Origin of the sequence: Micromonospora sp. PLK6-60 (assembly GCF_019890675.1) — a bacterium.
Taxonomy (GTDB): domain Bacteria; phylum Actinomycetota; class Actinomycetes; order Mycobacteriales; family Micromonosporaceae; genus Micromonospora.
Map to the genome: position 1 here is coordinate 169,718 of NZ_JAIOAA010000008.1, position 56,195 is coordinate 225,912.

A 56,195-nucleotide genomic window follows, 5' to 3' on the forward strand; every position below is an offset into this window, starting at 1 on the left:
CCAGGGTCACCGCCACGAAGACCAGGAAGAGCGTGATGGTCAGGTTGCGGGCGGTGCCGCCACCCGCATCAGCCGCGAGAATCGGATTCACCGTTCACCTCTCCCATCTCGGCGCGGATCCGGTCGGCGATCGGGTCGATCTTCCGGTCGGCGTACCGCGAGTAGAGCCAGGCGATGAGGAATGTCGAGACGAACTGGAGCAGGCCGAAGATCAGGGCGACGTTGATGTTTCCGACCAGCTTCGTGCCCATGAAGTCCCGGGCGTACGCGGAGAGGATCACGTAGAGCGCGTACCACAGGAAGAAAGCGACGGTCATCGGGAAGACGAAGCCGCGCAGCGCGCGACGCAACCCGGCGAACTCGTCCGACCGTTGTACGGCCAGATATCGCTCCGCCGCCGAGCCGGTCGGGGCGGACGCGGGTGTGTCCGTGGACATCTGTGGATCACCACCTTCACAGGCGTCGGGGATTTTCGCGCACGCTAGAGTCCGCGCTCCCACCGCCGGAAGGCCCCGATCGCCGACGGTTGATGCCTGCGCCGAACGGCGCGCTGCCTGCGCCGAGTGACCCGGGTCACTCCGCTAACCGGTCGGCGTCGATCGGCTCAGGTCAGATCGTGGTACCGCCCCCGGTAATGCAGCAGCGGGGTGCTCTCCTCGGCCAGGTCGACGGCCTCGATGGTGGCCTCGACCAGCAGCGCCCAGCCGTACTCTCGGGCGCTGTCCAGCCGGCACCCGGCCCAGCCGCCGGCGTCGGCGGGCACCGGGCCGTAGGGGGTGTCGGTCCACGTACCGGTGGCGAACAGGCCGCCGGGCGACGGAAACAGGCCGGCGAACCGGTCGGCGAGCTGCCGGTGCGCCGGGCCGAGCGGCGACACCGCGAACCGGCCGGCCGTCTCGACCGCCGACCACAGGTCGGACTCCGGGTCGATCAGCCCGAGCAGCCGGTCCGGCTCACCCTCGGCCACCAGGGTCGACGAGACGGTCAGTCCGGCCGGCCCCGGCGCCGTCCAGAGCGTCACCGGCGCGGCCAGTCGGCCGCGCAGCCGGCGGGTGGGGGACCGCTGCCCGGCCGGCACGGCGAACGGGTCGGTGTGGTGGATCTCGGCACCCGGCTCATGATTCACGTGAAACATTGTGCCGCCCCGGGCCCGCGCCCAGCCCAGGAAGCGCTCGTGCAGGTCCGCCGGGCGGGCGTGTCCGTTGAGCTGGGCGAGCTGGTCGCCCGCCTCGGCCAGCAACCCGCCGAGATACATGAGCAGCCCGGTCCGGTCGCCCCGGTACTCGACAAGCAACGCCAGCCGCGCCGGCTGGCACGGCCACGCCGCCCCGCACGCCCGGCACCGCCACAACGGCCGCATCGGCAGGTGCTCCCGCCTCACCGCGCGCCACCGGCCGCCGGTGCGCCGTGCCCGGCGGTCACCAGCGGCCCCCGTTCGCCCGCCAGGTCTGCGCCGGGGTCAGCCAGCCGGCGCGGCCCGGTCGCGGCCAGGCCACCGTCGGCGCGGTCGCCCACGCCGGTGGCTGGTTCGGCCGGTCCGCGGCCGGTCGGCCTTTCCTTCGGTACGACCACAGCGCGGCGTTCCTGCGCCGGTGCGACCCGGACATGAGTGACCTCCCTGGCTCAGGGGGTCGCCCCGGTCGGGGGAATGACCGGGGCGACCCGACGCCGGACCGGCCGCCGGGACGTCGCCACCACCGGCCGGGCCGCGTACCTCCACCCTGGACGGCGGGACCTCGACGGGGGAGGATGCCAGGGCTTACTACGCAGCGGAGTCACGTACTTACCGGAGAGGTAAGGATGAACATCGAGATGTGGATCCGGGCGCTGAAGGCCGCCCGGGCCGGTGCGGACGTCTCCCAGGAAGCCCTGGCGGCCTCGATCAGGTGGAGCCCGTCCACGGTGGCCGCGATCGAGACCGGTCGCCGCCGCCCGACGATGGAGTTCGCCGTCGCCACCGACCAGGCCCTCGGCACCGGCGGCCTCCTCGCCAGCCTGCTGTCGGAGAACGAGGCGACGGGCGGGCCATCCTGGTTCGAGTCGTGGCCGGGCGAGGAGGATCGAGCCGTCCGGCTCTGCTACTTCGAGCCGTGCCTGGTGCCAGGGCTCCTGCAAACCGAGGAGTATGCCCGCGCCGTTGTCTCGGCCGGCGGGTTGTACCGGAGCGATCGGGTCGAGCACCTCGTGAGCCTCCGCATGAGCCGGCAGCGGCTACTTCATCGGGAGGATCCGCCGGAATGCGTTTTCGTCATCGACGAGAGCGCGCTACACCGGCCCGTCGGTGGGCGAGCCGTCATGGACCGGCAACTGGGGAGCCTGCTCGAAGTCGTTGAGTTCCCGCAGGTGCGCCTGCACGTCCTGCCACTCAGCGTCGGCGCGCACGCATCGATGGGCGGTGGCTTCGTGCTCGCTCAGCTTCCCGGCGACGATCGCCTGCTCTGCCTGGACAATGCGGCGCGAGGACAGATCGCGGACTATCCGGAATGGATAGGTCTGGTGCAGCGCAAGTGGGAGCATCTACTCGGTGAGGCACTCAGCGAGAACGCCTCGCTCGATTTGATCAACAAGCTGAAGGTGACGTCATGAAGGATGTCGCGCCGCGCTGGCGCAAGGCGACCCGGTCGGCCAATGAAGGAAACTGTGTCGAGGTGGCGGACAATCTGCCTGGCGTGGTGCTGGTGCGGGACAGCAAGGACCGGTCCGGCCCGACGCTCACCTTCGCCCCCGACGCCTGGCGCGCCTTCGTCACCCACACCCACACCCACCGCGCCTGACCGCCGCCCCTCCGGCCCCGCCTCCCGCCTCGCCTCCCGCCCGGCCGGCCCCCGCCGCCCAGCCGGCCCCGCCGGCTGCCCTGCCCCGCCGCCCGGCCGGCCCCGCCGGCCGCCCTGCCCCGCCGGCTGCCCTGCCCCGCCGGCTGCCCTGCCCCGCCGGCCGCCCTGCCCGGCACCTTGGCCGCCCGGCCCGGCCGGCCACCCGCCCGACCCCGCCCGCCTGCCCGCATCAGGCCGCCATCGCTCGCGCATCACCGCCGGCCGTGCAGATCTTGGACATTTACCGTTCGGCCTGAACGGTAAATGTCCAAGATCTGCGGGGAGCTCTGGCCGGACCCAAGATCTGCGGGGAGCTGTGGCCGGACCCAAGATCTGCGGGGTGCCGTGGCCGGGTCGAGGATCTGCGGGAGCCGTGGCCGGTCCCAAGATCTGCGGGCAGCCGTGACCGGGCTCAGGCCGCCAGGTCGAAGGACGGGCGGTTCCCCGGCACGCCCGGGGTGGTCGGGGTCGGGTCCACCTCGGCCGTCGCTGGGCGGCGTCGGTGGATCAGGTGCAGCGCGGCCATGCCGGCGAGCACCGCGAAGACCGGCATCAGCGGGTACCGGAAGCGGTCCCAGGCGGGGAAGAACATCCACAGCCCGGAGTAGAACGCCACCAGGCACACCAGCGGCCAGGCCGCCCGGATCCGCCGCCGGACGGCGGCCACCAGGCCGGCGACCGCCGCCGCCATGACCAGCCAGTAGCCCACGTCCGCCGCCCGCTCCCAGCCGTCCGCCGCCTCCCGGGACAGGCCGCCGGGCCGGCTCACCCAGTGGTACGCGTTCGCGTTGTCCGCGTACAGGCCGGCCATCCGGGTGGGGGTGCGGGTGAGCAGTTGGCCCGGGTGGGCCGACCAGTGCGCCAGGGCCAGCCGGGTGCCCAGCGAGTTGCGGGCCACCTCGTCGCGGGCGGCGAGCAGCTCGTTGACCGCCGGGTCCCGCGACCACCAGTAGACGGTGTCGCTGCGTACGCCCTGGTAGAGGTTCACGCCACCGTTGGTGGAGACGGGGATCGGGGCGTCCATGACCACGGCGTTGCGGACGGTCCACGGCGCCACGCAGAGCACCAGCGCGGCGCCGAAGACCGCAGTGTGCCGCAGGGCCGGCAACCAGCCCTTGCGCCGGAGCAGTTCGACGGCCAGCAGCACCAGTGGGAAGGGCAGCAGGACCGGACGTACCAGGCAGGCCAGCCCGGCGACGGTCCCGGCGGCGGCGAACTGCCACCAGCGGTCCGCCGCCACCAGCGTGCAGAGCATCGCCACCACGAGGAAGGTGAACGCCTGCTCGCTGCCGAGCAGGGAGTCCCACGCCCAGCCGGCCGGCAGGACGGTGTACGCCAGCCCGGCCGTCGCCGCCACCGGCAGGCTGTGGGTGACCCGGTGCGCCAGCACCACCACCAGCACCGCCGTGGCCGTCGACAACAGCACCTGCAACGCCAGGCCCGCCGCCAGCGACGGACCGGTCACCCGGAACAGCAGCGACAGCAGGGCCGGCCAGCCGACCGGCCAGTACGCCGTCGGATCACCGCCGGTCTGCCAGACGTAGCCCTCGCCCGCGGCCAGGTTCGTGGCGGCGGTGAGGTACCAGCGGAAGTCGCTGACCGGGGTGGGGTGGACGAACCACACCCAGGTCAGCCGGATGACGAGATTCGCCAGGGCGACACCGATGGCGATGCGACGCAGGTTCATGACCGAGATCCCCGTTTCGATGTTCACCGTCCTATGTGGACAGTGCTGGAAGAGCAGCGTGGCGGGCGTACCGTGATCGCCCGGTCCGGCGGTGTGGTGGGTGAGCGGCGGGCGGGGGCCCGACTGGTGCCGGCCCCCGCCCGCCTGATGGCGTGGCTGCCGGCGTCAGCCGACCACGAGATTGCCCCGGGCCCGGTTGTCGGCCTTCGTGCCCTCCGGCTCCGGGAACCCCGGAGTGTCGCCCACGCCCCAGTCGAACTCGGCGGAGTATTCGACGGACGTCCCGGCGGGTGCGCTGGACCGGGGTGCCGACACCGGCAGTTCGATCGTGCGCTCGGCGCCCACCGACAACGGCGGCAACTGGCAGGTGTACGAGGTTTCGGCTCGGGAGACGAACGGGGCGCAGTAGGACGGCACGGAACTGACGACGAACGGCTTGGGCAGCCGCAGCAGCAGTCGGGGCTGCTCGGCCCGCTGCGGTCCCTTGTTCCGCACCACCAGCGTCAGGGTGCCCGCCGACTGCCCGGCATCGGCGGCGGTGAGCTGGACATCGCCGCCGCTGACCGCGAGGTCGGTGACCCGGGGGTTGGCCGGGAAGCTGGTCGGGCCGCCGGTCTGGGTGAACCGTGTGCCGTTCCACGACCAGGACCGCCACTGGTGCTGGGCCGTGCCGCCGGGCACACCCTCACCTTCCAGAGAGTCGAGCACCTCGACCTGGACCGCCCGGCCCTGTGCTCGGATGCCACCGATATGGGCGATGTCACCCTTCGACTCGGTGACCAGGCCCATGGTCACGATCGTCCCGCGGTCGTCCCGGTCGAAGACGAACACCTGGGTGTGCACCATCTCGACACCGGAGCAGACGAGCGACGCGGCGGTCTCCTTCGCGCCGTCGTCGTCCACGTCGAGATGCACGACATCGCCGATGCCGATGCTCAGCTCCGACTTGGCCGACAACTGCGCCTCGCCGTCGGTGAAGCGCACCCGGCCCGACGGGCACTCGGCGGCGTAGGGGCCCGGCCACCCGGGCAGTTGCAGCCGCGAGTTGCCCAGGGTCTCCTTGCTGATCCGGCCGTCCGGCACGGTGGTGCCGGTGGCGCCGCCGGTCGCCTGCGGGCTTCCGGTGGCCGACGCGGACGGGTCGGCGCTGGCCGACGGGCTCGGCACCGGAGTCGGCGGCGTGTCCGGCGACTGGGTGGCCGGCGGCGGTGGCACCGGCTCGGAGTTCCGTTGCCCGGCGAGCACCGGCGTCGCGACCAGCACGGCGGCGGCCACTCCGGCGACGACGATCCGGGTGGTACGGCGGCGGCGGTGCACGGCCTGGGCGGCCGGCACGCCGGGCGCGGCGACCAGCGGATCGCCGGACCGGAAGGCGGCGAACGCGTCGTCGACGCGACGCACGTCGAAGTCAGGCATGGCGTCCCTCCATGGTGGAGTCGTCGAGCGCGGCGGCGAGGGCCTGTCGGCCCCGGTGCAGCCAGGACTTCACCGTCCCGGCGGCGACGCCCTCCTGGCCGGCGATCTCCTCGATGCCCAGGTCGGCGACGTGGAAGAGCACGAGGGCGCGGCGCTGCCGCTCGGGCAGGCCGGCCATGGCACGGGCCAACGCGACCCGGTCCGGGCTGGGGCCGGCCACCACCTCGTCCCGGTGGAACCGGGCATGCGCCCGGGCGGCGCGCAGCCGGCGCCACCGGTTGCGGGCCACGTTCAACGCGACGTGCCGCACCCAGGCGGCCGGATTGTCGTACTTGGTCAGCCGGTCCCAGCGCTGCCAGGCTCGGGTGAAGGCCTCCTGCACCGCGTCCTGCGCCTGGTTGACGTCGGCGGTGTAGGCGTAGAGCTGAAGGGTCAGCGGGTGGAAGTTCGCGGCGTAGAACTCCTCGAAGCTGTCGCCCCCACCCCCGGTGGGTGGGGTAACCAGCTCCGCATCTGTCTCGCCGGGGTGGTGTTGCCGCACGAGGCGCCTCCCCCAGGCTCCTGCACCGTCGTTCGTGGCGGTGTCTGCTGCACACACTCCTGAATGGGAGGTGCGGTTGCACCCCGCCGGGTGTCAGGTGCGCGTCAGCGGCGCGGGGTGACCGTGGCGAGCAGCTCCGGCTGCCGGCGGTCCAACACGTCCCCCGCCAGGTACGCCCCGAGCAGCGCCGCACCCAGCCCGTACGCCACCCCGACGGGCAACACCAGCCAGAGCCAGCCACCGTCGAGGAACGCGGCGGCCACCACCATGGGCAGCGCGGCGACCGCAGTGACCACCATGGACAGCAGCACCAGCAGGCTGCGGGCCACCCCCGCGCCGGTGTTCATCGCGAACGGGTTGCTCGTCTCCGGCAGCGAGTACGACGCCAGCACCGAGATGAACGAGTTCACCGCCAGCCCGCAGCCGTACGCGGCCAGCAGGGTGCCGCCCGCCATCCCGATCCAGCCCGGCTCGCCCAGCACCACCGGGATCAGCACCGACACCACGGCCAGCAGCGGCACCACGTACAGCGAGAAGGCCGTCATCCGGGCCCGCAGCTCCAGCCGACCCGGCACCCCGGCCACGACGTTCGCCGCGTACGCGCTGCCGTCGAAGCCGAACTGGTTGGCGGTGGTCACCGAGGCGAGCACCCCGACGAAGAGCATCGAGACACCGACCAGGATCGGCGACGGGTCCCCGGTCGCGGCGAACCCCTCCTCGCTGCTCATCCGGAAGCCGCCGCCGCCCAGGTTGACCATCACCGGCACGAAGACGCCGACCACGGCGATGCTGATCAGGTTGGCCCGCCGGCGGGCGTCCCGCCACCAGTAGCGGCACTCCCGGGCCACCAGCGCGCCGAACCGGTCCCGGCGCAGCCGGCCCACCACGCGGGGAAAGAACTCGGCGACCGCCCCGGTCGGGGCGCCCCGCCGGGCCTTCGCCGGCCCGGAGCTGGCCGCGCCGACCATCGCCGACTCCAGCGAGCGGGACCACCACCACAGCACCAGGCCGACGGAGGCCGCCGTGATCAGCAGCTTCACCGGCGCAGCCCAGGCCCGCCCGTCGACCACGTCGAAGGCGGCCGTCCACGGCGCGCCGAACGGGGTCCAGCCGACCACCGTGGCCGCCCCGGTGAGCCGGTCCCAGTCCGTCTCGCGCAGCGCCGCCGTCGCGGCGAGCTGCAACGGCCCGAACAGGGCGGCGACCACCGCGAGCAGCACGGCGGCCAGGTCGCGTACCCGCCGGGACCGCAACATGGTGGCGAACGCGCTGGTGACCGCGCGGCTGGCCGCCACGCAGAGCAGCAGCCCGCCGGCCGCGCCGACCAGCGCGACCAGCGCGGCCACCGGGCCGCCCAGCGCGGCGGCGCTCAGCACCAGCCCCGAGACCGCGAGCAGCGCGGCCAGCGCCGGCACGCTGATCAGCGCGGCGGCGAACAGGCCGGTGACCAGGGTCCGGCGGGACAGCGGCAGCAGCGCGAAACGGGCCGGGTCGAGGGTCTCGTCCACCCCGAAGAAGACCAGCGGCAGCACCAGCCAGCCGAACACCAGCAGGCCACCGCCGAACGCGGCGGCCATCATCGCGTACCGGGGTTCGTCGAGCATGCCCGGCGCGGCGAACAGCAGGAAGCCGCCGGCGCCGGCCCAGAGCCCGGCCAGCAGGCCGAACACGAACAGCACGATCCGCCGGGCCTGGCCGCGGAAGCCGTTGCCCAGCACCCGCAGCTTCAACCGGACGAAGTGTTGGGCCGAGACGCTCCGGGCGGCGGGGTGGTCGGGCGTCACCGCGACAGCCACGCCAGCTCCTCGCCGGTGGCGGTGCGCCCACCGACCACCGCCACGAAGACCTCCTCCAGCGAGCGGTCGCCGCGAACCTCGTCGAGGGCGCCGACCCGCTTGATGACGCCGTCGGCCAGGATCGCCACGTGCGAGCAGAGCCGCTCCACCACCTCCATCACGTGGCTGGAGAAGACCACCGTGCCGCCGCCGGTGACGTACCGCTGGAGGATGTCCCGGATCAGCGCGGCGGAGACCGGGTCGACCGCCTCGAACGGCTCGTCGAGCACCAGCAGCCCGGGGCCGTGCAGCAGCGCGCAGGCCAGACCGATCTTCTTCTTCATGCCGGCCGAGTAGTCCACCACCAGGGTCCGGCCCGCGTCGGTGAGCGCCAGCACGTCGAGCAGCTCCGCCGCCCGCTGGTCGACCACCGCCGGGTCCATGCCGCGCAGCAGGCCGTGGTAAGCCAGCAGCTCCGCGCCGCTGAGCCGGTCGAAGAGGCGTACCCCGTCGGGCATCACGCCGAGCAGCGCCTTGGCCCGCACCGGGTCGGCCCACACGTCCTGCCCGAGCACCCAGGCCCGCCCGTGGTCCGGCCGGAGCAGGCCCACCGCCATGGACAGCGTGGTGGTCTTGCCGGCGCCGTTCGGGCCGAGCAGCCCGTAGAAGGAGCCGGCCGGCACGTCGAGGTCGACGCCGGCCACGGCCACCTTCGAGTCGAACCGCTTGGCCAGGCCGCGCAGCGCGAGCGCCGGGTGCTCTCCAGTCATGCACCCGACCGTATCCCCCGGGTGCCATTCCGCCCTCCGGCCGCAGGATGATCCACAGTCATCCTCCGGACGGACCGGGATCCGCGGCGACTCGGATGCAACCCGCCACCGCCGTGGCGGGTGACAGCAGCAGGATCGGGACGGGGAGGCACGTTTGGGCACCGACGAGGGGTTCGAGGAGTTCTACCGGGACACCAGACACCGGGTGGTCACCGTGCTCTACGCGCTCGGAGGCGACCTCGCCGAGGCCCAGGACGCCGCCCAGGAGGCGTACGTGCGGGCCTGGCAACGCTGGGACCGGATCGCCGGCTACGACGATCCGGAGGCGTGGGTCCGTACGGTCGGCCACCGGCTGCTGGTCAACCGCTGGCGCAAGATCCGCAACGGTGTCGCCGCGTACCGGCGGCGCGGGCCCGACCCCGCCACCGGCCCGCCGTCGGAGAACACCGTGGCGCTGGTGGCCGCCCTGCGCCGGCTCCCCACCGAGCAGCGGCAGGCCATCGTCCTGCACCACCTGGCCGACCTCTCCGTCGCCGAGATCGCCGCGCAGACCGACACACCCACCGGCACGGTCAAGGCCCGCCTGGCCCGGGGCCGCCGGGCCCTGGCCGACCTGCTGGACACCACGCTTCCGGGGGAGGTCAGCAATGCCTGATCCGATCTTCAGCGACCTGTACCGCGAAACTGAGCAGCTGAGCTGGGCGCCGATCGAGCAGGTGCGGCGGCGCGGCCGGCAACGCGTGCGGCGGGCGCGGGTCACCGCCGGCCTGGCCGCGGTGCTGGCCGTGGTTGCCGTCGGCACCGGCGTACGGGCCCTGGTCGGCGACCCGCAGGGCATGGTGCCGCCGGTGCCACCGGCCAAGGTCTCACCCAGCCCGACGCCGGTCCCGACCCCGAGCCCGTCCGCCGAGCCCACGCCCAGCCCCAGCCCGTCGCCGAGCGGCACGCCGAGCCGTACCCCCGATCCGACCGGCACGCCGATCGCACCGGGCGCCGGCTCGGGCAGTTCCCCGGCCGCCCCGCGATCGGGTACGCCCCGGAGCAGCACCTCCGCGACCGGTGCGCCCGCCGACCCGAGCGTCCCGTCGGCGGCGATGCTTCAGGCCGCCGACCTGCCGGCCGGCTGGCGCTTCGCTGGCGAGGACACCGACGGCGACTGGACCTTCGAGTTCTCCGCTTCCGGGTGCGCCCAGCAGGTGCCCTGGGTCGGGAGCTCGGTGGGCCGCCGGGACCGTGAGCTGAGGGGCCCGGATCTGGGCCCGGAGCGGACCCAGGGAGCGTTGCAGCAGGTCCAGCGCTACAGCGTCACCGACGCCCGGGCGGTGATGTCCCGCGTCCGCAACCAGGTGGCCCGCTGCGGTGCCGAAAGAACCAAGATGAGCGTGGTGGACCAGGGCTTCGTCGGCGACGACGCGCTGATCGTCCGCGCCGAGTCCATCGAGACCGGCAAGTTCGTCTTCCACATCTTCGTCCGGCAGGGCGACCTGGTGGCTGAGGTGTGGAAGTCGGACGCAAAGGACGTCGCCGCTGCCCGGAGCCTGGCGCGCAAGGCCGCGACTCGGCTCTGCGCCGGCACCGACGCCTGCTGACCGCGCAGCCGGCGCGACCGCGCCCGGCGGTTGTTAACAGGGGGCCCCTGCTCTACCGAATGCGTTAACAGGGGCCCCCTCCTTACAGCCGCAGGCTGTCCGGCGCGTGCAATCGAAGCATCGTCGCCCCCACGTCCACCGGCGCCCGCCGCCGCGACGCCACCGACACCGCGACCATCACGGTGAAGGCCAGCGGCACCGTCCACGCCGCCGGCTGGGCGGTGAGCGTGGCGGGCCACCCGGACAGCGGCGGCCCCAGCACGGTGACCAGCACCGCCGTGATCGCCGCGCCACCGCCCACCAGCACCCCCGCCGCCGCGCCCAGGTCGGTCAGCCCCCGCCACCAGATGCCCAGCACCAGCAGCGGGCAGAAGCTCGACGCGGCCACCGCGAAGGCCAGCCCGACCACCTGGGAGACGTCCAGCCCGGAGACGTTCAGCGCGAGCACCGCCGGCACCCCGCCGGCGATGACCGTGGCCAGCCGGAAGCCGCGTACCGAGCCGTGGCCCAGCACGTCGGTGGAGATCACCCCGGCCACGCTGGTGAGCAGCCCGGACGAGGTGGACAGGAAGGCGGCGAACGCCCCGGCGGCGACCAGCGCGGCGAGCAGCCGGCCGGTGGTGCCGTCACCGAGCGCCGCCCCGGGCAGCAGCACCACCACCGCGTCGGTCTGCCCGCTGACCAGCAGTTGCGGGGTGTAGATCCGGCCCAGCACCCCGTAGATGGTGGGCAGCAGATAGAAGAGGCCGACCAGGGCCAGCACCACCAGGGTGGTCCGTCTGGCCGCCGCGCCGTCCGGGTTGGTGTAGAAGCGCACCAGCACGTGCGGCAGCCCCATGGTGCCCAGGAAGGTGGCCAGGATCAGCGAATAGGTGGCGAACAATCCCCGGTCGTCGTCCCCGGCCGTGTCCGGCAGCAGCCAGTCGGTCGCCTTCGTCGCCGCGCCGGACACCTCCGGCACCGGGTCACCGGCGGCGAAGTCGAGGCGGTCGCCGGGGCGTACCTCCCGGATCGTGCCGTCGGCGAAGGTGAGCGCCGCCGAGTGCTCGACCACGACGGTGGTCGCGGTCCGGAACGCCGGCCCGTCGGGCGGGGCCACCGCCGGGCGGGCGTCGGCCTGCCACTGCAACGCCAGGAAGATCGCGGGTACGGCCAGCGCGGTCAGCTTCAGCCAGTACTGGAACGCCTGGACGAAGGTGATCGCCCGCATCCCGCCCAACGCCACGTTCGCGGTGACCACCGCCGCCACCAGCAGGGCGCCCACCGGGTACGGCGAGCCGACCAGCGTGGCCAGGGTCAGCCCGGCGCCCTGGAGCTGCGGCACCAGGTACAGCCACCCGATGAAGATCACGAAAACGGTGGCCAGGGTGCGCAGCCGGCGCGAACCGAGCCGCAGCTCGCAGAAGTCGGGCAGGGTGAACGCGCCGGAGCGGCGCAGCGGGGCGGCCACGAAGAGCAGCAACGCCAGGTAGCCGGCGGCGAACCCGACCGGGTACCAGAGCACATCCACGCCGTACTTGAGGATCAGCCCGGCCACGCCGAGGAAGCTGGCGGCCGACAGGTACTCCCCGCCGATCGCGGCGGCGTTCCAGGTCGGGCTGACCGTCCGGGAGGCGACCAGGAAGTCGGAGGTGGTCCGGGCCAGCCGCAGCCCGTAGAAGCCGATGCCGACGGTGACCAGGGTGACCGCGACGATCGCCGGGACCACGTACCCGTTGCCCACCTCAGCGCTCCGGCCGCTGGACGAGGTCGGTGAAGTCCTGCTCGTTGCGTTCGGCCAGCCGGACGTACGCCCAGCCCACCACGATCAGGAACGGGAACGACACCACCGCGAGCAGCAGCCACGGCAGGTTCACCCCGAGCACCGTGGTCCGCCCCAGCGACGGCGCGATCGCGAAGAGCCAGGGCAGCCCGCCGAGCCCGATCAGCACCAGCACCGACAGCCGCAGGGCCAGCGCGAGCTGGGCCCGGACCAGGCCGCGTACCAGGGTGTCCCCGATCCGGGTCTGCTGGGTCAGCTCGCTGCGGGTCCGGTCCGCCCGGCTGCCCCGGCGGACCTCGGCGAGCACGATCCGGGTCCGGGCCGGCGCGGCCGGCGGCCGGGGGGCGGGCACCGGCGCGGCCGGGGTGGTCGTCTCCCACCCCGGCCCGCCCGGCTCGTCAGGGACCGCCACCCCGGCAGTCTCGCCCGCTCGGCGGGATTGTCAAGCGCGGGACGGTCACCACCGGCCCGGCCAGGGGCAGTCGAGGTCGATGTTCCGCAGCGGGTGGCGCAGGAACAGGTCGCGGGCCGCCGCCCGGCCCAGGTTGGCCGTCCGCCAGTCGTCCTCGGCGACCAGCCGGTCCCGGAGGTCGTCCAGCGCGCAGGTGCGCTGCGGCTCGGGCAGCCGGTCCAGGGCGGGCGCGGCGTCGGCCGAGAGCCCGGCCAGGTAGCCCACGTCGATCCGGCCGGTGCGCTGGTAGCGGTCGACGTTCCACTCGGCGATCAGCCGGTCCGGGTTGACCACCGCCAGCGCGAGCAGGGCGGCCACCGCCGTACCGACCGCCAGCACCGGCAGCCAGGTGGCGCGCAGCCGCGCCACGGCCACCCCGACGAAGAGGAACAGCAGCCCCAGGCCGGCCTCGGTCACCGCCACGAACAGCCGCAGCCGGGTCGCGCCGTACGCCTCGGTGTAGACCTGCATCCGGTAGAGCGCCGAGACGACGATCACCAGGCTGAGCGCGGTGAGCGTACCGAGCAGGGCCCGGATCAGCAGCCGGTCGGCGCGGGTGGACCGGGGCGCCCAGCGGGCGGCGCCGCCGATCACCAGCAGGGTCAGCGCGGAGACGATGAGGAGCTGCCAGAAGCCGCCGCGGGCGTACTCGGCGTAGGTGAGTCCCCCGGTCCGCAGCACGTGCCCCGAGCCGCCGAACAGCACCGCGAGCTGCACCAGCACGAACGCGGCGAAGAGCCCGTCGAGCAGGGCCAGCGGCAGCACCCACTCCCGGCGCCGCACCGGCCGGCCCGGCTTCGCCCGCAGGTCGTCCAGCCGGGGCGGCGCGGCCAGCAGGTACGCCCCGCCGAGCAGCACCGGAACCGCGAGGACCAGGCGGAACGCCCAGCCGACCAGGTCCGGCGGGCCGCTCTCCGGCAGCAGCCCGATGACCAGATCGGCGAAGACCGCGTCCGCCGAGGCGAACAGCAGCCCGAAGACGAGCAGCAGGCCGACCGAGACCGCGACGCTGACCAGGCTGCGGCCGACCGCCGCGCCGGCGCCGACCCGGGCCAGCGAGCGCCGGGCCCACGGCAGGGCCCGCATCGGCGCCAGCCCACTGATCCGTACGGCGGTGAGCATGCCCAGGCCGGTCCGCCCGCCGGCCACCGCCAGCGCGCCGGTGAACGCGGCGGCCAGCAGGCAAAGCCCGAAGAGCCAGCCGGCGTCCCGGACCGCGCCCACCCCGAGCAGGGCGAGGGTGGCCGCGGCCCAGGCCAGCCGGGTGACCCGGCCCGGCGCCCCCGTGACGCCGGGCCGGGTGGTCGGATCGCCCACCGGCGTGACCCGCGCCGACGGGCTGGTCGGCTCGCCGGCCGGCGTGGCCTGCGCCGACGGGTTGGTCGGCTCGCCGGCCGGCGTGGCCTGCGCCGACGGGTTGGTCGGCTCGCCGGCCGGGGTGGCCTGGGCCGGTGGGTTGGTCGGCTCGCCGGCCGGGGTGGCCTGCGCCAACGGGTTGGCCGGCGCGCCGGCCGGGGTGACCTGGGCCGGCGGATTGGTCGGCTCGCCGGCCCGCGCCGGCCCGGTGGTGTCCGCCGGTCGGACCGGCTCGGGCCGGGCCGGTGGTCCGCCGTGGGCGAGTGGGACCGGGGCGCCGGCGTCGGGCCGGGTGGCGGCGGTGACCAGGGCGGCGGTGGCGGCGACCCCGGCCAGCAGCCAGCCGGCGCCGGGCCGGCCGAGCGGGACGGCGGCGGCGGCCGTCAGGGCGGCCGCGCCCACCGCGCCGAGCACCACCGGCCGGGCCGGGGCGGCCGGTCCCGGCCACCGCCGCCAGAACGCCGACGGTGGCGGTGGCGGTGCCGGCCGATCGACGCCGGGCCGCTGCGCCGTGCGCACGCCGGTGCCCGACGGTGCGGCGGTGCGGTCACCGGTGCCGGGTGGTGTGGTCGGGCGGTCACCGCTGCTGGGCGGTGCGGCCGGGCGGTCACCGGTGCCGCGCGGTGCGGTCGGGCGGTCACCGGGGTTCGGTGGGGTGGTCATGCGGCTTCTCCCGTTCGGCTGGTGGTGAGGGGAAGCGACACCCGGATCCGGCAGCCGCCCGGCCCGTGCCCGGCCGGTTCGAGCACCCGGATGGCGCCGCCGTGCAGCTCCACCACCCAGCGCGCGATGGCCAGGCCGAGACCGGTGCCGCCGTCGCCCGTGCGGTCGCCGCGGGTGAACCGTTCGAAGACCCGGGGACGGTCGGCGAGCGGGATCCCCTCGCCCTCGTCGCTGACCTCGAAGTGCAGGTGGCCGGCCCGCTCCTCGGCGGTCACCAGCACCGTCCCGCCCGGCGGGCTGTGCCGGGCGGCGTTGTCGAGCAGGTTGGCGAAGACCTGGTGCAGCCGGCCCGGGTCGGCGGTGACGGTCAGCGTCCCGGCCGGCGGCGCCAACTGGAACCGCACCTGCCGGCCGGCCCCGGCGGCGGCCGCCGTGGCGTGCTCGATCGCCTCGTCGAGGAAGTCCGCGACGTCGATCCGGACCCGGCGCAGCGGCACCACCCCGGCGTCCAGCCGGGACAGGTCGAGCAGGTCGGCGACCAGGTGACCGAGGCGTTCGGTCTGGGCGAGGGCGGTGCGCAGCGTGGCCGGCTCCGCGGCGGCCACCCCGTCGACCAGGTTCTCCAGTACGCCCTGCAACGCGGTGATCGGCGTACGCAACTCGTGCGAGACGTTCGCGATCAGCTCGCGCCGCCGCTGGTCGGCAGCGGCCAGGTCCTCGGCCATCCGGTTGAACGCCTGGGCCAGCTCGCCGACCTCGTCGCGGGAGGTGGCGCGGACCCGGCGGGTGTAGTCACCGCGGGCCATCGCGCCGGCCGCGGCGGTCATCTCGCGCAGCGGCGAGGTCATCCCGTGTGCCAGCACCTGCGAGGTGAGCAGGGCCAGCCCGATCGCCGTCGCCGACGTCATCGGCGGCACCCAGCCGATCATCCACCAGAAGTACGCCAGCCCGGTGGTGCCGGAGGCGACCAGCAGGAAGCCCAGTTTCGCCTTGATCGAGCGGACCGGGTCGAGCGGCCGGGGCAGCACCCGGTTGAGCCAGTCCGCCACGGCGACCCCGGTGGTGACGTTGCCGCTGCTCACGCCGGCACCTCCAGCGCATAGCCGACGCCGTGCACGGTCCGGATCAGGTCGGCGCCGAGCTTGCGGCGCAACGCCTTGACGTGGCTGTCCACCGTGCGGGTGCCGGAGCCCTCGGCCCACCCCCACACCTCGGCCAGCAGGCGCTCCCGGGGCAGCACCGTCCGGGGCCGGCGGGCGAGGTGCACCAGCAGGTCGAACTCGGTGGGGGTCAGATGCACCTCGGCCCCGGCCCGGCGGACCCGCCGTTCCGCCTGGTTGATCTCGATCTCGCCCAGGCGCAGCGCGGGTGGCCCGCTGCTCGCGGCGCGCTCCACCCGGCGCAGCAGCACGTGCACCCGGGCGGACAGCTCCCGCATGGAGAACGGCTTGGTCAGGTAGTCGTCCGCGCCCACGGCCAGCCCGACCAGCAGGTCGGTCTCGTCGTCCCGCGCGGTCAACATCAACACCGGCACCGGCCGCTGCGCCTGGATCCGCCGGCACACCTCCAGGCCGTCGAACCCGGGCAGCATGACATCGAGTACGACGATGTCGTACCGCCCGGCCCGGAACCGGTCGACGGCGGACGGGCCGTCGCCGGCGATGTCGACGGCGAAGCCCTCGGCGCGCAGGCGGGCGGCGACCGACTCGGCGATGGTCCGCTCGTCCTCGACCACCAGTACCCGGCGTTCGTTCATGGGTCCGAACTGTAGGTAGCGGCCGTGGAGAACGGTGGGGCAGGTTGTGAACAACCTGTGGAGAACGGGTCACCCCTGTGGATAACCCGGTGGAAAGCTCAGTCGAGCCGGTCGAGGAACCCGTCGACCGCCGCCCGGAACTCCGCCGGCCGCTCCACCCAGGGGAAGTGACCGGACCGCTCGACCACCACCGCCTCCGCCGCCGGGAAGAGCTTCGCCAGCCCGAGCACCGGCGCCACCCCGACGCTGGCGTCCGCGCCGCCGGCCACCACCAGCACCGGGGCGGTGACCTCCGCGAGCCGGGCGGCGAGGTCCGCCGGGGGCTCGACGCTGAAGTACGCCCGGTTCGCCGCGAAACCGTACGACATGGTGGCGGCGTGCGCCCGCTCCGTCGCGCCCCAGGCGGCGTACCCGCGCGGGGCGACCCGCTGCTGCCAGGCGTTGAACGCGGCGTCGTCCACCGGCCCGCCGTCGGCGGGGAACGGCCCGGCCTCCCACGCCGCGACGGCGGCGTCGAGTTCCGGCTCGCCCCGGCGCCGGTCGAGCAGCGCCTCGGCGTCGGACGGCTCGTCGACCAGGTGGGTGGCCGGTGGCGTCACCAGCACCAGAGCGGCGACCCGGTCCGGGAAGCGGACCGCGAAGGCCAGCGCCAGCCGGGTGCCGGCCGAGTGCCCGAGCACGGTCAGCCGGTCCAGCCCGAGGTGGACCCGGAGCCGGTCCAGGTCCTCGGCCTGCCGCCAGTACGAGCCCAGCTCGACGTCCGCCGGCGCCGGGGAGCGGCCCACCCCGCGCAGGTGCGGCACCAGCAGGCGGCGCCGCTCGCCCAGCCCGGCCAGGTCGCCCAGGTAACCCGGGTGGGCCGCCGCGCCGCCGGCGAGGGCGACGACCGGGGCGCCGCCCAGCTCGGGGTGCGGGTCGTCGTAGTGCAGCAGGGCCCCGTCGGAGGCTGGGTAGGTCGGCATCGGGCGACCGTACCGAGCGGGCGTGCTGGTGTCGCCTCGATTCCGGCCGCTGCCCGAGGGAACCTTTTCCCGCCGCCGTGCGTGGGAGTGGCGAGGAGAGGGGGTGACGGTGCCCGAGGACGGTCTGGTGGAAGAGATCTACGCCGGGAGCTTCCGGACGCTTGTCGTCCAGCTCTACGCGGTGACCGGCGACCTGCACGAGGCGCAGGAGGCGGTGCAGGAGGCGTTCACCCGCGCGGTGGCCACGCCGCGGCGGTTCGCCCGGCTGGACAACCCGGAATCCTGGCTGCGCCGGGTCGCGGTGAACGTGGCCCGCAGCCGGCACCGCCGCCGCCGGGTGCTGGCCGGGTTGCTGCACCGGATCGGCCCGCCGCCGGTGGTCGCCGACCCCGCGCCCGAGCACCTGGCGCTGATGTCCGCGTTGCGCACGCTGCCCACCGGGCAGCGGCAGGCGCTGGCCCTGCACTACCTGGTCGACCTGCCGGTGGACGAGGTGGCCGACGCCCTCGGCGTCTCGGTCGGCACGGTCAAGTCCCGGCTGAGTCGGGGTCGTGCCGCCCTCGCCGCGCTGCTCGGCGACCCACCCTCCGCTGAAGCTGTCACCACCGTCCGCGCGTACCCCGGGAGGGACGATGCCCGAGCGTGAGTTTCCCGGCTTCGACCCGGCGGCGGTGGCCGCCGCCGTGCGGCAGCCACCGCTGGACGACCTGTGGGCGAACGGCCGCGCCCGGCGCCGGCGGCGCGCGGCGGGTGTCGCGCTGGCGCTGGTGGTCGCGGTCGCCGGCATGGCAGCGGCCCCGCTCGCCGGCGGCCGGTCGGGCGTCGACCCGGCCGGACCGGATCTGTCGCCGCCGCGCGACCGGGCGACCCAGCTGTACGTCACCGGCCCCGGCACCGCCGTCGGCGTGGAGTTTCTCGAACACGGGTGCGCCGTCCGGTTCGCGTTCACCACCGACTCCGGGCGGAGCTGGAGCGACTACGACGCGGCCCGCTACCAGAAGCAGCTCTGTCTTCCGGACAACCTGCTGAGCCCTGACGACTATCTTCCGGTCACCGTGCTCGGGCAGCGCTCGATCCTGGTGCGCGACGAGGACAGCCGGCTCGTCTCCACCGACGGCGGCCGGACCTGGGATGTGGCCTCGACGGCGATCCGGACGGTGCCGGCCTTCCCGCCGGACGCCCGGCCGGTCTACTGCCAGCAGCAGGGCTGCGCCGCGCTCACCGACCCGCTGGCCGTCGACCCGTCGACCGGCCGGGTCTACCAGCTCGGTGCCGAGCGAGCACTGGTCGGGCGGATCCGGAGCAGCTATCCGACGTCCGCCGGCACGATCTGGTTGCTGGTCGACCAGCCGGACGGCACCCCGCAGGTCATCCGGGTGAGCGACCAGGGGACCACCTGGCGGCCCCACGAGCTGCCGCCAGACGTGACCCCGGTGGCCGTCGTCGGTAACGACCAGCGGGAGGCGTACCTGCTGGCCGAGCCGAACCTGCCCGCCGGGCAGCAGGTGTCCCCCGCCGGTACGCGCTCGCGGTTGCTGCACACCACGAACGGCGGCGACACCTGGACGGAGGTGGACACCGACCTGCCCGCCACGGCCGAGATGCGGTGGTTCTCGATCGGCGCGGACGGCGCCCTGCTGGTGGCCGAGACCGGCTTCCGGACGACTTCGGTGACGTCCCGGGTCTTCGTCAGCCGGGACGGCGGGCGGCACTTCGCGGAGAGCCGCCGGCAGGGCGGGGACGGTGGGGCCGGGGCGGGGCCGGGTGCGGCCTGGCTGTACGGCCGGGACGACAGGTCGGCGCTCGGCGCGGACCACGTCCAGTTCACCACCGACGGCCGCACCTGGACTCGCTACCCACTCCCGGAGTGACCGCCCGACGCGCGGCGGCTGCGCTGCCGCAGGTGTTAAAAGGGGGCCCTTCCTATACAGAATGCGTTAACAAGGGCCCCCTCCTTTCACCCGGTCAGACCTGGGGAATCACCAACAGCCCCGCGCGGTAGTCGGCGAGGACGATGTCGGGCCGGCCGTCGCCGGTGACGTCGCCCGCCGCCATGGCCCGGTGGTCGGTGCTGCCCGGGGCCGGGATGTCGGTGAACCGGTCGATGCCGAACCAGCCCTCGGGCCGCTGCCGCATCAGGCTGATCGTCTCCCACCCGGCGTGCAGGGTCAGCGCGTCGCGCCGGCCGTCGCCGTCGAAGTCGCGCAGCAGGATCTGCGACGGGATGTCGTACATCGGGTAGACCAGCGGATCGGCGAACCCGCCGGCGGCGGTCTGCGCGTACAGCGACATCCGGGCGGTGGGCCGGTTGCCGCCGGAGGTGACGGCGATGTCGTCGCGACCGTCGCCGGTGGCGTCACCGACCGCCACCGCGTTGACGTCGAGATACCCGTCCCCGGCCAGCTCCGCGCGCCAGCCCGGCTGGAACCCGCCGGTCTCGGTCTGCGCGTACACGGCCACGCTCCACGGGCCCTCCCGGCTGATCACGTCCGGGCGGCCGTCGCCGGTCACCTCGCCGACCTCGATCTGCTTGCTGACCACCGCCGCGACCGGCGTCGCCGGGCCGAACGTGCGGTCCGCCCGGCCGGGCACCACCGCGATGCCGGTCAGGCCGGCCACCACCAGGTCCGCCCGGGAGTCGCCGTCCAGATCGGCCAGCCGTACGTCCCCGGTGCGGAAGTCCCCGCCGCCGGCGACCGCCACCGGCACCGGGCCGGTGAGCGTGCCGTCCCCGGCGAAGAAGACGTCCACCCCGGCGCGGGTGGTGACCGCGACGTCGGTCCCGCCGTCGCCGTCCACGTCGCCGGTGGCGATCCGCATGGTGGACGCCGGGGCGGCGTTGGTGGCCAGCAGGCGCGGCTCGGCGATGCCGCCGTCGGCCCGCTGGGCGAACAACCAGAGCCGGAAGTCCGTCTCCGGGGCGGCCGTGGCCCGGTTCTGCGTGGTCATCAGCACGTCGGCCCGCCCGTCACCGGTGACGTCGGCGACCTCGGTCGCCGTCGGCCACGACTCCAGCCCGACCTGGTGCACCTGGAGCTGGCCGAACCGGGCCGGCTCGGCCGCCCGGGGCAGCACGGTCTGCGTCACCGGCGCGGATCCGCTGGAGGCCAGGCCGACACTCGGGTCACCGGAGTAGTCCACGCTGACCCGGCCGGCCTCGGCCGCCCACTGCCGCTCGGCCAGCCCTTCCGAGACCGACTGGCTGCCGACCCGGACGCCGTCCCGGTAGAAGGTGGCGGTCCCGAAGATCCGCCCGCCGGCGGCGGTGGTGACCCGGGCGGTGAGCAGCGCCCACTGACCGGTCTCCGTGGTCGACGGGGTGTTGCGCAGGGTGACGGTCGTCGGGGTGCCGGTCAGCACCGGGATCGGCCGGGACAGGCCGCTGGAGGTGCCGTCGGTGGCCCGGATCCAGTAGCTGTAGCCGGTCCGGTCCGCGACCGTCGAGTCGACATAGGACAGTGCGGTCGTGGTGCCGACGACCTGCTCGCCGGAGCCGTCCGGCGCGCCTCGCCGGATCTCGTAGCGGCTGGCGCCGGCCACCGCGCCCCAGGCCAGCTCCACCCGATCCGGGTACGCCGTGTGCCGCAGTTCGCCCGGCGGCGCCAGGCTGGCCGGCAGCACCGCCGGCTCGGAGTTGCCGGAGACCTTGGTGGCGCTGCGGCTGCGCACCACGTACCGGTAGCTGGTGCCGGTGCCGACCGTGTCGTCCCGCCACTCGAGCTGGTTCGTGGTCCCCAGCAGCGCGTACGTGGTGCCGGCACCGGTGGCCCGCAGCACCTCGTAGGTGTAGGTGGCGCCGGCCGACTGCCAGCTCACCCGGGCCTGGCCGGTGCCCACCCACTCCGCGCTCACCCCGGTCGGTGGCCGTACCGCTGCCGCCTGCGCCGGCGCGCCGCCGAGCAGGACCAGCAGCACCGCCGGCAGGCAGAGGGACAGGACTCTTCGTATCGCGGTCATCGTGCTCCCCGTGTCCGGTGGCACGCCGCGGTCCCGCTCCGTGGTGCGGGACGACGCGCCACTTCCGCAGGGACAGCGTCACCGCCCGGAAGTCTGTTACTGCGGGCTAGGATCCGGCGCGTGCCACACCCCCTCGTCGTCGTGGCGGCCACTGTGCTGGGTGCCGGCTGGGGCGCGCTGCTGCCCGGCCTCGTCGACCGGTACGCGGTCCGCTGGCCGGCCGGCAGCCCACGCCCGCCCTGGCGGGACACCTGCCCGGGCTGCGCCGCGCCCCGGCCGCACTGGTGGCGGGCGTCCGGCCGCTGCCCGGAGTGCGGCCGGCGGCCCGTGCCCGATCGCTGGTTGACGGTGCCGATGACGGCGTTGGCCTGCGGGGCGGTGGGGGCGGCCGTCGGCCCGGTGTGGACATTGCCGGCGTATCTCTGGCTCGCCGCGCTGGCCGTGCCGCTGACCCTGATCGACCTGCGGGTGCTCCGGCTGCCCGACCCGCTGGTGCTCGCCCTCCTCGCCGGCGGGGTGGTGCTGCTGGGCGGAGCGGCGATTACCGGGCAGTACGTCACGCCGCTGTTACGCTCCGGCGCGGCGCTGCTGGCGTGCGGCGTCGGGTACCTGACACTCGCCGTCATTCCCCGGTCACAGTTCGGCCTCGGCGACGTCAAGCTCGGCGCGGTGCTCGGGTTCTTTCTCGGCTGGCTCGGCTGGCCCGCCGTGGCGGCCGGCGCCCTGCTCGGCCCGCTCGTCAACCTTCCGCTGCTCATCGTCCTGTTGATCACGCGCCGCGCGGGGCGGCGGACGGCCATTCCGTACGGGCCCGCGATGCTCGTCGCGGCACTCACCGTGGTCGTGGTCTCGACCGCGCGATAGCTCCCACGGCTGAAGTTCGGTCAGCCGAACGGGCGGGTGCCGGTGTGGACGGAGCGCCGTTCGGCCGGTTTTGTCGGTCCCGCCGACGGGATTGACACGTCTCTTTGCAACGGTGAAAACTCCCCTCGGTACTTGCCCCACTTCAACTGTCGCCGCGGCCGAAAAGCCGCGACTCACCCCTGGAGTTGTACGGATGCTCGAGTTCATCTTTCGCGTGATGGCCTGGCACGAGAGCCGGGAGCAGGACCGTGGCGCGACGGCGGTCGAGTACGCCCTGATCCTCGCCGCCATCATCGGAGGTGCGGCCGCCCTGTACTTCCTGATCGGCCAGAACCTCACCACGACCCTGCGCGCCGCCTGCTCACGAATCACGCAGGGCACCTGTTAATGAAGTCGGGGCGGCGGGAGACCGGGACGGCGTCGGCCGGCCCGGTCCTCTGCCGTCGTTCCACTACCAGCCCCAGCCGGAGCGACCGGGGTGCCGCCGCCGTCGAGATGGCGCTCGTGCTGCCCCTGCTGCTCCTCCTGCTCTTCGGGATCATCGACTTCGGACGGATGTTGAACGCGCAGCTCACCCTCACCGAGGCCGCCCACGACGCCGCCCGGGCCGCGTCCCTGGGCGGCGACGCGTCCGCGCGCGCGGCGCTGGTCGCCGGCGACCTGGACGTCGCCGTGGCCGGCGGGAGCTGCGTCGACGGCGACGCCGAGGTGACGGTGACCCACGAGTTCCGCTTCGTCACGCCGGTCGGGCTGATCGGCGGCGGCTTCGACGGCGAGGTCCGGCTGTCCGGCCGGGGAGTCATGCCGTGCCAGTGAGCCTCGCCGGCCTGGGCCGCCGGCTGCGCGCCCGGGTCATCGCCGACGGTGGTGACCGGGGCGCCGTCGCGGCCACCGTCGCCGTGCTGCTCGGCTCGGGTGTGCTGTTCGGCATGGCCGCCCTGGTGGTCGACGTGGGCCTGCTCTACGCCGAACGCGGTCAGCTCCAGGCGGGCGCGGACGCCGGGGCGGTGGCGGTCGCCCGCGCCTGTGCCACCGACCCGGCCGGCTGCTCGCCGGACGGTACGACCCCGGACGCGCTCGCCGCCGGGTACGCCGACCGCAACGCGGGCGACGGCCAGGCCACCGCCCGGCTCTGCGGGCGCGGCGGCGGGCTGCCCGACTGCCCCGCCCCGGCCGGGAACCTGACCGACTGCGTGACCCCCGCGCCGCCGACCGGCCCGTACGTGGAGGTGCACGCCGGCACCCGGCGCGACGGCGACCGGACCCTGCTGCCGCCGGTCTTCGCGGGCGCCGTGGTCGACGGTTACCAGGGCGCCGAGGTGCGGGCCTGCGCCCGGGCCGTGTGGGGCGGCCCGTCCCGCGCGGAGGCGCTGGCGCTGGCCGTGCCGGAGTGCGAGTGGCGGCGGCTGGCCGGCAACGACGCGCGCGCGATCCCGGTGCGGGACGAGCCGGCCGGGTCGTGCGCGGCGGGCACCGACGGCCTGCGCTGGCTGGCGGCCGACGACTGCCGGGGGACGTGGTCGGTGGGCGACCGGCCCGCCGCCGCCTCGGCCGCCCCGGACGACGACCACGGCTGCGGCGCGACCCTGGCCCGGGTGCGCGACACGACGGTGCTGGTGCCGGTCGTCGAGGCCGCCCCGAGTGCCGGTGCCTGGACCGTCCGGGGCTTCGCGGCGTTCGTGGTCACCGGCTGGCGACTGCCCGGCCAGGCGGCCGGTGCACCCTGCGACACCGGCGCCACCCCGTGCGTGACCGGGCACTTCACCACCCAACTGCTGCCCGGCGGGGGTGCGATCGGCGGGCCCGACTACGGCGCCCGCGTCGTCGCCCTGGCCGGCTGAACCCCCGAACAACCCGTACCGGTAGAGGACGCGCCACCATGAACCGTCGCATCATCCCCGTGCTGCTCGCCGTGGTGCTGGCCGCCGTCGGCACCGGCGCCGTGCTGCTCTACCTGCGGTCCGCCGACGACCGCGCCGTCGCTGGCAAGCAGGCCCGGACGGTGCTGGTCGCCGACAAGCCGATCCCGGCCGGCACGTCGGGCCGCGCCGTCAGGGACAAGGGGTACGTGCGGCAGGTGCGGATGCCCGCCGAGACGCTGCCGGCCGACGCGCTCGGCCAGCTCGGCCCCGACCTCGACGCGCTGGTGACCACCGCCGCCGTGCAGCGCGGCCAGTTGCTGCTGCGGCCGATGTTCGGCAGCTCGGTGGCCGGTGGCGGGCTGGCCATCCCGGACGGGCAGCTGGCGATCACCGCCCGGGTGAAGTCCAGCGTGTTCGGTCCCGCCTCGGTGCGGGCCGGCACCCGGGTGGCGATCTTCTACACGTACACCCCGGTGGACGACAAGCGGCGCAACGTGGTGTCCGGTTCGGGCCTGGAGAAGGGCCGCAACGTCAACAGCGTCACCCGGCTGCTGATGACCGACGTCGAGGTGATCTCGGTGGGGCCGGCGCCGAAGGAGGGGGACGCCGTCAGCGGCCTGGCCGGCGCGGGCGGCGGCAAGGCGCAGGACGAGCTGTCGGTGACGTTCGGCCTGAACCAGCTCGACGCGGAGCGGCTCGCGCACGCCGTCGCGCTGGGCGGGGAGCTGAACGTCGGCCTGCTCGGGGACTCCTCCGACGTCGAGCCCGACGCCGGCGTGGACAACCGCTCCCTCTTCGGTTAGGCGTACGCCATGACCATCCTGTTCGAGCCGAACCGGCAGTGGAGCGCGCACCTGGCCGCGCAGCTCGGCCCGGGGCTGCTCGCCACCAGCCGGCTGGAGGACGTGGAGCGGCTCCTCGCCGACCAGCACGGCGAGCCGCTGGTGCTCTTCGGGCCGGGCACCGACGCCGCGCTGGCGCTGGAGTTCGCCGCCCGGCAGCGGGTGGCCCGGCCGGCGGTCGGCGTGCTGCTGCTGCGCGAGCAGCTGGACGTGGAGACCATGGGGCACGCGCTGCGGGCCGGCGTCCGCGACGTGGTCAACGTGCGGGACGTGGTCGCCGTCCGGACGGCCTGCGCCCGCTCGCTGGAGGTGTCCCGGCACCTGCTCGGCACCGCCCCGCCGCCGGTGCCGGGCGGCGCGGGCGCCCGGGTGGTCACCGTCTTCTCCGCCAAGGGCGGCGTCGGCAAGTCCACCCTCGCGACCAACCTCGCGGTCACCCTGGCCGAGGGCGGCAAGCGCCGGGTCTGCCTGGTCGACCTGGACCTGGCCTTCGGCGACGTGGGCATCATGCTGCAACTCGCGCCCGAGCGGGGCATCGCCGACGCGGTCGGCGCCCGGGACAAGATCGACCCGACCTTCGTCGGCGCGCTGCTCACCCCGTACGCGCCGGGGGTGGACGTGCTGCTCGCGCCGGTCGGGCCCAGCGACGCCGAGCGGATCGGCCGGGAGCTGGTGGCCAAGGTGCTCGCCGCGCTGCGCACGATCGTCGACTACGTGGTGGTGGACACCCCGGCGGCGTTCACCGACGCGGTCCTCGCCGCGTTCGACGTCTCCGCGGTGCACGTGCTCGTCGCCACCCCGGACGTGCCGGTGCTGAAGAACCTGCGGGTCGCCATGGACACCCTGGACCTGCTCGGCCTGCACGGCGAGCACCGGCTCCTCGTGCTCAACCGTGGCGACGCCAGGGTGGGGCTCACCACCGCCGACGTGGAACGGGTGCTCAAGACCCCGATCACCGCGCAGATCCCGTCCAGTCGGGACGTGCCGGTGTCGATCAACCGAGGAGTGCCGATCGTGGTGGACAAGCCGCAACACCCGGTGAGCGCCGCGATCCGGGAGCTGGCCCGGGCCCGGATCACCGAGCAGCCGGCCCCGCGCGGCCCGCGCGGGCTGCGGGACCGGATCGGCCGGGGCAACCGATGAGTCTCACCGACCGGCTGGCCCAGCGGTATCCGGAGCAGGACAGCGGGCGCGGCCGTAGCGCCAACGCGGTGACCGTCTCCAACGGCAGCTCGGCCGCCGCGCTGCGGCTGCGGGTGCACCGCGAGCTGCTCGACATCCTCGGCCCCCAGTTGTACGACAACCGCACCGCCGACGCCGTGCTGGAGCAGAAGGTCCGGGACACCGTCAACGACGTGCTGGCCCGGGACGGCTCCCCGCTGGCGGTGGCCGACTCGGCCCGGATCGCCGCCGAGCTGCTCGACGAGATCCTCGGGCACGGGCCGATCGAGCCGCTGCTGCGCGACCCGGACGTCACCGAGGTCATGGTCAACGGCCCGGACCAGATCTTCGTGGAACGCTTCGGCCGGCTCCACCGGGTCGAGGCGACCTTCGTCGACGAGCAGCACCTACGCCGGGTCATCGACCGGATCGTCTCCCGGGTCGGCCGCCGGGTGGACGAGGCCAGCCCGATGGTCGACGCCCGGCTGCCCGACGGCAGCCGGGTCAACGTGGTGCTGCCGCCGGTCGCCCTGGACGGCTCGATGCTTACCGTCCGCAAGTTCGCCCGGGAGGCGCTCACCGCCAACGACCTGGTCGGCTACGGCACCTTCACGCCCGAGGTGGCGCAGTTCCTCTACGCCTGCGTCCGGGGCCGGCTGGACGTGGTGATCAGCGGCGGCACCGGCTCCGGCAAGACCACCACGCTCAACGTGCTGTCCAGCTTCCTCCCGCCCGAGGAGCGGATCGTCACCATCGAGGACGCGGCGGAGCTGCAACTGCGGCAGAACCACGTGCTCCGGCTGGAGTCCCGGCCGCCGAACATCGAGGGCCGCGGCGAGATCACCATCCGGGACCTGGTCCGCAACGCGCTGCGGATGCGACCGGACCGGATCGTCATCGGTGAGGTCCGCGACGGGGCCGCGCTGGACCTGTTGCAGGCCATGAACACCGGCCACAACGGCTCGCTGACCACGGTGCACGCCAACTCTCCCCGCGACTCGGTGGCCCGGCTGGAGACCATGTCGCTGATGGCCGGGCTGGAACTGCCGGTACGCGCCATCCGGGAGCAGATCGCCTCGGCGGTGGACCTGGTGGTGCACCAGAGCCGGCTGCGGGACGGCACCCGCCGGGTCACCCAGGTGACCGAGGTGCTCGGCATCGAGGGCGAGGTGGTCACCATGCAGGACCTGTTCGTCTTCGACCACCGGGCCGGGTACGACGCCGACGGCCGGCACCAGGGCACCCTGCGCTGGACGGGACTGCGCCCGCGCCTGCTGGACACCCTCGCCGACGCCGGCGTACCGGTGCCGCCCGGGGTGTTCGAGGGCGCCCCGTGGTGACCCGCCCGGTCGCCGTGCTGGCCACCGGCCCCACGCTGGTCGCCGTGCTGGCCACCGGCCTCACGCTGGTCGCCGCGCTGACCACCCCGGCCGCCGCAGCCGAGCCCGTGACGGCCGCCGGGCCCATCCGAATCGCCGCTGCGCCGGGACCACCAGCCCGGGTGCCGGCAGCGGGCCGCACCGCGCTGGTCGCCCTGGCCGGGTTGACCGCGCGGGTGGTCGAGGTGACGCCGGAGCGGGTCCGGATCGCGGCCGAGGTGCCCGGGCCGGCCACCGGGCAGTTGCCGCCGGTCACCGTGACCCGGGACGGCTGGCGGTTGCCGGCGACCGTCGCGGCGGCGGACGGCGGTGGCCGTACCGTCGTGCTGGTCGTGGACAGCGGGCCGGCCATGGCCGGTGCCCGGCTGACCGCCGTGCGGGCCGGCCTCGCCGCCCTGGCCGACACGCTGCCCGCCGACGTCTCCGTCGGCCTGGTCGCCGCGGCGGGCCGGCCGGCGGTCGCGCTGCCGCCCACCCGGGACCGGGCCGCCCTGCGCGCCGCCGTGTCCCGGCTGGCCGCGAGCGGCGAGCGGACCGCCCTCTACGAGGGGCTGCGGGCCGGTGCGGCGCTCGGCGACCGGGCGGCCGACCGCCGGTTGGTGGTCGTGGCGGGCGGGCGGGACGACGACGGGACCGCCGCCGGCGTGGCGGCCGAGACGGTCACCGCCGCCGGGCAGCGGGTCGACCTGGTCCGGCTCGGTGCCGCCGGGGACGGGCTCGGGCAGTTGCGGCGGCTGGTCGGGACCTCGGGCGGCACCGTCCGGGCGGTGGCCCGGGAGGCGGCGCTGCCCGACGCGCTGCGCGCGGCCACCGAGCTGCCGGCGCGGGTCACCGTGACCGTCGCCGTACCCGCGGAGCTGGCCGGCACCGCCACCACCCTGACCGTCACCGCGGGCGCCGGGGCGCGGCGGGTCAGCACGGACCTGCCGGTCCAGTTCGCGGCGGCGCCCACCGGCGTGGCGGCCACCGACGCCGGCCCGTCCGGCCTCGGGCGGTTGCCCGCCCTGCACCCGGGCCTGCTCGGGCTGCTCATCTTCGGCGTCCTGCTCGTCGCCCTCCTGCTGGTGGTGTTCGGCGCCGGCGGCGGGGTGCCGCAGCGCCGGCTCCAGCAGGTCGAACGGTTCCGGCTGCCCACCGGCGGCGCCCGCCCGGACGACCGGGCGGTGCCGGCCGAGGGCGGTCTCGCCGAGGCGGTGTACGGCCTCTCCGACCGGATGATCGGCACCGGCGACCGCCAGGCACGCATCGCCCGCGACCTGGAACGCGCCGGCATCACGCGCAGTCCCCGGGAGTGGATCGCCTGGCGCACCGGAGCGGCGGCGGCCGGGGCGTTCCTGCTCGGCCTGCTCGGTGGCGTGCTCGGCGTGCTCCTCGGCGTCCTGCTCGGATACGCCGGCACGGCGCTCTACCGGCGGCTGCGCACGGCCCGCCGTCGGCGCACCTTCGCCGACCAGCTCCCCGACGCGCTGCAACTGGTCGTCGGTTCGCTGAAGTCCGGCTTCTCGCTGGCCCAGTCGGTCGACGGGGTGATCCAGGACTTCCCGGCCGGCCCGCTCACCGTCGAGTTCGGCCGGGCCATGGCGGAGGTCCGGCTCGGCTCCGACCTCGACGACGCCCTGGAACGGGCCGCCCACCGGATCGGCAACGACGACCTCGCCTGGGTGGTGATGGCGGTACGGATCCAACGGGACACCGGCGGCAACCTGGCCGAGGTGCTGTCCACCACCGTGGAGACGCTGCGCGAGCGGGACCGGCTGCGCCGGCACGTCCGCGCGTTGTCGGCGGAGGGCCGGCTGTCCGCGTACATCTTGGTCGCGTTGCCGTTCGTGATCGGCGGCTGGATGCTGCTGGCCCGCCGGGAATACCTCAGCCCGCTCTGGACCACCCCGGTCGGGCTGGTGCTGCTGGTCGGCGCGGCGGTCCTGATGGCGGTCGGCACCCTGTGGCTGAGCCGGCTCGTGAAGGTCGAGGTGTGAGCGTGGACTCCGTACTCCTGGTGGCCGGCCTCGGCGCCCTGTTCCTGGCGCTGGTCGTGGGCATCGCCGTGGCCGTCCCCGACCGGGACCGGACCGCGGTCAAGCGGACGCTGGCGACCGTCGACCGGGGCTACCGGATCGCCGGCGCGCCCACGGCGACGGCCGGCGGCCCCGGCGACGGCCCGCTGGCCGGCCAGGCCCGGGCGGTGGGCCGGCGGCTCACCCCGCCGGCCATGTTCGCCGGCCTCGGCCGCCGCCTCGACCAGGCCGGCAACCCGTCCTGGCTGGGGCTGGAGGCGCTGCTCGGCTACAAGGGGCTGTTCCTGTTCGTCGGTGCCGCCGCCGGGCTGCTCCTCGGCCTGCTCGGCTTCCCCGGCGGGGTGCTCTTCCTGACCCTGGCCGGCGCGGCGGTCGGCTTCTTCGCGCCGGACCTGCTGGCTCTGCACCTCGCGCAGGAACGGCAGCAGGAGATCCGCCGCACCCTGCCGGACATCATGGACACCCTGGTGGTGACCGTCGAGGCGGGTCTCGGCTTCGAGGCGGCGCTGGCCCAGGTCGTCCGCAACGGGCGCGGGCCGATGGTCGGCGAGTTCGCCCGGGTGCTGCACGAGATGCAGATCGGCCGGCCCCGGGTGGAGGCGCTGCGCGAGATGGCCGCCCGGACGAGCGTCACCGAGCTAAAGGCGTTCGCCTCGGCGATGGTGCAGGCCACCACGCTCGGCGTACCGGTGGCGAACGTGCTGCGCCAGCAGGCCGCCGAGATGCGGCTGCGCCGCCGGCAGCGGGCCGAGGAACTGGCCCAGAAGGTCCCGGTGAAGGTGCTCTTCCCGACGGTCCTCTGCCTCCTTCCGGCGCTGTTCGTCGTGGTCATCGGGCCCGGTGTGCTCCGGCTCCTCGACCTGTTCGGCAACTAGGTGCCGCCCGGCTCCCGCTTGGCCCGGGCGCGGGCCGCGTACGTCCGGACGGTGGACTCGGTGAGCCGGAGCCGGCGGGCGATCTCGGTGGCGGGCAGCCCGGCACCGAGCAGTTCCGTCACCTCCCGCTCCCGCCCGCTCAGCCCGGTGGGCGTGCCGGCGCGCAGCGCGCCGGTGAGGAAGCGCGACCCGAAGGCGACCCGGCCGGCCAGCACGTCCCGGATCGCGCCGGCGACCCGGTCGACCTCGGTCACGCCGGGCCGGTCGCCGGCACCCCCGGCCGGGCCGGGCAGGTGGCCGGCGATCCCGGCCAGCACCGCCCGGCGGAGCCGCCCGTCGGTGGCCGGCCCGAACAGCACCACCCGGAGGCTGGGCCGCGCGGCCAGCAGCTCGGCGGCCAGGTCGATGCCGTCCCCGTCGGGCAGCCGGACGTCCACGGTCAGCGCGTCCGGGGCGAGGCTCTGGACGACCCGTACCGCCTCGGCGGCCGAGGCGCTGTGGCCGGCCAGGACCACGCCGGGCAGGGTGCCGACGGCGTGCTCCACCACCAGGTGGGTGGCGGGCCGGGCGTGCACGGCGAAGAGCCTCGACATCGTCACCTCCGCGCGTCGGAAGGAACCGGTCCCCGAGTGGTATCCCGTGCCCCCGCGAACGGGCGTCAATCCTCTCGTGTCCGACCGGCCGGTGCGCCGTTCGACACGATGTGAGACGAGCTTCGGACAGCGCGGTCGGCGGCCGGCCGGGGGAGACTGACACCGTGGCGGGCGAACAGATCCTGAGCCGGCGTTACCGGCTGGTCAGCCAGCTCGGCGCGGGCGGCATGGGCGTGGTGTGGAGCGCCTTCGACCGGGTGCTCGACCGCCAGGTCGCGGTCAAGGTGCTGACCCCGGCGTACGCCCGGGACGCCGCCTCCCGGCGGCGGGTCCTCGCCGAGGCCCGGGCCGCCGCCCGGCTCACCCACCCGCACGTCGCCAACGTGTACGACTACGGCGAGTCGGTGACCGAGGCGGGCGAGCGGGTGCCGTTCGTGGTGATGGAGCTGCTGCCCGGCCGGTCGCTGGCGGCCCGGCTCAAGCGCGGCCCGGTCTCCGTGGAGCTGTCGCTGCGGATCTGCGCCGAGATCGCCTCGGCGCTGGCCGCCGCGCACGCCCACGGCGTGGTGCACCGGGACGTGAAGCCGGCCAACGTGATGCTCACCCCGGCCGGCGCCAAGGTGGTCGATTTCGGCCTGGCCGCGGTGGTGGGCCAGCCGGACGACCCCGACGGCACCGGCGAGGTGCTCGGCACCGCCGCGTACCTCGCGCCGGAGCGGCTGGCCGGGCACCCCGTGGTCGCGGCCAGCGACGTGTACGCCCTCGGCATCATCCTCTACCGGATGCTCTGCGGCCGGGCGCCCTGGACGACCGAGTCGGCCACCCAGATGCTCAACGCGCACGCCTACCTGGAGCCGGCCCCGCTGCCCCGGCTGCCCGGCGTGCCGCCGGTGGTGCACGACCTGGTGCACCGCTGCCTGGACAAGGATCCGGCGGCCCGCCCGGCCAGCGCGGAGCTGACCGTGACGCTGGCCCAGGCGGCCGGCATCCGGCTGGCGGTGGAGGGCGTCCGGTACGACGAGGACGAGCCGGCGGGCGACGACGGCCGGGACGAGCGGGAGGCGGACAGCGCCGGCTCGGGCTCCGGCTCCGGCCGGGGCTCCGGTTCGGGGGATCCGCTGGCCGGCTGGCCGGACGGCACGGTCGAGGCGCACACGCCGTTCCTGACCCGGCTGCGGGAGCACCTCGACACCTCGCTCGACCACGTCGCGTTGCGTCGCCAGGCGAGCCTGCTGCTGCGCGGTGCGGTCGGCTTCGACCTGGCGATCTGGGCGGTGCTGGACCCGGTGACCCTGATGTGGGCGTCCTGTGTGGTCGACGGCGGGCCGCACGACGCGCGGTTCGAGCAGGAGTTGTTCGCCAACGAGTACGGCCAGCACGACGTCCTCAAGCTCGCCGAGCTGGCCGAGGGGTCGCAGGTCGGCACCCTGGCCGACCGGACCCACGGTGATCCGGCGGCCAGCCGGCGCTTCCGTGGCCTGCTCCGCCCCCTGGGCTTCACCGACGAGCTGCGGTTGACCTTCACCGACGTGGCCGGCACCTGCGGGGCGCTGCTGCTCTACCGGGCCGGTGGCACGTTCGGCGAGAGCGAGGTGGGGCAGCTCGCGTCGGCCGGGCCGGCGCTGGCGACGGCGCTGCGGCACACCCTCGACCGGGACGACCGGTCGGTGCCGCACCCCGTGACCACCGCGCCGGAGCCGGGCGCGGCCTCGCGGTCGCGCTCGCTGCGCCTGCCCCGCCTCGGCCGGCTGACCGGGCGCCCGACAGACCGGCCGGCCGAGCCGCGACCGCCGGCCCCCCGCCGGCCGGTGAACGGCGCGCTGACCATCTCGCCGGACGGTCGGCTGTTCGACCTCAGCGAGGACGCCCGCGCGCTGCTGGACACGGCGGAGCTGGACAAGGTCGGCGTGGCGGTGACCCGGGGCCGGACGTCGGGGCTGGTCGACCCGACCGGCGGGCGGCGGCACGACGGGCGTTGGCTGGTGTTCCACGCCGACCACCGGGCGGATTCGGTGGCCGTCACGGTGCAGCGGATCCGGCCGCACCAGGTAAGCGAGTTCGTCTGCCGGGCGCTGGGCCTGCGGCCGTCGCAGTGGCGGCTGCTCGGGGCCGTCGTCCGGGGCGGCAGCACCACCCAGATCGCCGCCGAGCTGGACATGTCGGCGTACGCGGTGCAGGAGGGGATGACGGCGCTGTTCACCGCGTTCGGCGTGCACGGCCGGCTGGAGTTGGCCACCGAGCTCTTCTTCGAGCACTACCTGCCGTTGCACGCCGCCGACAGCCGGGTGCCCCGGGACTGACCGGCGGGTCAGCGGCTCCAGTCCTGCTTGGCCGCCCGGACCAGCTTGTCCTTCAGCTCCCGGGTGTGCCGGCGGCTCACCGGCAGCTCGGTGCCGTCGATCACCACCACGTAGCCGGAGTTGACCAGCCGCAGCTCCGCGATCAGCTTCAACTGCACCAGGTACGACCGGTGGATCCGGACGAAACCGGCATCCGCCCAGCGCTCGGCGAGGGTGGCCAGCGAGACCCGGACCAGGTGCGAGCCGTCGGCGGTGTGCAGCCGGGCGTAGTCGCCCTGCGCCTCCACCCAGCGCACCGCCGAGCGGGGCAGCATTCGGGTGGTGCCGGCCAGCTCGATCGGGATGGTGGGATCCTCCTCGGCCCGGGCCAGCGCCGCCGGATGCGACGGCACCACCCGGGAGCCCGTCACCCGGCGCAGCGACTCGGCCAGCCGCTCGGCGCGTACCGGTTTGCGGACGTAGTCGGTGGCGCCCAGGTCGAACGCGTCGACCGCCCCGTCGTCGTACGCGGTGACGAAGACGATCGCCGGCGGCCGGGCGAACCGGCGCAGCACCCGGGCCAGCTCCATCCCGTCCAGCCCGGGCATCCGGATGTCCAGGAAGACCACGTCCACGTCGTCGTCGCGGAGCACCCGCAGCGCCTCGGTGGCGTCCCCGGCGGTGTGCAGCCGGGCCACCCGCGGATCGGCCCGCAGGTGGTACGCCAGCTCGTCCAGCGCCGGTGGCTCGTCGTCCACCGCCAGCACCCGGAGAAATCCGGAACCGCTCACTGTGCCGCCCCGGTTCACTCGCTGCGCTCGCTCACGAACCGGCCCGTACGCCGGGGTGGAACTTCGGCACCCGCATGTTCACCTTCGTACCCGAGCCGAGCCCGGTCTCGACGACCAGGCCGAACCGGTCCCCGAAGACCGACCGCAGCCGCTCGTCGACGTTGGAGAGGCCGACGTGCTGGCCCGGGTCGTCCGCCGGGTCGCTGCCGGCCCCGGCCAGCTCGGCGATGCCGGCGGTCAACGTGGTCGGATCCATCCCCACTCCGTCGTCCTCCACCGTTATGTGGCATTCGGCGCCCGCGTCCCGGGCCTCGATGCTCACCATGCCGGTGCCCGGCTTGCGGGACAACCCGTGCCGGACCGCGTTCTCGACGAGTGGCTGGAGGCAGAGGAACGGCAGGGTCACCGACAGCACCTCGGGGGCGATCTGCAACCGCACCTGGAGCCGGTCGCCGAAGCGGGCCCGCTCGATGGTCAGGTAGCGGTCGATCGAGCGCAGCTCCTCGGCCAGCGTGGTGAACTCGCCGTGCGACCGGAACGAGTACCGGGTGAACTCGGCGAACTCCAGCAGCAGCTCCCGGGCCCGGTCCGGGTCGGTCCGGACGAACGAGCCGATCGCGGTCAGCGCGTTGTAGATGAAGTGCGGGCTGATCTGGGCGCGCAGCGCGCGGACCTCGGCGCGGGCCAGCCGCTCCCGGGACGAGTCCAGCTCGGCCAGGGCGAGCTGGTCGCCGGCCCAGTGCGCGGTCTCCAGCGTCGCCTGGACCAGCCCGGGGGCCGGGTGCTCGTCGGCGACGGCCACCAGCGCGCCGACCACCCGGCCCTCCGCGCTCAGCGGCGCCACCACGGCGCCCCGGACCGGGCAGTCCACCACGTCGCAGTCCAGCTCCGACTCGCGCAGCACCGTCGACCGGCCGGTGCCGACCGCCCGCCGGGCCGCCGCGAGCAGTTGGTCGCCGTGGTGCCCGCCGCGTCCGTCGAGGACGAGCAGCGCCTCCCGGTCGGTAAGCGCCATCCCGGGCGCGCCCACCAGGGCACGAAGATGGCGTACGGCCTTCGCCGCGCCCGCCTCGCTCAGCCCGCCGCGCAGCGGCTCGGCGGCCAGCCCGGCGGTGTGCAGCACCTCGTACGTGGCCCGCTGGGTGGCGGTGGCGATGCCCCGCCGGGCGCGCAGCCGGAGCACCGCGAACAGCGCCGCGGCCAGCGCGGTGACCAGTGAGACGACGCCGAGTACGGCGGAGAGGTTGCCACCCATGCGGCGAATCCTGACCGCTGTCCCCCCGCGTCCGCTAGTAGGCGCCCTTGCGGGCCAGCACCACGCCCACCGTCCGCCACAGGATGCTCAGGTCGTACGCGAGCGACCAGTTGTCGACGTAGTACAGGTCCAGCCGGACCGCCTCGTCCCAGGACAGGTCGGAGCGGCCGGAGACCTGCCACAGGCCGGTGATGCCCGGGCGGACCAGCAGCCGGCGCCGGACGTCGCCCAGGAAGTCGCCGTCGTCGGCGGGCAGCGGGCGCGGGCCGACCAGGGACATCTCGCCCTTGAGCACGTTGATCAGCTGGGGCAGCTCGTCCAGCGACGAGGCGCGCAGGAACCGGCCCACCGGGAAGACCCGCGGGTCCTGCTTCATCTTGAACAGCAGGCCGTCGGTCTCGTTCTGGTCGACCAGGCTGGCCAGCCGGTCCTCGGCGTCGCAGTACATGGTCCGGAACTTCCAGACCTGGAAGGTGCGTCCCTCGTGGCCCACCCGGGGCTGCCGGAAGAAGACCGGCCCGCGGTCGGAGAGCCGGATCGCGACGGCGATCGCCAGGAAGAGCGGGGCGAGCAGCAGCAGCCCGAGCGCCGCGGCGACCTTGTCCATCAGGTTCTTGGCCAGCAGCGCCGGCCCGGACAGGGTCGGCTCCTCGACGTGCAGCAGCGGCAGGCCCTCGATGGGGCGGATGTGCACCCGGGGGCCGGCGATGTCGGTGAACTGGGGCGCGACCACCAGGTCGACCCCGGAGCCCTCCAGCTGCCAGGCCAGTCGGCGCAGCTCACCGGGCTCGGCGCCGGCCGAGCAGACCGCGATGGTGTCCCCGCCGACCTCGCGGACCAGGGCCAGCACGTCCCGGCCGGCGTAGACCGGGACCGGTGTCTCCAGGCCCCGGGCGGCGGCGTACCCGTCGGTGATGTGGATGGCCACCGGCACCAGGCCGGCGTCCGGGTTGCGGGTGACCGCGGTGTAGACGTCCAGGCATTCCGGCAGGGTGCCGAAGAGCACCATCCGGTGCCCGGCCTGCCCGGCGCGGCGGCGGATCAGGTGCAGCACGAACCGGGCGACCAGCCGCTCGAAGAGGATGAGCAGCATCGCCCCGAGCAGCGCGAAGCCGACGGTCCACCGGGAGAGCTGGGTGACGGTGGCGAAGGCCAGGAAGGAGACGCTGGCCGCGACGGCCACCCCGGCCCGGATCACCCGCTTGAACTCGTCCGGACCCAACCCCAGGTAGCGCCGGTCGTAGGCCCGGTTGCCCCAGAGGATGACCAGCCAGCCCAGCGGGAGCAGCACGAACGACACGGTGAGGAACCAGGTCGGGTCCTCCTTGACGCCGTAGAAACCCGAGGCCGCCTGGTCGAAGATCTGGATGGCCAGGAAGCTGGCCAGGGCCGCCGCGCCGAAGTCGAGCAGCAGCAGCAGCGCGATGTAGGGACGGTGCCAGCGGGACACGCGGCGACGGGCCCGTGCCCATGCCGACCGGGGTACGCCGTTGTGCGACGGCGGAGTCGGCGGCTGGATCTCGAAGCTGTCGACGTGCCGCACGAGTTTGCTCCGGCCTGTGTTGGTTACCGGGCGCTGGAGGCTTGTCGTCACCTCACCCATGTCCTCCCGCATGGCACGCGTCGCTCACTCGGCGTGAGGATGCGCGCCGCCCACCGTTCCAGTCTCCCACGCTGGCCCCGACCCGGGCGCTGTCCGCGGGGGACAGCGCCGGAGCGGTCGTCCTGCCTGAGATCCGGCCGACTTCGTACATTTCGAAGCCGGGGACGCGGGCCACTATACCGATGCGCGGGGTACCGGGTAGAGGTGCGAGTGGGAGCTTCGACGCGGCCGGGCCGATTTCGCTCCGTAATCGGCGGGTGGTGTTACTCACCGTACGAGGCGGGACAACCGACGGTCAGCGAGCGGCTTGCCGCCGGTCTGGCAGGTGGGGCAGTACTGGAGGCTGGAATCGGCGAACGACACCTCCCGCACCGTGTCGCCACAGACCGGACAGGGCAGGCCCTTCCGGGCGTGCACCTTCAGGCCGGACCGCTTCTCGGCCTTCAGCTCCGCCGCCCGTTGGCCGGCCGAGCGGGCGACCGCGTCGCCGAGCACCTGCCGGGTCGCCGCGTGCAGGGCGGCGAGCTGGTCGTCGGAGAGCCGGTCGGTGATCGCGAACGGGGACAGCTTCGCCGCGTGCAGGATCTCGTCGGAGTATGCGTTGCCCACCCCGGACAGCACCGTCTGGTCGGTCAGCACCCCCTTCACCTGGCCCCGCCGGCCACGGATCCGGTCGGAGAAGGTTGCCAGGTCGGCGGCGAGCGCGTCCGGGCCCAGCTTCGCCACGCCGGGCACCAGCGCCGGGTCGGTCACCAGGTAGGCGGCCAGCTTCTTCTGGGTGCCGGCCTCGGTGAGGTCGAACCCGGAACCGTCGTCGAGGCGTACCCGCAGGGCGACCGGGCCCTTGCCGGGGCGCAGCGGCGCGGTGGACGGGAACGCCTCGCGGTAGTGCAGCCAGCCCGCCCGGGCCAGGTGCACCACCAGGTGCAGCCCGCCGTCGAAGATCACGTCGAGGAACTTGCCGTGCCGGCCGGCGCCCACCACGGCCCGGCCCGACACGGCGGTCGGCGCCGGGTCGTACGTCTTCAGGGCGCTGATCGTGGCGATCTCCATCCGGTCGACCCGCCGCCCCACGGCGCGCTGGCGCAGGTAACCCGCCAGCGCTTCCACCTCCGGTAGCTCAGGCACGGTTCAACGGTAGCCTTCTTTCCCGTGAGAGTGGTGGTGGCGCACAACCGGTACCGCGAGGCTCAGCCGTCCGGCGAGAACACGATCGTCGACGCGGAGATCGCCCAGCTCACCGCGGCCGGGGTCGAGGTGCTGCCGTTCCTGCGCAGCTCCGACGAGATCCCGTCGATGTCGAAGCCGGCGAAGGCGCTGCTGCCGATCTCGCCGATCTGGGCGCCGAAGGCGCAGCAGGACCTGGGCCGGCTGCTGGCCGAGCACAAGCCGGACGTGCTGCACCTGCACAACCCGTACCCGCTGCTCTCGCCCTGGGTGGTGCGGACCGCGCACCGGCACGGCGTGCCGGTGGTGCAGACCGTGCACAACTACCGGCAGGTCTGCTCCTCGGGGCTGTACTTCCGGGACGGGGTGATCTGCCAGGACTGCCGGGGCCGGGCGCTCGGTGTGCCGGCGATCGTGCACCGCTGTTACCGGGGGTCGCGGGCGCAGAGCGCGCTGATGGCGACCACCCTGGCCGTGCACCGGCCCACCTGGAAGTCGGTCGACCGGTTCATCGCGCTGACCAGCGCCGTCGCCGATCACCTGCGCGACTACGGCATTCCGGACGAGCGGATCGTGGTCAAGCCCAACGGCATCCCCGACCCGGGGACCCCGACGCCGCTCGGCGACGGGTTCCTCTACATGGCCCGGCTGACCCCGGAGAAGGGCCTCGACCTGCTGTTGGAGGCGTGGCGGCGGCATCCGGTGGGTGCGCTCGGTCCGCTGCGGGTGGCCGGTGACGGCGAGCTGCGCCCGCTGGTCGAGGCGGCCGCCGCCGAGCGGCCCGACGTGATCTATCTGGGTCAGCTGGACCGGGCCGGGGTACGCGCCGCGATCGAGGCGAGTGCGGTGGTGCTGGCCACCTCCACCTGGCACGACGTGCTGCCGACGGTGATCCTGGAGGCACTGGCCAGCGGCCGGCCGGTGCTCGGGACGGCGCTGGGCGGCATCCCGTACCTGGTCGGCGCGGACGCCCCGCACGAGCCCGCCGGCACCGGTCCGGCCGTCGCCGCCTCGGCCGTCGCCGGCCAGGTCCCGCCGCCAGCCGGTCGGTCGGCGGTGCCGGCCGGTCTGGTCACCGGTGCGGCCGGCTGGGTGGTCCCGCCCGATCCGGCGGCGCTGGCCGCCGCGCTGCCCGCCGCCCGGACCGGCGCGTCCGCACTGGCCGGCTCGGCCCGCACCCGCTACGAGAGCAGCTTCCACCCCGACGTGCTGACCAAGCGCCTCATCGACATCTACGCCGACGTGGCGCGCACCCGGCCGGCACTCGACCGCTGAGTAGCCCGGTGGAATTCCCTCACTCCGGGTAATGGGGCTCGTGACTGGTCCAGCGTCTCTCACGGGGAGCGAGTAGGCGGGCTCGGTTGGTGCCGAGCCGGCCCGGAGGTCAGCCCTCTTGATCGGGGGCGTCGCGGACCGCCGTGACGCCTCGGCCAGACCGCTGCTGTTGCCTTTGCTCTGCTTAAGTCCACGCAACACTTACTGGGCGTTGTTGTTGCGCCCGCTCAAGCAGAGCAAAGGCGAGTGGGGAGGGTCGGTCTGCGGAGAAGCGCGACTGCAGTGGGTGGCCGGGGAGGGCGAGGTGCGACCCGCCTTCCAGCGGTGCCTGCCCGCGAAGTCTCGTTGTGGGTACAATGATGGCGTTGTTGGCACAAGGGGGCGTGGTGTGAGCACCGTTTCCGTGCGCGAGTTCTCCTACAACCCCAGCGCCATGTTCGCGCGGGTGGAGCAGGGCGAGACGATCGAGGTGACGCGGCACGGCAGCGTGATCGCCGTGCTGCTGCCAGGCTCGGGGACGCTCGGCAGATACGCGTCCCTGGTGGCCAAAGGGGTGATCCGCCTCAAGTCGACCACCACGAGCGACATCGACCGGCTCCCCCGTTACGACGTGCCCTCGGATGTGTCGCCCCTCGACCTGTTGCTGGCCGACCGCGAGGACGATGAGCGGTGATCTACCTCGACTCATCCGCGTTGATCACGCTGCTCGCCGGCCGCACCTACGCCACAGAGTTGCAGGAATTCCTGGCAAGCCGGGCAGGCATGCCGATGGCGACCAGTTCTGTTGGCTTCGTCGAGACGGTACGCACCCTCGACCGGATCGGCGACTATCCGGACGCCATGCAGATGTTGACGCGAAACTTCACCGAGATCCTCTTGACCGAGGAGGTCCGGGATTCCGCGGCAGCCCTCCCCAGCGGGATCCGGACGTTGGACGCGCTGCACGTGGCGAGTGCCCAGGCTCTCGGTGATGCGCTGGACGTGCTGGTCACGTATGACAAGCGGATGTTTGACATCGCAGCCTCGGTGGGCTTGCCGGTCGCGGCTCCCGGCACCGACTGAGCGCCAGTCGCGTTAATGCGGGGCCCTTCCTAGACACGAGGCGTTAACCGGGGGCCCCTCCTTACAGGGAGGCGCGGGCGGAGAAGGCGATGCTGGCGAGCAGGAAGCCGCCGTTGACGATGGTGAACGCGACCAGCACCCAGAGGGTGAGCGCGGGGGCGAACAGCAGCACCAGGGCGGCCACGAAGATCACCGCGCCGTAGTCGCGGACCAGCTTGACCAGCCGGACCGGCAGGCTGGTCGAGGTGACCATGCTGGCCGCGTTCGGGCCGGCCTGCATCACCGAGGTCACCAGGTTGACCATCCAGGTGCCGGCGAAGGTGGCCACCAGCCAGCTCGGCGTGTCGGGGTGCTGCGCCACGGCGGTCGCCGACAGGGCCGCCACCAGGGCGATCTGGGCGGCCACGTCGCAGAGCACGTCGACCCGGGCGCCGGCCGCGCTGCCCGTGCCGGTGACCCGGGCGAGCTGCCCGTCGGCGCAGTCCAGCGCGTACGCGACCTGCCAGCCGACCAGCGCGAGCAGCCCCACCACCCAGGCCGGTACGTCGCCCGCGGCCACCCGGCCGGCGAGCGCCACCACGGTCACCGAGGTGGCCAGGCCGAGCAGCAGGTTGGCGATGGTCAGCGCGGTCGGCCGCAGCCCGAGGCGCTGGGCGACAAGCGCGAAGACCGCGCCCAGCCACTGGCTGACCGACTCGCTGAACAGGCCGCCGCCCCGGTTCACCCGGTAGAAGTCGGCGACGGTGGGCCGGGCCTCAGCCACGGTGGTCGCGGATTGCACCGGCGTAGTCTGCCAGCCGCTCCCGCGTCTCGGTAGGCGACAGGGCCAGGTGTTCGAGGATCGTGTAGCGATCGGGGCGGGTGTTCGGCGCGTACTGCACCGCCGCGACGAACTGGTCGTCGTCGAGGCCCACGTCGGCGGGAAGCCGGGGCAACCGGTGCCGCTGGAGGCAGGCGGACATCTCGGCCAGGCGGCGGTGGTCGCCGCGCAGGAAGGTGCAGAAGAGCGCGCCCAGCCCGGCCAGCTCACCGTGCGAGGCGGTGCCCGGATAGAGCGCGTCGACGGCGTGCATGATCTCGTGGCAGCCGCCGCTGGCCGGCCGGCTGGTGCCGCAGACCGCCATCGCCAGGCCGCTGGAGATCAGCGCCTCGGCCAGCACCGTGACGAACGCGTCGTCACCCATGTCGCCCGGGTGGTGGAGCACCGCCTCCGCGCCCGCCCGGGCCAGCGACGCGGCCAGCCCGTCGACCGGCTCGCCGCGGACCTGCCGGGCGAGCTCCCAGTCCGCCAGGGCGCTGATGTTGCTGATCACGTCGCCGATGCCGGCCCGGTTGCGCCGCTCCGGCCCGGCCTCCACGAAGTCGAGGTCGACGATCACCGCGATCGGGATGTGCACCCCGTAGGAGCCCTTGTGCCCCTCGTTGACCAGGCTGGCCACCGGGGAGGCGATGCCGTCGTTGGCCAGGCTGGTCGCCACCGAGACCATCGGCAGCCCGCGCCGGGTGGCCGCGTACTTGGCCACGTCGATGGTCCGGCCGCCGCCGATGCCGACCACCGCGTCGTACGAGCGGGCGCGCAGCTTGGCACCCAGGTCGTCGGCGGCGTCCAGGGTGCCGCCGGCGACGGTGAAGACGTCCGCGGAGCGCAGCGACGGGCGGACCAGCTCGGCGATCTGCTCGCCCTGGCCGGGTCCGACCACCACCGCCACGTCGCCGCCGGCGGAGATCCGGCCGTCGGCGAGGATCGCGCCCAGGTCGGCCACCGCCCCCCGCCGCACGTCGATGTGCAGCGGGGTGAGCACCGTACGGGCTAGTAGCGGCACGCGATCTCCCGAGCCCGGGCCAGGTCGGCGTGGTTGTCGACCTCCACCCAGGACACGTCCCCGATCGGGGCGGCCCGGACCTCCCCGCCCCGGTCGGCGAACTCCTGGTAGCCGTCCTCGTAGTAGAGGTTCGGGTCACGCCGCCAGGTGGCCTCCAGCGCGTCGGCGAGCGCGTCGGCCACCGCCGGCTCGATCAGCGTGGCGCCGATGTACTCGCCGTACGCCTCGCCCGGGTCCATCAGCTTGGTGATCCGGGTCAGCTGGCCGGCCGCGTCGAAGGTGGTCTTCATCTCCTCCTCGGCCAGCGGCTTGATCGTGTCGACCGCCAGCAGGACGCCGGGGCCGCGCTCGGCCAGCAGGGTCTTCTCCACGCTCACCGGGTGCACGGTGTCCCCGTTGACCAGCAGCACGCCCTCGGCGAAGTGCTCGCGGGCCAGCCAGAGCGAGTACGCGTTGTTCCACTCCTCGGCCTTGTCGTTGTGCACCAGCGTGATCGTCACGCCGTACCGCTTCTCCAGGTCGGCCTGCCGTTCGCGGACGGCGTCGGCCGCGTACCCGACGACGATCACCACGTCGGTCAGCCCGACCTCGGCCAGGTTGCGCAGCGCGATGTCCAGGATGGTGATCTCGCCGTCCACCGGCACCAGGGCCTTGGGCAGGGTGTCGGTGTACGGCCGCAGTCGGCGTCCCGCGCCGGCCGCCAGCACCATCCCGATCATGCGGAACTCCTGTTCCTGAGGGTCCGGGTCACCGCTGGAGGATAGCCCCGGGCCCCGGTCGCCCCGACCGCAACCGGCCCGCGGGCCGGTCTCAGCCGGGCAGCGCGGCGAGGTCGGCTAGGACTTCGAGCCGTTCGCGGGCCGGTCTCAGCCGGGCAGTGCGGCGAGGTCGGCTAGGACTTCGAGCCGTTCGCGGGCCGGTCTCAGCCGGGCAGTGCGGCGAGGTCGGCTAGGACTTCGAGCCGTTCGCGGGCCGGTCTCAGCCGGGCAGCGCGGCGAGGTCGGCGAGGACTTCGAGCCGTTCTTGGGCGGTCAGCGCGGCGTACGGGCCGGCGGCCCGGCGGTCGGTCTCCAGCTCGATCGCCCGCCGCTCGGGCAGCCCGGGCGGCAGCGCCGCCACGCTGGTCGCGGTGTGCCCGGCGGCGGTCCACGCGGCGGCGTGCGCGTCGGCCCGGTGGTAGCGCAGCGCACCGAGGCGGTTGAGCAGCAGCACCCCGGGGGCCAGCCCCTCCGGTTCGTGCGGCGGGGCCAGCGCGGCGAAGGCCGGTGCCGGGTCGGCGTCCGGCTCGTCGGCCAGCAGCAGCGCGTACGCCAGCAGCCGGCCGGCGGCCTCGACCAGCCGCCCGACCCGGTCGTCGTGCCCGGCCCACAGCTCCTCGGTGACCTCGGCGTGCACCTGGTAGAGCTCGGTCAGGAAGTCGGCGCCCCGGTCGGTGGCGGTGAAGCCGCCGTCGGGCCGGCGCACCACCGTGCCGTGCGCCACGTGTTTGTCCAGGTTTCGCCGGGTCACCGCCGGGTCGCGGTAGCGGGTGACCGCGACGAGGCCGGGCCCGTCGACCACGCCGCCCGGCGCGGCCAGCCGGGTGCGGAACTCGACCAGGAAGCCGGTGGCGGCCGGACCGCCGTACCGCTGGCTCAGCTCCGCGCCACCCCCCTCCCGGCCGGCGAGCATGCCGGCCACGACGACCCGGTCGATCGCCGGCGCGACCAGCCCGGCGAACCGGTGCGGCGGGAGCCCGACGTCCTGGGTCACGAACCGATCGAGGAGGGGCTCGGTGGGCACGGATGAACAGTAACCAGGCCGGACGGCTTTCGCCGCCGTCCGGCCTCCGGCCTTGTCCCGGTACGCATCGAGGGCCCACCATGTCCGTACCGGTGCCGCCGTCCCACAGGGGTGATGTGTGATGCAGGTTCGCGAAGCCATGTCCAGCGAGGTTCTGATGGTCGGCCCGGAGCACACGCTCCGCCAGGCGGCCCGGATGATGTCGGCCCGCGGTGTCGGGTCGGCGGTGGTGGTCGATCCCGACTCCGAGGGCGTCGGGATCATGACCGAACGTGACGTTTTGAACGCCATCGGCGCCGGCCTGGACTGCGACGTCGAGCGCACCCGGGCGCACGTGAGCTGGGAGGTCGTCTACGCCGGTCCGGACTGGACGGTGGAGGAGGCGGCCGGCGCGATGGCCCGGGGCGGCTTCCGGCACCTGGTGGTGCTGGACGGCCGCGAGGTGGCCGGGGTGATCTCGGTCCGCGACCTGATGCGGGTCTGGGCGCAGCAGCGGCTCGCGGTCGGCTGACGCCCATCGGCCGTTCGGCCAGGGAACATCCACGTTCCGTTCGGGTCCGCCCCCGGACCGCCGCCCGCATGTTGAACTTGGCGTGTATGCGGCTCGGACCGCCGGGGGCAGGCCCTAGGCTCGTGCGCATGACCGCCGAGCAGCTGATCTCGTTCGCCCGTGGAGCTCCGTCCCTGGACATCGTGGATGTCGAGGGGCTCAAGGCCGCCGCCGTCCGTGCCTTCGACGCCGACCCCGCCGGGGTGACGGCGTACGGCACCTCGGTCGGCTACCCGCCCCTGCGGAAGTGGATCGCGGCGAAGCACGGCGTCGAGGCGGACCAGGTGCTGGTCACGAACGGCTCGTTGCAGGCCGACGCGTTCCTCTTCGACCACCTGGTCCGGCGCGGTGACGCCGTGGTGGTGGAGCGCCCGACGTACGACCGGACGCTGCTCAACCTGCAGAAGATGGGCGGCGAGATCCACGGCGTGACGATCCAGCCGGACGGCCTGGACACCGCCGAGCTGCGCAAGCTGCTGGAGTCCGGGGTGCGGCCCCGGCTGGCGCACGTCATCCCGAACTACCAGAACCCGGCCGGCGTCACCCTGTCCCTGGAGAAGCGCCGCGAGCTGCTCGACCTCGCCGCCGAGTACGAGTTCACGATCTTCGAGGACGACCCGTACGCGGACATCCGGTTCCGCGGCGAGCCGCTGCCGTCGATGCTCTCCCTGGACACCCGCGACGTGGTGGTGCACGCCTCCAGCTTCACCAAGACGGTCTGCCCGGGCGTCCGGGTCGGCTACCTGGTCGGCCCGGCCGGCCTGATCGCCGACATCGCCAAGCGGGCGACGAACCTCTACATCTCGCCCGGCATGGTCTCCGAGGCGATCGTGCACCAGTTCTGCGTCTCGGGCGACATCGACCGCTCGATCGCCACGGTCAGCCGGGCGCTGGGCGAGCGGGCCCGGGTGCTGGCCGAGTCCCTGCGTCGGCACATCCCGGAGGCCAGCTTCGTCGAGCCGGACGGCGGCTACTTCCTCTGGGTGGAGCTGCCCGGGGACGTCGACGTCGACCGGCTCGCCCCGGCCGCCGCCGAGCGCGGGGTGGCCGTGGTCAAGGGCAGCGACTTCATGGTCGACGGCGGCCGGCACGCGCTGCGGCTGGCCTTCTCCGCGGTGACCGCCGACCGGATCGACGAGGGTGTGCAGCGCCTCGCGGCGGCGATGGAAGCCGTCCGGGGCTGATTTTCTGTCGGATTCCCGACAGTAGGGTGAGCTGGATCGCTCCGGGGTCTTCCTCGGGGCGGTCCCCGGCCGCACAATGCTGCGAGCGTCGCTCACGTTCGTGCCCGGTGCCTTCGGCACCCGCCGACCGTTCGACGCGCGCAGCATCAACCCCCGCCCCCACGGCGCCGGGTGGGCCGTGTCGCCCCTCACCCCCCTGACGCGGCCCGGCCCGCCCGGCGCTGTCCTGCCCGGCACGGCCTCCCAACCCGGCCGGTTTGTCCGCGATGCGGCCTCCCCCCGCCCGACCCGCTGGTCAGCGATGTGGCCCACCCGGCCGACCGGCTGGTCCGCGGTGCGGCCTGCCCGCCCGATCGGCTGGTCCGCGAGGCGGCCCCCGGCATCCGGGCGGCGTAGGGGCCGGTGGCCGGCCGGCGGCGTAACCTGCAAGCCGCAACGGCGAGGGGAGGGGTGTGATGACCGATCGGGTGGGGCGGGGACAACCCGCGGCGCCGGACGGCCGGCGAATGCGGTCCTGGGCGTCTCCGGTCCGGGCGATGACCCGCCGGCTCAACGCCGACGGCACCCAGCGCGCCCCCGAGCCGCGCGGCCCGGAACGCACCTCGGTGGTGGACTGCGCGCTCTACGTCGACGGCGAGCGCCGGCCGGGCCACTGGACCTACCCCGAGGCGCTGGCCGCCGCCCGCCAGGAGCCGCACGGCTTCGTCTGGCTCGGGCTGCACGAGCCGGACCTGGCCGAGATGACCGCCATCGCCGAGACGTACGGGCTGCACGAGCTGGCCGTCGAGGACGCCGTCAAGGCGCAGCAGCGGCCCAAGCTGGAGCGGTTCGGCGAGGTGAGCTTCCTGGTGCTGCGTACCGCCCGGTACTGCGAGCACACCGAGCTGACCGAGAACTCCGAGGTGGTGGAGACCGGGCAGGTGATGCTCTTCATCGGCCCGAACTTCCTGATCAGCGTCCGGCACGGGGACGCCTGCCGGCTCGCCCCGGTGCGCGCCGACCTGGAGGCCAAGCGCGATCTGCTGGAGCACGGGCCGTGGGCCGTCGCGTACGCGGTCACCGACCGGGTGGTCGACCTCTACCTGGAGGTCGCCGACCAGATCGAGGACGACCTCGACGTGCTGGAGGCCGACGTCTTCGACCGCGCGGGCAGCGGGCGGATCCAGCGGATCTATCAGATGAAGCGGGAGCTGGTCGAGTTCAAGCGGGCGGTGGCGCCGCTGCAACGACCGCTGCTCACCCTCACCGCCCAGGTCAACCGGGAGGTGCCGCAGGAGATCCGGCGCTACTTCCGGGACGTGCAGGACCACCTCAGCCGCACCGTCGAGCAGGTCAACTCGTACGACGACCTGCTCAACTCGATCCTCCAGGCCCGGCTGGCCCAGGTCACTGTCGACCAGAACAACGACATGCGCAAGATCGCCGCCTGGGCGGCCATCGGCGCGGTGTGGACCGCGGTCGCCGGCATCTACGGCATGAACTTCGAGAACATGCCCGAGTTGAAATGGACGTACGGCTATCCGGGCATCTGGGCCGTCAACCTGGGCCTGTCCTTCGTCCTGTACCGCTGGTTCCGCCGCAACGGCTGGCTGTAAGGAAGGGCCCCCTGTTAACGCCTCAGGTATAGGAAGGGCCCCCTACAAACACCTCGGCAGGCAGGCAAGCGCCGGCCGCGCGGAGATGCAGTCTCCGCGCGGCCGGCGCTACCGAAGAGCCGCTGCGTCAGCGACCGCTGGCCTTGGCGCCGTTCTTTCCGGCGCTGACCGCCTTGCTGATGTCGTCGGCCGGGCGGCCGGAGGTGTCCCGGGCGCCCTCGGCGACCGAGGGGACCTTGTCGTTGGCGTGCACCACCGGCTGCTTGCCCGGCGTGGTGGTGGAGGCGCTGTCGCCACCCGCCACCGTCGAACTGCCGGCGCCGGTCGGGCCGCCGGCCACCCCGGAGCGGCTGGACATGGTGGACGCGTCGGTGACCTTGGCGTTCGGGTCCGGCGTCTCCACCACGATGGTGTCCACGTCCTCCCGCATCGGCTCCAGCTTGCCGGCCGGGTCGTACTCGGCCCACTCCTGCTGCTCGCGGCGGCGGCGCATGGCCATCGCGCCGGCCAGGCCGGCGACGGTGCCGGCGGCCAGCAGGCCGGTCATCAGCCCGCCCCGCGACTTCTTCTGCTTCTTCTTCGCGGCCTTCATGTTCTTCGCCTTGACCTTCTTGCTCACGGCGGCCTGCTTCGCAGCGGCGGCCTTGCGCCCGGCCACGGCCTTGCCCGCGGCCTCGGCCTGCGCGCTACGCAGGGCCAGGGCCAGCGGCGCGAGTGCGGCGGCCGTCGACGCGAAACCGCTCGACGCCCGATCGCGCACCATGACCGCGGTGGGTGCGACGGCGACCCGGGCTGCCTGGACCCGCGGGCCCACCGTGGCGCCGGCACCCTTCGTCGCGTACGTCGCGGCCTGCCTCAGGTGACCGATGCCCTGGTTCAGCTCGGCTCTCGCCAGCTGCGCCTGGGTCTTTCGCCGCCCGATTCGAAACACGGTCCCACCTCCTGGGAGTTGTTGCTTGCATCCTCCACCTTCGGATGCCTCCGCGATGCCAGATCGGGCACATGGGAGGATCCGCATGGAACTGACCAACGACTGAGGAGTACCCGTGGCCGAGGCTGTCTACGCCACCTTGCACACCAACGCTGGCCCGATCCGGCTGGAGCTCTTCCCCAACCACGCTCCGAAGACCGTCCGCAACTTCGTGGAGCTCGCCGAGGGCACCCGCGAATACACCGACCCGCGTACGGGTCAGCCGGGCAGTGGCCCCTACTACGACGGCACCATCTCGCACCGCGTGATCAGCGGTTTCATGGTCCAGATGGGCGACCCGACCGGCACCGGCCGGGGTGGCCCGGGCTACAAGTTCGGTGACGAGTTCCACCCGGAGCTGCGCTTCGACCGGCCGTACCTGCTGGCGATGGCGAACGCCGGGCCGGGCACCAACGGCTCGCAGTTCTTCATCACGGTGGGCCCGACGCCGCACCTGAACAACCGGCACACCATCTTCGGCCAGGTGGCCGACGAGCAGTCCGCGAAGGTGGTCGACTCGATCGCCAACACCCCGACCGGCCCGAGCGACCGACCGCTGCAGGACGTCGTGATCGAGCGGGTCGAGATCGAGCGGCAGCCGGCCTGAGCGCTCGGCGAGGTACCTTTGCTCGCATGAACGAGCGCCCCGGCCGGGTGACCGGCAGCAGCCGGGTGGTGGGTACGCGTCCGACCGACGGGCGGTGCCCGCGGTGAGCGAGTCGCCACCCACCACCCCGGTCTGCTACCGGCATCCCGACCGGGAGACGTACCTGCGGTGCAGCCGGTGCGACCGGCCGATCTGCCCCGACTGCATGCGGGAGGCGGCGGTCGGCCACCAGTGCCCGGACTGCGTGGCCGAGGGCCGGCGGAGCGTACGTCCGGCGCGCACCGCCTTCGGCGGCGGCGAGACGGGCCGGCACGGCTACGTCACCAAGGTGCTGATCGCCCTGAACGTGGCGGTGATGCTGCTCTCCATCGCCTCCGACCGGGGCGGCGACGCGGCGATCGGCGGGTCCGGCTTCGGTGGCCTGCTCGGCGGCAGCACGCCGCTCACCAACTGGGGGGCGGTGCTGGGGCTCGCGGTGTTCCCCGACGGGACCGTCGGCGGGGTGGCCGCCGGCGAGTGGTACCGCGTGGTCACCGCGATGTTCCTGCACTACGGCGTGCCGCACCTGCTGCTCAACATGTGGGGGCTGTGGGTGCTCGGCCGCACCCTGGAGGCGGCGCTCGGCCCGCTGCGCTTCCTGGCGCTCTATCTGATCGCCGGGCTGGGCGGCAACGTGGCGGTCTATCTGTTCAGCCCGCCCAACGTGCCGTCGGCGGGCGCCTCGACCGCCATCTTCGGCCTGTTCGCGGCGATCTTCGTGATCATGCGCCGACTGGGCCGGGACACCTCGGCGATCATCCCGATCCTGGTGATCAACCTGATCTTCACGTTCACCGTGCCGAACATCTCCGTCGCCGGTCACCTCGGTGGGCTGGTGGTCGGCGGGTTGATGGCCCTGGTGCTGGCCTACGCGCCGCGCGGCCGGCGCACCCTGTTCCAGGCGGCCGGCGGGGCGATCCTGCTGGTCGCGCTGCTGGGGGCGGTGCTGGTCCGTACCCCGATGCTCACCGGCTGAGTCGCCGGGCGGCGCGTAGCGCCGCGGCGACGTCGGTGGGCGCGGCGTCCAGGTCGTACCGGCCGAAGAGGTGCAGCGACTCGCCCGTGTCGATCTCCAGGATCTCGGTGGCCAGCCCGGCCCGGCTGCGCCGGTCCACGGTGATCGCCTCGACCGCCGTCCAGGGCAGCCGCTGCCGGCCGGCGAAGCCACGGATCAGCGTGATCCCCTCCGGATCGACCGCCACCCGCACCGGTGCCACCAGGTCGCGTACGCCCCAGCCGGCCAGCACCACGCCGGCGGTCACCGCGAGCACCAGCTGGACCCGGTCGCCGCCAGCGAAGAGCAGCCCGAGCCCGATGACGAGGACCGCGCCGGCGAGCTTGGCCACGGGCAGGACGGCCGGCACCCGCCACTGCCGTACTTCGGAGGACTGGTCGGTCACCGCTCCAGCATGCCAGCCGGCCCGGTCCGCCGCTGCCGGCCGTTCCCGGGTGCCCGGGGTGTTAACAGGGGGCCCCGCCTCTACCGCAGGCGTTAACAGGGGGCCCGCGCTTTCTCGTCCGGAGGACGTAGGATCGCAGGCAGCCGAGGTTACCGGGGAGTAGAGATGAGTGACGCGGTCATCGTCGGAGCGGTGCGTACCCCGGTCGGGCGGCGCAAGGGCAGCCTGGCCGGCGTGCATCCGGTCGACCTGTCGGCGCACGTGCTGCGCGCGCTCGCCGAGCGGACCGGGGTCGACCCGGGCCAGGTTGACGACGTGGTGTGGGGCTGCGTGTCGCAGGTCGGCGAGCAGTCGTGGAACGTCGCCCGCAACGCCGTGCTGGCCGCCGGCTGGCCCGAGTCGGTCCCCGGCACGACCCTGGACCGGCAGTGCGGCTCCAGCCAGCAGGCGCTGCACTTCGCCGCCGCCACCGTGCTGTCCGGCCAGGCCGACCTGGTGGTGGCCGGTGGTGTCGAGTCGATGACCCGGGTGCCGATGGGCTCCAGCGTGGCCGGCGGCATGCCGTTCAGCGACGCCATCCTGGACCGCTACCGGGGCGTGGAAGGTGTCGCCGCGGACAGCCCGCTGCCGTTCAACCAGGGCGTCGGCGCCGAGCTGATCGCCCAGCGCTGGCGCTTCTCCCGTACCCAGCTCGACGAGTTCGCCCTGGCCAGCCACGAGAAGGCCGCCGCCGCGCAGGACGCGGGTGCCTTCGACCCCGAGCTGGCGCCGGTGGCGCTGGCCGACGGCGGCAAGTTCGCCGCCGACGAGGGCATCCGGCGGGAGACCTCGCTGGTCAAGCTCGGTGAGCTGGCCACCCCGTTCCGGGCCGACGGCGTGGTAACCGCCGGCTCCGCGTCGCAGATCTCCGACGGCGCCGCGGCGCTCGCGGTCACCACCAGCGACTGGGCCAGCCGGCACGGCCTGCGCCCGCTGGCCCGGGTGCACACCGCCGTGGTCGCCGCCGACGACCCGGTCGCCATGCTCACCGCGCCCATCCCGGCCACCGCGAAGGCGCTGCGCCGCGCGGGGCTGGGCATCGAGGAGATCGGTGTGTACGAGGTGAACGAGGCGTTCGCCCCGGTGCCGCTGGCCTGGCTGGCCGAGACGGAGGCCGACCCGGAGCGGTTGAACCCGCGCGGCGGGGCGATCGCCCTGGGCCACCCGCTCGGCGCCTCGGGTGCCCGGATCATGACCACCATGCTCCAGCACATGCGGGACAACGGGATCCGCTACGGCCTGCAGACCATGTGCGAGGGCGGCGGCATGGCCAACGCCACCATCGTCGAGCTGCTCTGATCCCCGCCGCCCGCCGCCTGTCGGAGCAGGCGCGGCCCACCGCAGGGTGCGGCTTCAGCGGGTCGGAGATCGCGCGGTGTGTGGTGTCGGCGGGTCGGGGACGGCGCGGTGTGCGGCAAGACGCGGCGTCATCGTGTCGCGATAGCGCTGTTTGCGGCGAGTCGCGGTGACGCCGGGCGCGGAGGCGGTGACGGTGACGCGGTGACGCCGGGTGCGGTGGCCCGGTGGCGGTGATGTCGGGCGCGGTGGCGGCGGCGCGGCGGTAATTGACCGGTGGGTCCGGCGGTCGATGCCCTAGCCTGCGCAGCGTGACGACCTCACTCAGCTCCGCCCCCGAATGGTCCACCGAGGACTGGCGGGACACCGCGCTGGCCTGGGTGGCCGAGGTGCTCGGCCGGACCGGGCGCCGGGTCACCGGCCCGGTCGAGCCGCGGGTCCGCCCCTGGTCGCTGGTCTGGCGGGTGCCCACCGACGCCGGCCCGGTCTGGTTCAAGGCCAACAATCCGGGCACCCGGTACGAGGCCGGCCTGCTGGCCGCGCTCGCCCGGCTCACCCCCGACGCGGTGCTGCACCCGCTAGCGGTGGACGCCGACCGTGGCTGGTCGCTGCTCCCCGACGGTGGCCCCAGCCTGCGCGACGTGCTGGCCGGCGAGCGGGATCTGACCCACTGGGAGCGGGTGCTGCCCACGTACGGGGGCGTCCAGCGGGCGACGGCCTCGCACGTCGACGCGCTGCTGGAGCTGGGGGTGCCGGACCGGCGCCCGGCCCGGTTGAGCGAGGGGTTCGGGGAGTTGCTGGCCGCCGAGGACGATCTGCTGCTCGGCGCGGAGGGCGGGATGAGCGGCGAGCTGCACGAGCGGCTGCGCGGCTACCGGCCGGAGTTCGACGAGCGGTGCCGGCGGCTCGCCGAGATCGGCGTACCGGCCACCATCCAGCACGACGACCTGCACGACGGCAACGTCTTCGCCACGGGCGGCGGCTACCGCTTCTTCGACTGGGGTGACGCGTCGGTCGCCCATCCCTTCGGCACCCTGCTGGTGACGTTGCGCTCGGTGGCGTACGCCTTCGAGCTGCCGGCCGGCGATCCGGCACTGGTGCGGCTGCGCGACGCGTACCTGGAGGGCTGGACCGACCGGTACGACCGGGTGACCCTGCGCGAGGCGGCCGACCTGGCGATCACGACCGCCAAGGTGAGCCGGGCGCTGTCCTGGCGGTCCGCCCTGCGCACCCCCGACCCGGCGCGGTCGGAGTACGCCGCCGCGGTCCCCGGCTGGCTCGAAGAGCTGTTCAACTGAAAGGAGGGGCCCCTTATTAACAGACGTCTGTTAATAAGGGGCCCCTCCTTTCCAGCGGACAAGCGGTGCGATCGGCGGGGTGGAACTTCCAAAAACGTCGGCGTGACCCATGTCACCCCAGGTCACCGGTCGTTGGGCAGGTCATGGACGTGTTCTCCCGAACGTTCCTGCCCGCCGCCGCCGAGACCGGCCTGGCGGCCCAGACCGTCACCCGGCACATGCCGATCTTCCGCCGCTGCGTGGGCTCCGGTGACGCGCCGGTGCTGGTCACCCGGTGCAGCCGGCCGGAGCACCCGGTCAGCGCCGACTATCTGCTCCTGCTGACCCACCGACGGCTGGTGGTCACCCGGCAGACCCGGCTGCTGCACCGGCTCCAGCTGCACCTCAACACCGAGCTGCGCGAGCTGAGCAACGTCACCTGGAGCCCCGACCCGCGCCTGCACGCCGTCGAACTGGCCGCCACCGCGATCGACGGCGTCCGCGAGCGGTTCCTCATCCGCACCGCCAACCCGAAGCAGGTGTGGCAGCTCGACGAGCTGCTCCACCATGCCTTCCGGACCCGGCTGCGCAGCCCCCGCGAGCGGATCGTCGCCACCATCGGCGAGGCCACCACCGCCCGACCCACCGGCCTGCGCGCCGCCACCGTGGGCTGAGCCCGGCTCCTTACCTGATCCGAACACGCACCTGACATCGACGCCGGCCGCCCGTCCCGCATCATGGGGCAGTGACCGTCGACGCACCGCAGCGCGGTCTCGTCCTCGTGGTCGAGGACGAGCCGGCCATCGCCGACCTGGTCCGGCTCTATCTGAGCCGGGACGGCTTCGGCGTACACCTGGAGCGGGAGGGCGCGGCCGGGCTGGCCGCCGCCCGCCGGCTGCGGCCGGTGGCCTGCGTCCTCGACATCGCCCTGCCCGGCCTGGCCGGCACCGAGATCTGCCGGCGGCTCCGGGCGGCCGGCGACTGGACGCCGGTCATCTTCCTCACCGCCCGCGACGACGAGGTCGACCGGATCGTCGGGCTGGAACTGGGCGCGGACGACTACGTGACCAAGCCGTTCAGCCCACGCGAGCTGGTCGCCCGGGTCCGGGCGGTGCTGCGGCGCGCGGCCGGCCCACCGGCCGGCGCGGAACAGCCCCGGGTGGTCGGGCCGGTCACCCTGGACCCGGCCCGCCGCACGGTCACCGCGGCCGGCGCGCCGGTGCAGCTCACCTCGACGGAGTTCGACCTGCTCGCGCACCTGATGGCCCGTCCCGGCCGGGTCTTCACCCGGGAGGAGTTGCTGGCCGGCGTCTGGGGGTACGCGGCGCACGGCGGCACCCGGACCGTAGACGTGCACGTCGCCCAGGTCCGGGCCAAGCTCGGCGCGGCGAGCGTGATCCGCACCCACCGAGGTGTCGGGTACGCCGCCGATGCCTGAGCCCTCACCGCCCCGTACGGCGTCGACGGGAGCGCACCAGCCGACCGTCGTCCTGCCGTTGCTCGGCGGGCCACCGGCGCCGACGCCGGCGCGCCGGCGGTTCCCCGGCACCCTCACCGCCCGCGCGGTGCTGGTCACCTGCGCGGTGGCGCTGGTGTCGGTGCTGGTCACCGCGCTGGTGGCGGTGCCGCTGGCGGTGCGCGGCGCGGAGCGGCGGGACCAGGCGGCGCTGGCCGCGCAGGCCCGGCTCGCCGCCGACGTGCTCCGGGTGCGCACGGCCCGGCAGCGGGACAACGCCGGGGAGCGGTTGATCCGCCAGCTCCGCCAGCAGGAGATCGACGTGTACGTCATCCGGGACGGCCAGCCCGACCGGCCCGGCCTGCCCCGGCAGGTGGTCAGCCGGGTGGCCGCCGGCGGGAACGTCTCCGGTCGCCGGCTGGTGGCCGGGGAGCGCGCCCTGGTCGAGGGGCGGGCGTTGCCCGGCGGCGACGGGGTGGTGCTGACCCGGGTCACCCAGGGCGGGCCGTGGCGGCAGGTGCTGCGCGGCCTCTGGCTGCCGCTGCTCGCCGGGCTGGCCGCCGGGGTGGTCGCCGGGCTGCTGCTGGCCCGCCGGCTGGCCCGGCCGATCCGGCACGCCGCCACCGCCGCGGCCCGGCTGCGCGCCGGGGACCGTACGGTCCGGCTGCCGGTCGAGCCGCCCGACGAGGTGGCCGACCTGGCGTACGCGCTGAACGGGCTGGCCGCCGCGCTGGCCACCAGCGAGGGACGGCAGCGGGAGTTCCTGCTCTCCGTCTCGCACGAGTTGCGCACCCCGCTCACCGCGATCCGCGGCTACGCCGAGGCGCTGGCCGACGGGGTGCTCGACGCCGAGGCCGTACCGGAGACCGGGCGGACCGTGCTGGCCGAGGCGCGGCACCTGGACCGCCTGGTCAGCGACCTGCTGGCGCTGGCCCGGCTGGAGGCGGCGGACTTTCCGCTCGAACCCGGCCCGGTGGACCTGGCCCGGCTGGCCGCCGACGCGGAACGCACCTGGTCCGACCGGTGCGCGGCGGTCGGGGTGCCGTTCCGGGTGGAGGTGCCGGTGGCGCCCGTGCCCGCGTACACCGATCCGGGGCGGATCCGGCAGGTGGTGGACGGGCTGCTGGAGAACGCGCTGCGGGTCGTACCCCCGGGGGCGCCGGTGGTGCTGGCGGTCCGGCCGGTCGCGGCGGACCCGGCCGCCGGCGGCATCGTCGAGGTCCGCGACGGCGGGCCCGGCCTCAGCGACGACGACCTGGCGGTGGCCTTCGAGCGGGGGGCGTTGCACCAGCGGTACCGCGGGGTGCGCAAGGTGGGCAGCGGGCTGGGCCTGGCCCTCGCGGCGGGCCTGGTCCGCCGGCTCGGTGGGGACATCGCCGCCGGGCACGCGGTCGAGGGCGGGGCGGCGTTCACCGTCCGGCTGCCCGGAAGTCCTTACCTGACCCGAACACCGGCCTGACCCGCGGCCGACGCGGGGGCGCGACGCTGGACGCACCACCGACGAGAGGGAGAGTCATGGCACGGTACGGATTCGGGGTGGCGCTGGTCGCGGCGGTCGCGCTGGGCGTCGCGGGCTGCGCCCCGGCCCAGGACACCGCGCGGGACAACGGGGTCGAGGTGGCCGCGGCGATGGGCGCGGAGGGGCAGGCGCTCGCC

The 56,195-nt window shown here is 74.3% G+C and carries 56 protein-coding genes (2 of these 56 running past the window's edge); 30 read left to right on the forward strand and 26 right to left on the reverse strand.

Features of this window, described 5'->3' with window-relative positions; genetic code table 11:
* The 3 genes from K7640_RS17635 to K7640_RS17645 all read right to left on the reverse strand — a co-directional run.
* Positions 1-91 carry the 5' end (the start) of a cation acetate symporter gene (locus tag K7640_RS17635; protein WP_222955941.1) on the reverse strand. Its footprint begins 1,583 nt before the window's first position, so only the first 91 of its 1,674 coding nucleotides appear in the window; its start codon is at positions 89-91; the stop codon falls past the left edge of the window.
* On the reverse strand, positions 69-437 hold the full coding sequence (locus K7640_RS17640) for a DUF485 domain-containing protein (protein WP_222955942.1): 369 nt from the start codon (positions 435-437) through the stop codon (positions 69-71). The genes K7640_RS17635 and K7640_RS17640 overlap by 23 nt, the downstream gene beginning before the upstream one ends.
* 167 nt (positions 438-604) lie before the next feature.
* On the reverse strand, positions 605-1,360 hold the full coding sequence (locus tag K7640_RS17645) for a flavin reductase family protein (protein WP_222956045.1): 756 nt from the start codon (positions 1,358-1,360) through the stop codon (positions 605-607).
* 440 nt (positions 1,361-1,800) lie between these two features.
* On the opposite strand from K7640_RS17645, the gene K7640_RS17650 reads away from it, so the two are divergent.
* Complete coding sequence (locus K7640_RS17650) at positions 1,801-2,586, forward strand: helix-turn-helix transcriptional regulator (RefSeq protein ID WP_222955943.1); 786 nt, start codon at positions 1,801-1,803, stop codon at positions 2,584-2,586.
* Positions 2,583-2,774: a DUF397 domain-containing protein gene (locus tag K7640_RS17655; protein ID WP_222955944.1), complete on the forward strand. Its 192-nt coding sequence runs from the start codon at positions 2,583-2,585 to the stop codon at positions 2,772-2,774. The genes K7640_RS17650 and K7640_RS17655 overlap by 4 nt, the downstream gene beginning before the upstream one ends.
* 451 nt (positions 2,775-3,225) lie before the next feature.
* Here the strand turns inward: K7640_RS17655 and K7640_RS17660 are convergent, their stop codons facing one another.
* The 5 genes from K7640_RS17660 to K7640_RS17680 form a co-directional block, all read right to left on the reverse strand.
* The gene (locus K7640_RS17660) at positions 3,226-4,500 is read right to left on the reverse strand and encodes a hypothetical protein (protein ID WP_222955945.1); all 1,275 of its coding nucleotides are present in this window, start codon (positions 4,498-4,500) and stop codon (positions 3,226-3,228) included.
* Positions 4,501-4,665: 165 nt separating this feature from the next.
* The gene (locus tag K7640_RS17665) at positions 4,666-5,916 is read right to left on the reverse strand and encodes a hypothetical protein (protein ID WP_222955946.1); all 1,251 of its coding nucleotides are present in this window, start codon (positions 5,914-5,916) and stop codon (positions 4,666-4,668) included.
* Positions 5,909-6,421 (reverse strand): SigE family RNA polymerase sigma factor, encoded by a 513-nt coding sequence (locus K7640_RS17670; protein ID WP_255609354.1) that lies wholly within the window; start codon positions 6,419-6,421, stop codon positions 5,909-5,911. Before K7640_RS17670 ends, K7640_RS17665 begins: the two co-directional genes overlap by 8 nt.
* Positions 6,422-6,561: 140 nt before the next feature.
* The gene (locus K7640_RS17675) at positions 6,562-8,253 is read right to left on the reverse strand and encodes an ABC transporter permease (RefSeq protein ID WP_222955948.1); all 1,692 of its coding nucleotides are present in this window, start codon (positions 8,251-8,253) and stop codon (positions 6,562-6,564) included.
* Positions 8,238-9,002 (reverse strand): ABC transporter ATP-binding protein, encoded by a 765-nt coding sequence (locus K7640_RS17680; RefSeq protein WP_222955949.1) that lies wholly within the window; start codon positions 9,000-9,002, stop codon positions 8,238-8,240. The genes K7640_RS17675 and K7640_RS17680 overlap by 16 nt, the downstream gene beginning before the upstream one ends.
* 154 nt (positions 9,003-9,156) lie before the next feature.
* Between K7640_RS17680 and K7640_RS17685 the strand changes: the two genes are divergently transcribed.
* Both K7640_RS17685 and K7640_RS17690 read left to right on the forward strand, forming a co-directional pair.
* Positions 9,157-9,657, forward strand: a complete 501-nt coding sequence (locus K7640_RS17685; RefSeq protein WP_222955950.1) for a SigE family RNA polymerase sigma factor — start codon at positions 9,157-9,159, stop codon at positions 9,655-9,657.
* Positions 9,650-10,591 carry a hypothetical protein gene (locus K7640_RS17690; protein WP_222955951.1) on the forward strand — a complete coding sequence of 314 codons (942 nt, stop codon included), beginning with the start codon at positions 9,650-9,652 and terminating at the stop codon, positions 10,589-10,591. The genes K7640_RS17685 and K7640_RS17690 overlap by 8 nt, the downstream gene beginning before the upstream one ends.
* An 82-nt stretch (positions 10,592-10,673) precedes the next feature.
* On the opposite strand, the gene K7640_RS17695 is transcribed toward K7640_RS17690, so the two are convergent.
* The 6 genes from K7640_RS17695 to K7640_RS17720 all read right to left on the reverse strand — a co-directional run bounded on the left by K7640_RS17695 (position 10,674) and on the right by K7640_RS17720 (position 17,541).
* Positions 10,674-12,314 (reverse strand): cation acetate symporter, encoded by a 1,641-nt coding sequence (locus K7640_RS17695; protein WP_222955952.1) that lies wholly within the window; start codon positions 12,312-12,314, stop codon positions 10,674-10,676.
* A gap of 1 nt (position 12,315) precedes the next feature.
* Complete coding sequence (locus tag K7640_RS17700) at positions 12,316-12,705, reverse strand: hypothetical protein (RefSeq protein ID WP_222956046.1); 390 nt, start codon at positions 12,703-12,705, stop codon at positions 12,316-12,318.
* A gap of 105 nt (positions 12,706-12,810) precedes the next feature.
* Complete coding sequence (locus K7640_RS17705) at positions 12,811-14,823, reverse strand: DUF4153 domain-containing protein (protein ID WP_222955953.1); 2,013 nt, start codon at positions 14,821-14,823, stop codon at positions 12,811-12,813.
* The gene (locus tag K7640_RS17710; RefSeq protein ID WP_308042579.1) at positions 14,820-15,905 is read right to left on the reverse strand and encodes an ATP-binding protein; all 1,086 of its coding nucleotides are present in this window, start codon (positions 15,903-15,905) and stop codon (positions 14,820-14,822) included. Before K7640_RS17710 ends, K7640_RS17705 begins: the two co-directional genes overlap by 4 nt.
* On the reverse strand, positions 15,902-16,579 hold the full coding sequence (locus tag K7640_RS17715; RefSeq protein WP_222955954.1) for a response regulator transcription factor: 678 nt from the start codon (positions 16,577-16,579) through the stop codon (positions 15,902-15,904). The genes K7640_RS17710 and K7640_RS17715 overlap by 4 nt, the downstream gene beginning before the upstream one ends.
* A 98-nt stretch (positions 16,580-16,677) precedes the next feature.
* The gene (locus K7640_RS17720) at positions 16,678-17,541 is read right to left on the reverse strand and encodes an alpha/beta fold hydrolase (RefSeq protein ID WP_222955955.1); all 864 of its coding nucleotides are present in this window, start codon (positions 17,539-17,541) and stop codon (positions 16,678-16,680) included.
* A gap of 103 nt (positions 17,542-17,644) precedes the next feature.
* Between K7640_RS17720 and K7640_RS17725 the strand changes: the two genes are divergently transcribed.
* Positions 17,645-18,187 carry a sigma-70 family RNA polymerase sigma factor gene (locus K7640_RS17725; RefSeq protein WP_308042580.1) on the forward strand — a complete coding sequence of 181 codons (543 nt, stop codon included), beginning with the start codon at positions 17,645-17,647 and terminating at the stop codon, positions 18,185-18,187.
* Positions 18,174-19,412, forward strand: a complete 1,239-nt coding sequence (locus K7640_RS17730) for a sialidase family protein (RefSeq protein ID WP_222955957.1) — start codon at positions 18,174-18,176, stop codon at positions 19,410-19,412. The genes K7640_RS17725 and K7640_RS17730 overlap by 14 nt, the downstream gene beginning before the upstream one ends.
* A gap of 94 nt (positions 19,413-19,506) precedes the next feature.
* Here the strand turns inward: K7640_RS17730 and K7640_RS17735 are convergent, their stop codons facing one another.
* Positions 19,507-21,498 (reverse strand): VCBS repeat-containing protein, encoded by a 1,992-nt coding sequence (locus tag K7640_RS17735; protein WP_255609305.1) that lies wholly within the window; start codon positions 21,496-21,498, stop codon positions 19,507-19,509.
* A 93-nt stretch (positions 21,499-21,591) separates the two neighbouring features.
* Between K7640_RS17735 and K7640_RS17740 the strand changes: the two genes are divergently transcribed.
* From K7640_RS17740 to K7640_RS30840, 9 genes are all read left to right on the forward strand, one after another.
* Positions 21,592-22,362: an A24 family peptidase gene (locus K7640_RS17740; protein WP_222956049.1), complete on the forward strand. Its 771-nt coding sequence runs from the start codon at positions 21,592-21,594 to the stop codon at positions 22,360-22,362.
* Positions 22,363-22,555: 193 nt separating this feature from the next.
* A complete protein-coding gene (locus K7640_RS17745) occupies positions 22,556-22,750 on the forward strand; it encodes a hypothetical protein (RefSeq protein WP_222955960.1) in 195 nt (64 codons plus the stop codon).
* Positions 22,750-23,178, forward strand: a complete 429-nt coding sequence (locus K7640_RS17750) for a TadE/TadG family type IV pilus assembly protein (protein WP_255609306.1) — start codon at positions 22,750-22,752, stop codon at positions 23,176-23,178. The genes K7640_RS17745 and K7640_RS17750 overlap by 1 nt, the downstream gene beginning before the upstream one ends.
* Complete coding sequence (locus K7640_RS17755) at positions 23,169-24,203, forward strand: pilus assembly protein TadG-related protein (RefSeq protein WP_222955962.1); 1,035 nt, start codon at positions 23,169-23,171, stop codon at positions 24,201-24,203. The genes K7640_RS17750 and K7640_RS17755 overlap by 10 nt, the downstream gene beginning before the upstream one ends.
* 38 nt (positions 24,204-24,241) lie before the next feature.
* The gene (locus tag K7640_RS17760; RefSeq protein ID WP_222955963.1) at positions 24,242-25,027 is read left to right on the forward strand and encodes an RcpC/CpaB family pilus assembly protein; all 786 of its coding nucleotides are present in this window, start codon (positions 24,242-24,244) and stop codon (positions 25,025-25,027) included.
* A 9-nt stretch (positions 25,028-25,036) separates the two neighbouring features.
* Entirely contained in the window at positions 25,037-26,209 is a 1,173-nt protein-coding gene (locus K7640_RS17765) for a P-loop NTPase (RefSeq protein ID WP_222955964.1), read from the forward strand.
* Complete coding sequence (locus K7640_RS17770; RefSeq protein WP_222955965.1) at positions 26,206-27,567, forward strand: CpaF family protein; 1,362 nt, start codon at positions 26,206-26,208, stop codon at positions 27,565-27,567. Before K7640_RS17765 ends, K7640_RS17770 begins: the two co-directional genes overlap by 4 nt.
* The gene (locus K7640_RS17775) at positions 27,564-29,582 is read left to right on the forward strand and encodes a type II secretion system F family protein (protein WP_222955966.1); all 2,019 of its coding nucleotides are present in this window, start codon (positions 27,564-27,566) and stop codon (positions 29,580-29,582) included. The genes K7640_RS17770 and K7640_RS17775 overlap by 4 nt, the downstream gene beginning before the upstream one ends.
* Positions 29,583-29,584: 2 nt before the next feature.
* Positions 29,585-30,496 carry a type II secretion system F family protein gene (locus tag K7640_RS30840; protein ID WP_222955967.1) on the forward strand — a complete coding sequence of 304 codons (912 nt, stop codon included), beginning with the start codon at positions 29,585-29,587 and terminating at the stop codon, positions 30,494-30,496.
* On the opposite strand, the gene K7640_RS17785 is transcribed toward K7640_RS30840, so the two are convergent.
* Positions 30,493-31,089: a response regulator transcription factor gene (locus tag K7640_RS17785; RefSeq protein ID WP_222955968.1), complete on the reverse strand. Its 597-nt coding sequence runs from the start codon at positions 31,087-31,089 to the stop codon at positions 30,493-30,495. The genes K7640_RS30840 and K7640_RS17785 overlap by 4 nt on opposite strands.
* A gap of 164 nt (positions 31,090-31,253) precedes the next feature.
* Here K7640_RS17785 and K7640_RS17790 point away from each other — a divergent pair, with 164 nt between their 5' ends.
* Complete coding sequence (locus K7640_RS17790) at positions 31,254-33,389, forward strand: protein kinase (protein ID WP_308042582.1); 2,136 nt, start codon at positions 31,254-31,256, stop codon at positions 33,387-33,389.
* A gap of 8 nt (positions 33,390-33,397) precedes the next feature.
* On the opposite strand, the gene K7640_RS17795 is transcribed toward K7640_RS17790, so the two are convergent.
* The 4 genes from K7640_RS17795 to K7640_RS17810 form a co-directional block, all read right to left on the reverse strand.
* A complete protein-coding gene (locus K7640_RS17795; RefSeq protein WP_222955969.1) occupies positions 33,398-34,159 on the reverse strand; it encodes a LytTR family DNA-binding domain-containing protein in 762 nt (253 codons plus the stop codon).
* Between the two features lie 31 nt (positions 34,160-34,190).
* Positions 34,191-35,414: a sensor histidine kinase gene (locus tag K7640_RS17800; RefSeq protein ID WP_222955970.1), complete on the reverse strand. Its 1,224-nt coding sequence runs from the start codon at positions 35,412-35,414 to the stop codon at positions 34,191-34,193.
* A gap of 34 nt (positions 35,415-35,448) precedes the next feature.
* Positions 35,449-37,017 carry a sugar transferase gene (locus K7640_RS17805; RefSeq protein ID WP_222956051.1) on the reverse strand — a complete coding sequence of 523 codons (1,569 nt, stop codon included), beginning with the start codon at positions 37,015-37,017 and terminating at the stop codon, positions 35,449-35,451.
* A gap of 267 nt (positions 37,018-37,284) precedes the next feature.
* A complete protein-coding gene (locus K7640_RS17810) occupies positions 37,285-38,145 on the reverse strand; it encodes an Fpg/Nei family DNA glycosylase (RefSeq protein ID WP_222955971.1) in 861 nt (286 codons plus the stop codon).
* Between the two features lie 24 nt (positions 38,146-38,169).
* Between K7640_RS17810 and K7640_RS17815 the strand changes: the two genes are divergently transcribed.
* The 3 genes from K7640_RS17815 to K7640_RS17825 all read left to right on the forward strand — a co-directional run bounded on the left by K7640_RS17815 (position 38,170) and on the right by K7640_RS17825 (position 40,521).
* Positions 38,170-39,459 carry a glycosyltransferase family 4 protein gene (locus K7640_RS17815; protein WP_222955972.1) on the forward strand — a complete coding sequence of 430 codons (1,290 nt, stop codon included), beginning with the start codon at positions 38,170-38,172 and terminating at the stop codon, positions 39,457-39,459.
* Positions 39,460-39,847: 388 nt separating this feature from the next.
* A complete protein-coding gene (locus K7640_RS17820) occupies positions 39,848-40,132 on the forward strand; it encodes a type II toxin-antitoxin system Phd/YefM family antitoxin (RefSeq protein ID WP_308042583.1) in 285 nt (94 codons plus the stop codon).
* Complete coding sequence (locus K7640_RS17825; protein ID WP_222955973.1) at positions 40,129-40,521, forward strand: type II toxin-antitoxin system VapC family toxin; 393 nt, start codon at positions 40,129-40,131, stop codon at positions 40,519-40,521. Before K7640_RS17820 ends, K7640_RS17825 begins: the two co-directional genes overlap by 4 nt.
* A 61-nt stretch (positions 40,522-40,582) precedes the next feature.
* Here the strand turns inward: K7640_RS17825 and K7640_RS17830 are convergent, their stop codons facing one another.
* From K7640_RS17830 to K7640_RS17845, 4 genes are all read right to left on the reverse strand, one after another.
* Positions 40,583-41,302: a CDP-alcohol phosphatidyltransferase family protein gene (locus tag K7640_RS17830; protein ID WP_222955974.1), complete on the reverse strand. Its 720-nt coding sequence runs from the start codon at positions 41,300-41,302 to the stop codon at positions 40,583-40,585.
* Entirely contained in the window at positions 41,277-42,344 is a 1,068-nt protein-coding gene (locus K7640_RS17835) for an iron-containing alcohol dehydrogenase family protein (RefSeq protein WP_222955975.1), read from the reverse strand. The genes K7640_RS17830 and K7640_RS17835 overlap by 26 nt, the downstream gene beginning before the upstream one ends.
* On the reverse strand, positions 42,332-43,063 hold the full coding sequence (locus tag K7640_RS17840) for a sugar phosphate nucleotidyltransferase (RefSeq protein ID WP_222955976.1): 732 nt from the start codon (positions 43,061-43,063) through the stop codon (positions 42,332-42,334). Before K7640_RS17840 ends, K7640_RS17835 begins: the two co-directional genes overlap by 13 nt.
* A 259-nt stretch (positions 43,064-43,322) precedes the next feature.
* Positions 43,323-44,126 carry a hypothetical protein gene (locus K7640_RS17845; protein ID WP_308042584.1) on the reverse strand — a complete coding sequence of 268 codons (804 nt, stop codon included), beginning with the start codon at positions 44,124-44,126 and terminating at the stop codon, positions 43,323-43,325.
* A 121-nt stretch (positions 44,127-44,247) separates the two neighbouring features.
* On the opposite strand from K7640_RS17845, the gene K7640_RS17850 reads away from it, so the two are divergent.
* The 3 genes from K7640_RS17850 (at position 44,248) to corA (ending at position 47,455) form a co-directional block, all read left to right on the forward strand.
* Positions 44,248-44,637, forward strand: a complete 390-nt coding sequence (locus tag K7640_RS17850; RefSeq protein WP_222955977.1) for a cyclic nucleotide-binding/CBS domain-containing protein — start codon at positions 44,248-44,250, stop codon at positions 44,635-44,637.
* Positions 44,638-44,765: 128 nt separating this feature from the next.
* Positions 44,766-45,860 (forward strand): PLP-dependent aminotransferase family protein, encoded by a 1,095-nt coding sequence (locus K7640_RS17855; RefSeq protein WP_222955978.1) that lies wholly within the window; start codon positions 44,766-44,768, stop codon positions 45,858-45,860.
* Positions 45,861-46,315: 455 nt separating this feature from the next.
* The gene (gene corA, locus K7640_RS17860; RefSeq protein WP_222955979.1) at positions 46,316-47,455 is read left to right on the forward strand and encodes a magnesium/cobalt transporter CorA; all 1,140 of its coding nucleotides are present in this window, start codon (positions 46,316-46,318) and stop codon (positions 47,453-47,455) included.
* A 127-nt stretch (positions 47,456-47,582) separates the two neighbouring features.
* Here corA and K7640_RS17865 read toward each other — a convergent pair whose 3' ends face one another.
* Positions 47,583-48,473, reverse strand: coding sequence for a hypothetical protein (locus tag K7640_RS17865; RefSeq protein ID WP_222955980.1), 891 nt, complete (start codon positions 48,471-48,473; stop codon positions 47,583-47,585).
* A gap of 28 nt (positions 48,474-48,501) precedes the next feature.
* Here K7640_RS17865 and K7640_RS17870 point away from each other — a divergent pair, with 28 nt between their 5' ends.
* Together K7640_RS17870 and K7640_RS17875 are read left to right on the forward strand one after the other, a co-directional pair.
* Entirely contained in the window at positions 48,502-49,032 is a 531-nt protein-coding gene (locus K7640_RS17870) for a peptidylprolyl isomerase (RefSeq protein ID WP_222955981.1), read from the forward strand.
* A 103-nt stretch (positions 49,033-49,135) separates the two neighbouring features.
* Positions 49,136-50,047: a rhomboid family intramembrane serine protease gene (locus K7640_RS17875; RefSeq protein WP_222955982.1), complete on the forward strand. Its 912-nt coding sequence runs from the start codon at positions 49,136-49,138 to the stop codon at positions 50,045-50,047.
* Here the strand turns inward: K7640_RS17875 and K7640_RS30270 are convergent.
* Positions 50,037-50,471: a PH domain-containing protein gene (locus tag K7640_RS30270; protein WP_308042585.1), complete on the reverse strand. Its 435-nt coding sequence runs from the start codon at positions 50,469-50,471 to the stop codon at positions 50,037-50,039. The two genes, K7640_RS17875 and K7640_RS30270, sit on opposite strands and share 11 nt — an antisense overlap.
* A gap of 165 nt (positions 50,472-50,636) precedes the next feature.
* Here K7640_RS30270 and K7640_RS17885 point away from each other — a divergent pair, with 165 nt between their 5' ends.
* From K7640_RS17885 to K7640_RS17910, 6 genes are all read left to right on the forward strand, one after another.
* On the forward strand, positions 50,637-51,809 hold the full coding sequence (locus K7640_RS17885) for an acetyl-CoA C-acyltransferase (protein WP_222955984.1): 1,173 nt from the start codon (positions 50,637-50,639) through the stop codon (positions 51,807-51,809).
* 308 nt (positions 51,810-52,117) lie between these two features.
* Positions 52,118-53,104 carry a phosphotransferase gene (locus K7640_RS17890; RefSeq protein WP_222955985.1) on the forward strand — a complete coding sequence of 329 codons (987 nt, stop codon included), beginning with the start codon at positions 52,118-52,120 and terminating at the stop codon, positions 53,102-53,104.
* 143 nt (positions 53,105-53,247) lie between these two features.
* Complete coding sequence (locus K7640_RS17895; RefSeq protein ID WP_222955986.1) at positions 53,248-53,757, forward strand: hypothetical protein; 510 nt, start codon at positions 53,248-53,250, stop codon at positions 53,755-53,757.
* A 71-nt stretch (positions 53,758-53,828) separates the two neighbouring features.
* The gene (locus K7640_RS17900) at positions 53,829-54,521 is read left to right on the forward strand and encodes a response regulator transcription factor (RefSeq protein WP_222955987.1); all 693 of its coding nucleotides are present in this window, start codon (positions 53,829-53,831) and stop codon (positions 54,519-54,521) included.
* Complete coding sequence (locus K7640_RS17905) at positions 54,514-55,998, forward strand: HAMP domain-containing sensor histidine kinase (RefSeq protein ID WP_222955988.1); 1,485 nt, start codon at positions 54,514-54,516, stop codon at positions 55,996-55,998. The genes K7640_RS17900 and K7640_RS17905 overlap by 8 nt, the downstream gene beginning before the upstream one ends.
* A 56-nt stretch (positions 55,999-56,054) precedes the next feature.
* Positions 56,055-56,195 carry the beginning of a hypothetical protein gene (locus tag K7640_RS17910; RefSeq protein WP_222955989.1) on the forward strand. It continues 420 nt past the right edge of the window, so only the first 141 of its 561 coding nucleotides appear in the window; its start codon is at positions 56,055-56,057; its stop codon lies beyond the right edge, outside the window.

Bases quoted from the DNA above. Each gene is read 5' to 3' on its own strand.
- K7640_RS17640 (WP_222955942.1), bottom strand. From the start codon at position 437: ATGTCCACGGACACACCCGCGTCCGCCCCGACCGGCTCGGCGGCGGAG.
- K7640_RS17645 (WP_222956045.1), bottom strand. From the start codon at position 1,360: ATGCGGCCGTTGTGGCGGTGCCGGGCGTGCGGGGCGGCGTGGCCGTGC.
- K7640_RS17650 (WP_222955943.1), top strand. From the start codon at position 1,801: ATGAACATCGAGATGTGGATCCGGGCGCTGAAGGCCGCCCGGGCCGGT.
- K7640_RS17655 (WP_222955944.1), top strand. From the start codon at position 2,583: ATGAAGGATGTCGCGCCGCGCTGGCGCAAGGCGACCCGGTCGGCCAAT.
- K7640_RS17660 (WP_222955945.1), bottom strand. From the start codon at position 4,500: ATGAACCTGCGTCGCATCGCCATCGGTGTCGCCCTGGCGAATCTCGTC.
- K7640_RS17665 (WP_222955946.1), bottom strand. From the start codon at position 5,916: ATGCCTGACTTCGACGTGCGTCGCGTCGACGACGCGTTCGCCGCCTTC.
- K7640_RS17680 (WP_222955949.1), bottom strand. From the start codon at position 9,002: ATGACTGGAGAGCACCCGGCGCTCGCGCTGCGCGGCCTGGCCAAGCGG.
- K7640_RS17690 (WP_222955951.1), top strand. From the start codon at position 9,650: ATGCCTGATCCGATCTTCAGCGACCTGTACCGCGAAACTGAGCAGCTG.
- K7640_RS17705 (WP_222955953.1), bottom strand. From the start codon at position 14,823: ATGACCACCCCACCGAACCCCGGTGACCGCCCGACCGCACCGCGCGGC.
- K7640_RS17715 (WP_222955954.1), bottom strand. From the start codon at position 16,579: ATGAACGAACGCCGGGTACTGGTGGTCGAGGACGAGCGGACCATCGCC.
- K7640_RS17720 (WP_222955955.1), bottom strand. From the start codon at position 17,541: ATGCCGACCTACCCAGCCTCCGACGGGGCCCTGCTGCACTACGACGAC.
- K7640_RS17730 (WP_222955957.1), top strand. From the start codon at position 18,174: ATGCCCGAGCGTGAGTTTCCCGGCTTCGACCCGGCGGCGGTGGCCGCC.
- K7640_RS17735 (WP_255609305.1), bottom strand. From the start codon at position 21,498: ATGACCGCGATACGAAGAGTCCTGTCCCTCTGCCTGCCGGCGGTGCTG.
- K7640_RS17745 (WP_222955960.1), top strand. From the start codon at position 22,556: ATGCTCGAGTTCATCTTTCGCGTGATGGCCTGGCACGAGAGCCGGGAG.
- K7640_RS17750 (WP_255609306.1), top strand. From the start codon at position 22,750: ATGAAGTCGGGGCGGCGGGAGACCGGGACGGCGTCGGCCGGCCCGGTC.
- K7640_RS17760 (WP_222955963.1), top strand. From the start codon at position 24,242: ATGAACCGTCGCATCATCCCCGTGCTGCTCGCCGTGGTGCTGGCCGCC.
- K7640_RS17765 (WP_222955964.1), top strand. From the start codon at position 25,037: ATGACCATCCTGTTCGAGCCGAACCGGCAGTGGAGCGCGCACCTGGCC.
- K7640_RS17770 (WP_222955965.1), top strand. From the start codon at position 26,206: ATGAGTCTCACCGACCGGCTGGCCCAGCGGTATCCGGAGCAGGACAGC.
- K7640_RS17785 (WP_222955968.1), bottom strand. From the start codon at position 31,089: ATGTCGAGGCTCTTCGCCGTGCACGCCCGGCCCGCCACCCACCTGGTG.
- K7640_RS17800 (WP_222955970.1), bottom strand. From the start codon at position 35,414: ATGGGTGGCAACCTCTCCGCCGTACTCGGCGTCGTCTCACTGGTCACC.
- K7640_RS17805 (WP_222956051.1), bottom strand. From the start codon at position 37,017: ATGGGTGAGGTGACGACAAGCCTCCAGCGCCCGGTAACCAACACAGGC.
- K7640_RS17840 (WP_222955976.1), bottom strand. From the start codon at position 43,063: ATGATCGGGATGGTGCTGGCGGCCGGCGCGGGACGCCGACTGCGGCCG.
- K7640_RS17850 (WP_222955977.1), top strand. From the start codon at position 44,248: ATGCAGGTTCGCGAAGCCATGTCCAGCGAGGTTCTGATGGTCGGCCCG.
- K7640_RS17855 (WP_222955978.1), top strand. From the start codon at position 44,766: ATGACCGCCGAGCAGCTGATCTCGTTCGCCCGTGGAGCTCCGTCCCTG.
- corA (WP_222955979.1), top strand. From the start codon at position 46,316: ATGACCGATCGGGTGGGGCGGGGACAACCCGCGGCGCCGGACGGCCGG.
- K7640_RS17865 (WP_222955980.1), bottom strand. From the start codon at position 48,473: ATGCGGATCCTCCCATGTGCCCGATCTGGCATCGCGGAGGCATCCGAA.
- K7640_RS17885 (WP_222955984.1), top strand. From the start codon at position 50,637: ATGAGTGACGCGGTCATCGTCGGAGCGGTGCGTACCCCGGTCGGGCGG.
- K7640_RS17895 (WP_222955986.1), top strand. From the start codon at position 53,248: ATGGACGTGTTCTCCCGAACGTTCCTGCCCGCCGCCGCCGAGACCGGC.
- K7640_RS17905 (WP_222955988.1), top strand. From the start codon at position 54,514: ATGCCTGAGCCCTCACCGCCCCGTACGGCGTCGACGGGAGCGCACCAG.